Origin of the sequence: Mesorhizobium sp. WSM3626 (assembly GCF_000513935.1) — a bacterium.
Lineage (GTDB): Bacteria > Pseudomonadota > Alphaproteobacteria > Rhizobiales > Rhizobiaceae > Mesorhizobium > Mesorhizobium salmacidum.
The window spans coordinates 1-55,797 of sequence record NZ_AZUY01000005.1; the positions used below are offsets into that span (position 1 = coordinate 1).

The window sequence follows — 55,797 nt, forward strand, 5'->3', positions numbered from 1 at the left end:
TTGTAGCGTGTGAGGATCTTGTAGCCCGTCTTGCGCGAGATATCGAACTCCCGGCAAAGCACGGCCATCTTCTCGCCGTCCAGCAGACGGGCGATGAACTTCAGCCGCTCTTCCATGACGTTACACTCCTTCCAAGGCACCTTGCTCTCCTTGCAAAGGGCCGAAAGTGTAACCCATCTATCCGCAATGAACTGTCACCCATCTCTCGGGAAGGGCAAGCAGGGGGGAGAAACGTTATCCCTACGTAGCCGCAGCCAGTCGCAGCTCTGACGCATACACAGATGCGTTCTTGGCCAGTTGCCACGAAGATGGAAAAATGCGTAGACCGGGTGCACAGCTGCTTCGGCCAGGAATGAAGTGGTAGGAAGGCAAGGAGCCAGCATTAAACGCATTAGGCTTGCCTACCAAGGGGGAGAATTGATCAAGGTATATTCTGATCTCGATCCACGTACTGAATTGGAACAGCGTGTAGCTGCCGATGCCGAAAAGGCCCTAGCGAAGCGTGGAGCCACTGTCACGCACCACGGCACCGCAGCCGTGCATGCGCCTTCGACTGCCATTGCCGACATAACAATCGGGTGGGTACAGGGTGGAAAGCCCTGCCGGCTGCTATTAGAGGTCGCGAAGCGTAACGACGAGAGCGAATTTACGTCTATTGTCGAACATTTGAACAATGCCTTGGCAGCAACACCCGGAACTGACACCAACCTGCTCTATTCGGGCCTGAGCACCTCAGTTAGGATGGCTAGGTTTCTTCGCAACGAGAACCAGCGACGCCACAGGGACGGCATCGCGGGACGTATCATTTTTCTGCCTCTCAATAGACTTCAGGGTTACCTTGATCATTGGGCCGCTGCGCCATCGTCCGCCTATCCACTATCTGGCATTTCGCGAGCAGTCGAACGATGGGGAGAATTTTCTACTGATCTTGCAGCGCTCAAGTTCTTCAATTAGAGCTTTTTCCCGACTGGTCCGATAAGCGCCAAGAACTCGACCTCGCCCAACTTCGAGAACTTGCGGTTCGCCAAGAACGCCTTCGGAAAGATATCGTTGTATTAGAAAATAAACTTCGTGAGCGTGGGATAACAGGCCAGCGCGCTCATAAGTTTCTTATTTATCTTTTCTTCGTAGCACTATATGAGGACAAAAGAGGCCTAGGTAGCAGGGCAACAATAAAGGGATTTACTGAGTATAAAAACAATATCAGCCCAGCCGACAAAGCGGATAGTGAATTTAAAGATAAAACGATACATTATCTTGTAAAGAAAGACATTTCTTTTGACCCGGACGTATCGGTGTCGGGCATGTTCGACCAATATCAAAAGATCGAATTGCCTGATGATTTTATAGTGTCAACGGTTCTTCCTATTTTTGAACGCTACCCATTGTCGGCCGGTGGCATAGATTTCATCGGCGCCGTGTTCGAGGCGCTCGCCCGCCGTGCGGAAAAAGATAACCGAATCGGGCAGTTCTTCACGCCAGAAACTGCGGTTATAGCCACGGTGCGTCTGGTTTCGCCTTTGCCGACAGACACGGTTCTAGATCCGGCCTGCGGCACCGGCCGATTTTTAATCCATGCAATGGACTCTATGCTAGATGCCGCCAAGGCAACTCAATCTCAAACTAAAGAAGAGGTTGAGCATGACATACGCCGACAGCGCTTGCTTGGAACTGACATAGATCCCTGGGTGGCGACTATCGCTAAGATGAACATGTACTTGCACGGGGATGGCAAATCCAACATCAAACCAGCAAATGGCCTTGCGCTGTCTGCGTCTGACATTTTCGCACCGCGCGTGCCCGCCCGAGCGCACGGGGAAATTGACATAGCACTTACGAATCCCCCTCTGGGTGACGTGAACTTTCACGAGGTGGCAGCAGAGCTTGCTCGTTCTGGCTTACTCGGGAAGATGAAAGCCGCGCCGGGCGCTGTCGGTTACGAGGCTGAAATCGCCGCCAAGGCGAATGTGTGGACCAACGAACGGCTTCGTGTAGTGCCTCATATATGCCTCGAGGCGGCAAAGGCGGAGATTTACACTCAGCGAGTCGCCATGTGGCAGGGTAAGCTTGTCGAAGCGCTGACAATTGGCGACAAGAAAAAAGCACGGCATGCGCAACGTTACCTAGATGCGGCCGCTGCTGGTTTGGCAGACGTCAAAGGTGCGATAGCCGCCGGCAAACTTACCTACGCTCCATCAGGTAGCAACGCAAAAGGCGGAGCACTATTTCTTAGTGCAATTCTTGATTATCTAAAGAAAGTCCGTAACCCTGGCGCACCTGAGGAGTGGAAAGGTGGTGTTGCCGGGATAATTGTCGATGAAGCGGTTCTAAATACTCAGGCTTACGCGGACGCTCGTATTTTCATAAGAGACAATTATTTTATAAAGGCGGTCATATCTTTACCGAGGAACGCGTTCGAGTTCTTAGCTCGGACTACGGCAAAGACGTCGATCGTGGTCCTTACAAGGAAACCAGATACCGATGTTACTCAAAGAGAACCGATCTTCTTTGCGAAGGCTGATACGATAGGATACACTTCGACTGGTGTGGATAGTGAGAATGATTTACCCGCCATTGCGGACGCGTTTGGTTTATGGCGCGACGCGGCTCCCTCTGCATATGCAGGCACCGTCGTAGATGCTGTCAAACTAAAGGCGGCCGTCACGCAGGTTCCAAGCATGGGCGGCATGGTGTCGATGTATCACCTTAACAAGTCATCTCCCGGCGAGCGGCTGGATTTTGCCTACCACAGGATGCTCGAGCTGATTAACGCAATGCCGGATCAGGTCCTACTCTCGTCAATACTTGATCCTGTGCTGCGAATACCCGACGATACGTTAGTTGACGCACAAGTTCTTATTTACGAGTACGCTTGGGTGCGCAGCACTGATGGAAGAGTTCGCCCCAAAGGACCTCAGGATTTAAAGTACGAGGCAAGGGATCTTCGCGAAATAAAGAAGGGAGATATTCTTGTCTCGGGAATCGATGCTGTGCGCGGCGCAATCGGAGTCGTTCAAGAGGATTGCGATGGCCTTGTCGTTTCGAAAGAGTTCTTGGTCTTTAGGGTGAAGGCGGAAAAAGAATCAAGTGTTGATGCAGAATACCTTGTTCGCATACTGCGATCGCCAAAAATGCGGGCTATCTTAGAAGGTTCAATCACAGGCGTTTCGAACCGAACTAGATTGGAGAGTCCGGCAGAGCTACTTAAGGTGCCGATATCCCCGTTGCCCTCAATTGAGGAGCAAAAGAAGCTCTCGCAGAAGGTGCGTGACGCTTTCAAAGCGCAGGACGAGGCTACGCAAGTCTTTGCAGCAATCGACGACATGCTCTCAGCTAACACAGGTAATGGCTAATTCAGCTGTCAGCGCTGTATATATGCAGACTGACGCGAGTATGGTGCAGGCTCGTGCCTAATCTAACTCGCCGACATTCTCACCCAACCCGCCCAATACTTTCCCGTTCTACGAACGGGCACTCCAACTTTGTAATCGAATAGCGCCCCCTTGGCGCGCCACCGCCGGCTTTTCAACGGAACGAACCCGCACCGATCTCACTTGAGCGCAAAATATGCTACGTCGATTGTCGCCGGTTGCGTCCTTCCACCGAGCTATCGGGCACCGTAGCGATAGATCCCTCCCAAGGAGCCTCACTTGGCCACAACCCTCACCCCCAGCCGCGTCCTGATCACCGGCGCTGGCGCTCTTGACGGCATCGGGTTTGCCATTGCGCGGCAATTTGGCCGGGCCGGGCATGCGGTTTTCCTGACCGGCGCCAGCGCGCGGGTGCTGGAGCGCGCTGGCGAGCTTCGGGGCGAGGGCATCGATGCCACGGCCGCGGTCGCCGATCTCACCATTGCGGCGGAGGTCGAGCGGCTGCGGGCCGAGGTCGGCGCTGTCGATATCCTGGTCAACAATGCCGGCATGGGATCGCTGGCCTCGCCGTCCGTCGACAAGGCGTTCGTGACGATGAGCGAGGCCGAGTGGGACCAGGGCATCGAGACCAGCCTGAAGACCGCGTTTCTCGTCACCAGGGCGTTTCTGCCGGCGATGGTCGAAGCGGGCTATGGGCGCATCGTCAATGTCGCATCGGTGACCGGGCCGCTGGTCTCCTACCGGGGCACCGCCGCCTATTCCGCCGCGAAGGCCGGGATGGTCGGCCTGACCCGTACATTGGCGCTGGAAGTGGCGCGCCACGGCGTCACCGCCAATGCCGTGGCGCCTGGCTGGATCGAGACAGGCGCGTCGAGCGAGGCGGAGCGGATAGCGACCCTGCATGCACCGCCGGGCCGCGCCGGCCGGCCCGATGAGGTCGCGGCGGCGGTCGTGTTCCTGGCCTCCGAGAGCGCCAGCTATATCAACGGCGCCTTGCTGGTGGTCGACGGCGGCAACAGCCTTGAAGAACGCAAGGGATAAGCGCGCGGACAGCCTTATGCCTGCGCGGATTTCGTCCTTCGTAATTCCTTCCACCCGGGCTGAACCGTGATCTCTCTTGGGAGGCATTTCCGCGCTGCCAAACAGGGCCCGCCACAATACAGCTTGACTCAATCATCAGTCTGCACTAATCATAAGTCATGACTGTTGATAGCGCACAGCTTGCCGCCCTGGGGGATCCGACCCGAAGGCAGATTTTCGAGCTGATCGCGGAGCGCCCGCGCACGGTGGCGGAGGTCACGCGGCAGGTCAGCGTGTCGCAGTCCGCGGTGTCGCAGCATCTCAAGGTGCTTCGGGACTCGCGGCTGGTGCGCGCGGAGCCGAAGGGCGCCAGCAACGTCTACCACATCGATCCGCACGGGCTTGGCCAGATGCGCGCCTGGCTCGACCGGTTCTGGAGCAAGACGCTCGCGGCCTACAAGCTGGCCGTCGAGGCCCCACCAGAGGAGTGACCATGAACACCCAGATCCCCATCGCGTCGGTAAAACAATCCGTGGTGGTCGAGGCGCCGATCGCGCGCGCCTTCAAGGTTTTCACCGAGGATTTCGGCAGTTTCAAACCACCGGAGCACAATCTGCTTGCAGCCCAGATCGCCGAAACGGTGTTCGAGCCTCGCGTCGGCGGCCACGTCTATGACCGCGGCGTCGATGGCAGCGAGTGCCGCTGGGCGCGCGTGCTGGCCTATGAGCCGCCCAACCGCGTGCTCCTGAGCTGGGACATCAGCCCGCAATGGCGCATCGAGACCGACCCGGCCAAAACCAGCGAGTGGGAGGTGCGGTTCACCGCCGAAACGGCGCAGCGCACCCGCGTCGAGATCGAGCACCGCAACCTGGAGCGCCATGGCAAGGGCTGGGAAGGTGTGCGCGACGGCGTCGCCGGCGATCAGGGCTGGCCGCTCTACCTGCAGCGCTATGCCGAGCTGGTCGCCCGGCAGGCCTGACCGCGGCTTTTATAGGCGCTTCGCCGCAGGGGCGGTCAGGGCACAACGCCCCTGCACGCCCAGGCCACATTGGCGAACGACCTCGGCCCGTCCGGCCGCCCGGCCTGATAGGCATCGCGGACGGCAGCCTCGGTACGCTCGCGCTCGGCTGCCTCCAGCGTGGTCATGTATTTGCCGAGCGGGCCCTCGCCGGCTGATATCGGCGCCCAATAGTCGGCGAAGTCCTGGTAATCCATGCGGATCATCAGTTCGGTTTCCGTCACGTCGGCCAGCCCCTGCTCGATGAAGGTCCGCTTCATTTCGCCGGGCTGCATCATCGGCTGGAAGCAATAGCGGCTGCGCAGCTGGCGGCCGCCTTCGCTGAGCGCGGCCACCGTGTCGATCATCATGCGCATGCCCGCCATGCCGCCGAGATGGTCCCACACCACCGCCGCGACCACGCCGCCCGGCCGCGTTACCCGGCGCATCTCGGCAACCGCCTTGCCGGCTTCCGGCACGAAGTGAAGCACCAGCAGCGCCAGCGCGCGGTCGAACGCATTGTCGGCGAACGGCAAGGCGGTGGCGTCCGCCTGCTTGATTTCGATGCGCGGATCGGTGTTGTGCCGCTTTGCCGCCTCGACGAAAACAGGCGAAAAGTCGATCGCCGTGATCGCCGCGAGCTCGGCGGATTTCGCCAGCTCGAAGGTCAGGCTGCCGGTTCCGCAGCCGACGTCGAGGATCTGTTCGCCGGGGGCAAGCCCGGCGAAGCCGATGAAGCCGGGCGCGAGCTTTCGGCTCCAGCGACCCATGAGCTGCTCATAGCCGGATGCGTCATGAACGGTGAAACTCGATGTCATATGCCCCTCTCCTAGCCGTGGGCGCAGGCTAGACTGCAATCAGGATGAAGCCAAGACGCGTGGAGCACGGAGGAACGGAGAAAAGGCCGGCGTTATGTGGCGCCCTTGAACGTCGCCACGCTCTCCCGCTCCACCAGCGGGCATTCCAGCTTGGTGATGGGATAGCGCCCCCTGCCCACCTGCGCCGGCGCTTCCAGCTGCTCGATCGCCCATTGGCCCATGGCCATATGCGGCAGGATCGAGGTGGTCAGCGGCGGGAACAAATGCCTGGCGATTTCCTCGTCGTCGTAGCCGACGACCGAAATGTCGGCGGGAATGTGCAGGCCGGCTTCCTTCAGCGCTTCGTAGCAGCCGATCGCGGTGCGGTCGTTCTGGCAGAAGATGGCGGTCGGGCGCTCCTTCAGGGTCAGCAGCTTCACCGTCGCGGCGTAGCCGGCGCTGGCCGACCAGTCGCCCTCGACCACCAGCTCCGGGTCGAACGGGATGTCGGCGGTGGCGAGCGCGCGGCGGTAGCCTTTCAGGCGGTCCTGCGCCGCCTGCATCCAGGGTTCGCCCGTGATGGTGGCGATGCGGCGGTGGCCGCGACTGATCAGGTGCCGCGTCGAGCTCTGGCCGCCGGCGATCTCGGAAGGCACCACGGCCGGGAAGGCATAGTCCGACGTGTAGCAGTTGAGCAGGATGACCGGGATGTCGAGGCCGTAGAGGAAGTCCGGCGCCGTGATCTCGCGGGTGAAGATGGTCATGTAGATCAGCGCCGAAATGCCCCGCCTGGTCAGCGCTGAAATAGCGCGCGGCTCCATCACGGCGTCGCCCATGGTCTGCGCCACCAAAAGCACGTTGCCGGCATTCCACGAGGCCTGCCGCGCGCCCTCGATGGCCACGACCGCCTCCGGGCTGGTGGCGAGCTGGTCGACGGCAAAGCCGATCACGCCGTCGAGCCCATCGAAGGCGGGTCCATCAAAGGCGGCGCCCTCGAAAGCTGCAACCGGCTGCTTCAGCGCCGAGAAGGCGGGGGCGCTGTAGCCGAGCGCCCGCGCCGCCTCGATCACCCGCTCGCGGGTCTGCTGCGACAGGCGAATGCCCGGCGAATTGTTGAGCACGAAGGAGACCGTCGCCTGCGAGCAGCCGGCGGCGCGCGCAATGTCGGTCATGGTGACGCGGCCCTTGGGCTTTGCCGCCGCCTTGCGGCGCCTCCCAATGGTCCGGTCCATCGTCTCGCTCATGCCGCCCCCAAATCCCCGGCCTGTCCAGCCGCGGCCCGCCGGGCCGACAAGATGACGTGATGCTTCCAGTCCAAGGGGACATCGGCCAAACTAATAACTATTATCATCCTCGCGGCCCATCCCGTCTGCAAGCTCAAGCCTTGCAAATCCGAAGATCGTGCGGCTTCGGCTCCGTGCGATCAAGGAATCGACGCTTCGGCAAATCGGTCCTTGCTAATAGTGTTTACTAATACAAGGATGCGCTGTACCGTCAATCCATCGCATCCGGCCCGGTCGGGTCCAGGTGTGGTGGGAGCGTCTGTGAATGGCCCGATGGCGAGCGGTATTTGCCTCCGCTAACTTTGTCTCGCATATGTGATATGTCAGACAAATCGGACTATTTACGAATGAAGAATGGTTGTCTAAAGTCCGTGGCCGTGGCTGGGACCGACGCCAGTCTTTTCAGTGCCGGGAACCCTTGGGGAGGAGGGGCGTCCAAGCCGCAAACGGCAATTCCAGTGTGCAAGACATTCCAGTGAGCAAGACATTCCAGTGAGCTAGTCCGGTCAGTCCTGCGACTGACCAAAACGGGAGGTTGAACATGAAATCCTTGATACGCAATGCATCCGTGGCCGCCGCGGCCCTGGTTGTCGGCCTGACGGCGACGGCTATCGCGCGCGCCGACGACAAGCCGACGCTGGCCTTCGTCGTCAACGGCGCTTCCGATTTCTGGAAAGCGGCCGAAGCCGGCGTCAAGAAGGCGCAGGGCGAACTGCCCGACTACACGCTTGAACTCAAATATCCCGAACAGTCCTCGGTCGCCATCCAGCAGCGGCTGATGGACGATCTGGTGACCGCCGGCGTCAAGGGCATCATGGTCTCGGCCGTCGATCCCAAGACCTCGACCGATGGCCTGAACAAGATCGCCTCGCAAACGGCGCTGTTCACCACCGACAGCGACGCTCCGCAGACCAAGCGCGTCGCCTATATCGGCTCGTCCAATGTCGACGCCGGCAAGCAGGCGGCCGAAATCGCCAAAAAGGCGATGCCGAACGGCGGCAAGTGCCTGGGCTTCGTCGGCCTGCTCGGCGCCGACAATGCCAAGGAACGCATCCAGGGCATGAAGGACGGCCTCGCCGGCACCAAGATCGAGCTCGTCGACGTGCGCGGCGACGACATCGACCAGGCGCGTGCCAAGAAGAATGTCGAGGACGCGCTTGTCGCCAGCCCCGACGTCACCTGCATGGTCGGCTTCTACTCCTACAACACGCCGCGCATCTATGAGGCGCTGCGCGATGCCGGCAAGCTCGGCTCGATCACCGTCGTCGGCTTCGATGACGATCCGATCACGCTGGGCGGCGTCAAGGAAGGCACCATTGCCGCCACCGTCGTGCAGCAGCCCTTCGAATGGGCCTATCAGGGCATGAAGCTGATGGCCGCCTATCTCAAGGGCGACAAGTCGGGCATCCCGGCCGGCAATCTGATCATCATCCCGACCAAGATCATCGGCAAGGATGATGTCGACGCCTATGCCGCCAATCTCAAGGCGATGTCTGGAAACTAAGACTACACCGAGTTCAGCCGGCTCAACTCGCTTGAGCCGGCTGTTCGCATTGACGAACCCTGCCGGGATCGTCAGTCTGCAGATCGGGCCGTTTTGGCCCACCGGCTGCTGTCAGGCATGATGAATTATTCCGACACATCCATCGCGGCGACCACTCCGTTCCTCAGCCTGGAGAACGTGCGCAAGACCTATCCGGGCGTGGTGGCGCTCGACGGGTTTTCCATGGAGGTCAGGCCGGGCGAGGTCATCGGCCTGGTCGGCGAGAACGGCGCGGGCAAGTCGACGCTGATGAAGATCCTCGGCGGCGTCACCACGCCGGATACCGGCACCATCACCGTCGACGGCACCGCCCATAAGGACCTGACGGTCGAAGGCAGCCTTGGTTCCGGCATCGCCTTCGTCCACCAGGAACTCAACCTGTTCGAAAACCTCGATGTCGCCGCCAACATCTTCTTCGGCCGCGAACCGCTGCGCGCCGGTCCGCTGAGGCTGGTCGACCGCGCGAAACTGCGCGAAATGGTGGCGCCGCTGCTGAAGCGCGTCGGCGCCAATTTCTCCGCCGACACACAGGTCGCGGACCTGTCGCTGGCGCAGCAGCAGATGGTCGAGATCGCCAAGGCGCTGTCGATCAAGGCCAGGCTGGTGATCCTCGACGAGCCGACATCGAGCCTGCCGCTCGCCGAGACCGACAAGCTGCTCGACGTCATCAAGGCGCTGAAGGCCGACGGCATCAGCGTCATCTTCATCTCGCACCGCCTGCACGAGATCGAGCGCGTCGCCGACCGGGTCGTCGTGCTGCGCGACGGCATGCTGGCCGGCACGCTAGGCAAGCGCGACATCAACCACGACCAGATGGTCAAGCTGATGATCGGCCGGATGCTGAAGGAACGTGAAAAGGCCTCCGAGGCGGGGCGGGCGCCGGGCGCCGTGGCGCTCTCGGCCAAGGCCGTCCGCACCCCCACCTATCCCAGCCGGCCGGTCGATCTCGACGTCAGGCGCGGCGAAATCCTTGGTCTCGCCGGCCTCGTCGGCTCCGGCCGCACCGAACTTGCGCGGGTGTTCTTCGGCATCGAAGCCAGCCTTGGCGGCACGCTGGAGCTCAACGGCAAGCCGCTGGCGCTGGCGAGTGCCGCCGATGCCGTCGCGCAAGGCATTTTCCTGGTGCCGGAAGACCGCAAGCTAACCGGCATCCTGCTCGACCTGTCGATCGCCCAGAATATTTCACTCCCCAATTTGCCGGCGCATGCCAGGCGCTCGCTGGTCTCCAACAGCGCGGAAGTCGCTACCGCCGAGAAGCAAAAGAAGAATCTCGGCATCAAGGCGCCTTCGGTGCAGACGCGCACCGGCACGCTGTCGGGCGGCAACCAGCAAAAAGTCGTGCTCGGCAAATGGCTCGCCATGAACCCGAAGGTGATGATCCTCGACGAGCCGACGCGCGGCATCGACATCGGCGCCAAGGCCGAGATTTACGGGCTGATGCGGGCGCTGGCGGACGCCGGCGTCGCCGTGCTGATGATCTCCAGCGACATGGAAGAGGTGATCGGCGTCTCCGATCGCATCGCCGTCATGCATGAGGGCCAGATCTCGGGCATTCTCGACAAGGATCAGTTCAGCCAGGAAAACGTGCTTTTGCTGGCGGTGGGCAAGCCGGCAAACTAGTGCATGCCGCGCAAAAATGACCCTCGGTTTTGCGGCAACGGCATACATAAACAAAGAGCTGAAGCGCGCGACGCGCTTTAGCTAAGCGGAGACGACGATGACAAAGAAAGATCTCGGCCTGCTGATCCTGATCCTGGTGGTCGGGGCGATCGTTGCCATCATCAATCCGCGCTTCCTCCTGCCGATCAATCTCGCCAACACCTCGAACCTCATCGGTCTGTTTGGTATCCTGTCGATAGGGCAGGCCTTCGTCATCATCACCGGCGGCATCGAGCTGTCCGTCGGCTCCGTCGTCGCGTTGCTAGGGACGCTGTTCATCGACTTCATCGCCGTGCGCGGCATGGGATGGCCGATCGCCATCGTGCTGATCCTGGTGCTCGGCGCCATCATCGGGCTGGCGCATGGCTGGCTGATCACGCGGCTCAAGCTGCAGCCCTTCGTCGTCACCTTGTGCGGCCTGTTGATTTATCGCGGCGTCGCGCGCTTCTACACCGCCGACGGCACGGCGGGCTTCGCCTTCGGCCAGAATTTCCCAACGCTCGAATTCCTGACCGCTGGCCGCTCCTGGGGCGTGCCGAACTCCTTCTTCGCGCTGATCGTCATCGCCATCGTCATGTGGGTGGTGCTGCACCGCTCGGTGTTCGGGCGCTATCTCTACGCCATCGGCAAGAACGAGGAGGCGGCGAAATATTCCGGCATTCGCACCGGGCGCGTCGTCATGGCGGCTTACGTCATCTGCGGCGTGCTGACGGCGCTGTCGGCGATCTATTTCGCCATGTATACGCGCTCGATCTCGCCGGCCAGCCATGGCCAGTTCTACGAGCTCTACGCCATTGCGGCCGCCGTGCTCGGCGGCTTCTCGCTGCGCGGCGGCGAGGGCTCGCTGATCGGCGTCATCCTCGGCACGGTGCTGCTGCAGGAATTGCAGAACCTGGTCAACCTGCTCGGCATTCCCTCCTCGCTCAACTTCGCGGTGATGGGTGGCGTCATCCTCATCGGCGTACTGGTCGACCAGCAATGGGGCGTGTTCCGGGCGCGGCGGCGGATGGTCGATGCCGCCCGCAAGGGCGCGGTCGGCGCCGCGGCGGAATAAGCGCCCGCAACTGCTTGTCCTTGCGGAAAGAAGTAGCATACCCGCGCTGCGGGGAGCCGAGGGCTGGCGTGCCTTCATGGCCACCGTCGGGTCATCCCGCCCATGCGGCTTTGACTTAACTACCTACCGCCCTCACGCGCGGCGCGGCGAACGCTTTGCAAAAGGATGGCAAGGCAGCCGACCAGCAGCAGCCCACCGCCAAGCAGCGGTGGCAGTGCGAGCAGCTTCACCCCCGCGGTAACGGCGGCCACCAGGACCAGCGCCAGCAGCGCCAGATTGCCGTCATCGACGAACATGCCGAAGAATTCCCTGGCGACGAGACGAAGGACGTTCATCGGGCGAGCCCTCCGGCTGCTGTCGGACGGGTGCCGCGCAACCAACGCACCATGGCGAAGGACGCCAGCGCGACTATGGCGAAGATGGCGAGCACGGCAAGATCGGCGCCCGGCCAGTCGGCGCCGATCCCCTCGCCGGTCCAGAAGATGCCAAAGCTGGTCAGCATCAGGCCGACCACGAATTTCAGCGCATTCTCGGGCACGCGCGCCAGCGGCCGGTGAACCGCCAGACCGACAAGCATCACCAGGATGAAAGCGGCCAGCGCGCCCATGCTGGCGTAAAATGTCTGTCCATGCGCGGCGCCGACGGCGATGACGATGAACACCACCTCGACGCCCTCGAGCAGCACCGCCTTGAAGGAGGCCAGTCCGGCGAGGTAGTCGGCGCGCCGGTCGGCGGCCTGCCGGTGCAGCGCCGCGGTTTCCTTGGCGAAGGCCGCCTCTTCGTCATGCAGGGCGATGACGCCGACGCTGCGCAGGATGGCCTTTCGCAGCCAGCGCATACCGAACAGGATCAGCAGCACCCCGACGGCGAACTGCAGCGTCGTGATCGGCACCAGCGCCAGCAGCGGCCCGAACGCCAGCACCAGAGCCGCCAGCAGCGCCAGCGCCAGCGCGGCGCCCGTCAGTGCCGGACGCCAGCTGCGTGTCACCCCGACCGCGAGCACGATAGTGAAGGCTTCGACGACCTCGACCAGGGAGGCGAGAAATGCCGCCGTGACTGTCGAGAGGATGGGTGTCAGTGCCTGCATCAAGGCTTCCTGTCTGGCTCGACCCTGATTCCCCCCGGGGCGAATTCCCGGATCGTAACCCAGAATCACCCTCTGCGGCCAGCATCCCCAAGCGTCCCGGCGGCAGCGCAAGCAGACGGGTGAAGCTGGCCTCGATCAGATCAGGCCCGACATGTCGGAAAAGGCCATTGCCTTGCGCAGCAGCTCGGCGAAGCGCTCGCCGGCCACCTCCCGCGGGCCGCTATTGTCGATCGACGTGACGCCAGGGCCGGACAAGGTCACATTGGCGCTGCGCGCCAGCCGCGCCAGCACCTCGCCGCGCGACTCGCGGCCGCGCATCGCCAACCGCTCCGCCAGCACCTCGGGCGAAGCGGTGATCTCGACGATCGCCAGATTGGCATAGCGTTCGCGCAAGGTGGGGATGATCGCGCGCGACACGTTGGCCACGGCGACGTGGCCATTGGAGACGGACCAGTCGACGTCGGCAGGCAGGCCATAGCGCAGGCCATGCGCTTCCCAGGAGATGGCGAAGGCGCCATCGGCATCGGCCTCGGCGAAGGCGGCGTCGGCCAGCGTGTCGTGATCCTCGCTCGCCGCATCGCTCGGCCTGGTGATGACGCGGCGCACGAACTCCAGCTGCGTCTCGTCGGCGAAAAGCGCCTTGGCATAGCCGATCACCGTGTCCTTGCCGGCACCGCTTGGGCCCACGACAGCGACAAAGACGCCGTGACGGATCGGAAAGGCTTCGGCGGACAGTTCGCGCTCGATCGAGGCCGAGACCATCATGCCACCCGGCGCCCTTGCCGCCAGACGGTGCGTACGACCGGAACATGATCGTCGACGCGCACGCGCACCAGATCGGCGCGGCGTCCCTGCTCGATGACGCCGCGGTCGTCAAGGCCGACGGCCTGCGCCGGGTTCTTCGAAACCATGGCGACGGCCTGCGGCAGCGAAATGCCTTCGACCATGTCACCGAGGAAGAAGGCCGACTGGATCAGGCTGAAGGGGATATAATCGGAGGACAGGATGTCGAGCAGGCCGTCGCTGGCCAAGGTACGGGCCGAGACATTGCCCGAATGCGAGGCGCCGCGCATGACGTTGGGCGCGCCCATCAGCACGCCGAGCCCGGCGGCCTTCGAGGCCCGCGCCGCTTCCTCGGTGGTCGGGAACTCGGCCACCCGCACGCCCTGCTCGATGGCCTCGTCGACATGGGCCGACGTGGCGTCGTCGTGGCTGGCGAGCACGATGCCGCGCTCCTGGCAGGCGGCGGCGATGAAGACGCGGTTCGGTCCGGAGTTGCGTGCCGATTCGTCCATCCGCTTCTCGCAGAATTTCTGGAAGTCGCGATCCGAGAGTTTCAGCTTGCGCTGGTAGTAGTAGGCATAGGTTTCCAGATTGACGAACTGGCGCTGGCCCGGCGCATGGTCCATCAGCGATGCCAGCCTGACCCGCTCGTCGCCGTCGAAATTGGCGAATGCGTTGAGGCAATCCGGCGCTGAAACCTCGCAGCGAAGATGCAGGAAGTGATCGGCCCGCAGACGATCTTGCCCAACGCTGTCCTCGATCGCATCGGCCAGCCTGCGGATGTCGTCCAATGTCAGGTCGGCGTCTTCGTCCATGCCGACGCGGAGCGCGTCGAGCACGGTGGTAATGCCGGCGGTCGCGACCTGCGCGTCATGGGCAAGCACCGCCGCGATCGGGTTCCAGCGCACTTTCGGGCGCGGCGCGTAATGGCCTTCGAGATGATCGGTGTGGAGTTCGACCAGCCCTGGAATGATATAGTCGCCGCCCATGTCCTCGCCGATGCGGCCAGTGCCAGCATCGATGCCGGCGATAAAGCCGTCGCGCAGCACCAGCGAACCTTCGACGATCTCGTCGGCAAGAACGATGCGGGCGTTGGAAAGAACAGTTTCGACGGTCATTGCGGGTAGTCCTTGGTTCTTGCAGTCGGGTTCGTTCAGGCGATTTTCCGGGCCGGGCGCCGTCCGAGCGCGTGCTGGGAAAGCGCCATGAACGGCGCACCGGGTTCGGGTTCGACAAACAACGTCAGCGCATCCACCAGCACGGGCTGGCGCAACACATCGGCGAAAAGGCTATCGATCGCCGCGCGCAGGCGAGGGCTTTCCTGCGGTCCGGCCCGGCCGGACAGGGTCATGTGGAAGCGGAAGGTGTCGAAGACATAGGGGTAACCCCATTGGCAGAGATTGCGAAACTCGGCCGGCTTCAGCGAATCCGGACTGCGCCGCTCGATCTCGGCCTCGCTCAACGGAGCGCGAAACCGGTCGAAATCGCGCACGACGTCGTCGGCGAAGCGGTTGAGCGGAGGCAGCGGACCATCTGGCACAAGCGCGAAGAAGCCGTCGATCTGGCTGACGACAAGGCGCGGGACCGTCACGACAGGCGTTGCTTCGGCAAAACGGTCGAGCGCCGCGCGCAGCGAAGCCTCGGTCTCTGTGGCAGCCAGGTGGAAAGGCGCTTTCAGCGTGGCGTGGAAACCATAGCGGCGCGCCGAAGCGGTGTGGAAGGCCACTTCCGCCGCCAACAGCTCGGCAACGGCCTCAACAGGCCTGGTCGCGGCACCAAACGGGTCGCGGCCCAGCCAGTTGGCGGCGATTCGCGCCAGCGGCTCGTCCTGCCGGGGAGTGAAATAAATGGCATAACGCATGGGAAGTCCTCGTTAAAGCGCGCCGCGTTTGAAGGGTGCGACGCGCTTTAAGTCTTCATTGGTTCATATCATCATCCCAAAACCGCTACGCACTTTTGGGCGACGTGTACTAGAACCGTTGCCATAGGTGATTTCCATGACGGATTGACGAAGCCTTGAGGGGTTTCGAAGGCAAATCGACCCTCAGGGTCGTTAGCCGACGATTTTTCCAAGCTGGACCAATAGGTTCAGCCGGAATCGCAGGACGGTCAGGCCTTCATCAACCATTCGTGCTCGGGCGCATTGTGGAATTTCCACGTCCGCTTCGGCCCGGCCATCACATTGAGATAGTAGAGGTCATAGCCGTGGCAGGCGGCGCAGGGGTGATAGCCCTTGGGCACCAGCACCACGTCGCCGTCCTCGATCGCCATGGCTTCGTCCAGCGCGCGCCGGCCATCCTTGTCGGCGTCGGTATAGACGCGCTGGAAGGCAAAGCCCTGCGGCGGGTTGAGGCGATGGTAGTAGGTCTCCTCGAGATAGGATTCAGCGGGCAGGTTGTCCTGGTCATGCTTGTGCGGCGGGTAGCTCGACGTGTGGCCGCCGGGCGTGATGACCTCGACCACCAGCAATGAGTCGGCGGCCTGGCCTTCCGGCAGTATGTTGGTGACATAACGCGTGTTGGTGCCCTTGCCCCGCACCTCCTGGCCGAGATCGTCCGGTCCGATCACCCGGACCGGCAGGCCGCCGCCAAGGCCGGGCGCCGAGCACACGCCAAGTTCCAGCTCGGTATCGGCCGTCACCGACCAGTCCGATCCTTGCGGCACGTAGACGGACCACGGCTTGCCCTCGAAAGGCGACATGCGCTCGCCGAGCAGGCCGAGATCCTTGCCGGCGGCTGTCGCGGTACCCTTGCCGGTCACGAACACCAGGCAGACCTCACGGTCGTCCGTCTTTCCCGAGGCGCTTTCGCCTGGTTTCAGCCGATGCAGGTCGAAACCGACATAAGTCCAGCCGGCGCTTTTCGGCGTCACATGCGCGACGCGGCCATGGCCCTTGTCGGCTTTGACGAGCAGTTTGGACATTTTGTCTCTCCTGTTCCAGTGGCTTGACGGGTTGCAGCTTGTCCAGGCCGACGATTTCACCGGTTGCTCAAAAGGATCATCGCAGACGCCTCAGATTGGCCGAGGCGCTGCAAGCTAATCGCCTACGCGACCAGTCACTCTTTCGGTTCGGGCTCGGCCTCTTTTTCTTCAGCCGGCTTGTAGAGATAAAAAAACTGCCAGGCGCCGTAGCCGGCGAAACCGAGCGCGATCACACCCCAGAACGGCGTGCCGGAAGCGAATTCGATCACCGACCAGATCAGGCAGACCGCGACGACGGCGACGCGCCGCCAAAGCGGGCGGAAGAACGGGTGTTCATAATCTTTCATCGCGCCATCCGTAACTCAGCAATCTGTCCTCAGATAGACCGCGCGGCACGGCGAATCCAGCCTTCACGCACTCGGAAAGCCTTGTGTCTCGACGGTGTAGCCGGCATCCGTCATCACCCGCATCAGCTCCTTGTAGCCGACCTCAGCCATCTTGAGCGGCGGGTTCTTCCTGGGATCCTGCTCGGCCTCGACCACGAACCAGCCTTCATAGCCATGGTCCGCGAAGCGCTGCACGATGGCGCCAAAATCGAGCGAACCGTCGCCCGGCACGGTGAAGGCGCCGAGCGCCACGGCGTCGAGGAAGGACTGCTTCGTACGGTCGAGCTTGTCGATCACATCCATGCGCACGTCCTTCACATGGACATGGCTGATGCGCTTGTGATGGTTGTCGATGGCGCGCAGCACGTCGCCGCCGGTAAACGCGAGGTGTCCGGCATCGAGCAGCAGCGGGATGCCTTCGCCGGAATGGCGCATGAAGGCATCGAGCTCCGGCTCGGTCTCGACCACGGCCGCCATGTGATGGTGATAGGAAAGCGGCATGCCTTGCTCGGCACACCATTCTCCGAATTCCGTCAGGCGCTGCGCGTAGGCTTTCATCTCATCACTGGTGAGCGTCGGCTTGGTGGCGAGCGGCTTGGAGCGATCGCCCTGGATCGAGCGGCCTACCTCGCCATAGACGATGCAAGGCGCGTCGACCGCCTTGAACAGGTCGATCATCGGCTGGATGCGGTCCTTGTTGGCAGCCATCTCCTCGTCGACCAGCGTGCCCGAGAACCAGCCGCCGCAGAGCGTCACGTCGGCGGCCTTCAGGATCGGCAGCATCACCTTTGGGTCGTTAGGGAAGCGGCGGCCCATTTCCATGCCGGTGAAGCCGGCCGAGCGCGACTGGCGCAGGCATTCCTCCAGCGACACGTCATCGCTGAGTTCGGCAAGATCGTCGTTCCACCATGCAATGGGGGACATGCCCAGTTTGGCTTTCAAGTCGTCACTCCGGTGCTAAAAACAGTTCATTTCTTGTCCGTTGGCGGCGCCCCTCATCCGCCTGCCGGTACCTTCTCCCTGTAAACGGGGAGAAGGGAGGAACCTCGGCGCCGACATCAATCGCCGATGGTCTGCATCCGCCGTTTCTCATCATAGGCCTTGCGCGCCGCGTTCACCTGGCTGCGGGCGGACACTTCCGGCACCGCCACGTCCCACCAGTGACCGCCGGCATCGGTGGACACCAGCGGATCGGTGTCGATGACCAGCACGGTGGTGCGGTCGTTCTTCCTGGCCTTCTGCAGCGCGTTTTCCAGCTCGGCGATGGACGGCACCTTCTCGGCGATCGCCCCCATGCTCGCCGCGTGCGCGGCGAAGTCGATGTCGGGCAAGATATCGTGGCGCGAGTCCTTCAGGAGATTGTTGAAGTTCGCGCCGCCGGTCGCCATCTGCAGCCGGTTGATGCAGCCAAAACCCCTGTTGTCGAGCAGCACGATGGTGAGCTTGAGGCCAAGCATCACCGAGGTGGCGATCTCGGAGTTCAGCATCAGATAGGAGCCGTCGCCGATCATGACCACGACCTCCTCGTCGGGCTTGGCCATCTTGGTGCCGAGCCCGCCGGCGATTTCGTAGCCCATGGTCGAGAAGCCGTATTCGGCATGGTAGGAGCCGGGCGCGCCCGCTTGCCAGAGCTTGTGCAATTCGCCGGGAAGGCCGCCTGCCGCGTGCAGCAGCGTCACACCGGAGCCCATCGCGCGCTGCACGGCGCCGATCACCTGCGCGTCGGAGGGGAAAGCGGCATTGGTCGAGGCCGTCACCTTGGCCGCGTCGGCCTGCCAGGCTTTCTTGCCGGTGGCCGCATTATCGGTCCAGGCCTCAGGCGCCTTCCAGCCTTGCAGCGCGGCGGCGAGTTCGGCGAGCCCTTCCGCCGCGTCGGCGACCAGCGGCAGCGCCCGGTGTTTGCCGGCATCGAAAGGCTGCACGTTGAGCCCGATGATGGTCTTGCCCGAATTCTTGAACAGCGCCCACGAGCCGGTGGTGAAATCCTGCAGCCGCGTGCCGATGGCAAGCACCACATCGGCCTCTTCCGCCAGCCGGTTGGCGGCCGAGGTGCCGGTGACGCCAACCGCTGCCATGTTGAGCGAGTGACCGTCCGGCAGTGAGGACTTGCCGCCTTGCGTCTCGCAGACCGGAATGCCCGCGCCTTGCGCGAATTTGGCCAGTTCATCGGAGGCCTGCGAATAGAGAACGCCGCCGCCGGCAATGATCAATGGCTTCCTGGCGCCCTTGAGTGCCGCGACGGCGGCCGCCAGTTCGCCGCGGTCCGGACGCGGCCGCCGCTGGCGCCAGACCCGCTCGGCAAAGAAGCTCTCGGGATAATCATAGGCCTCGGCCTGTACATCCTGGCAGAGCGACAGCGTCACCGGGCCGCAATCGGCCGGGTCGGTCAGCACCTGCATGGCGCGATTGAGCGCCGGGATGATCTGTTCCGGCCGCGTGATGCGGTCGAAATAGCGCGACACCGGGCGGAAGCAGTCGTTGACCGTCGCCGTGCCGTCGGAAAAATCCTCGGCCTGCTGCAGCACGGGGTCGGGAATGCGGTTGGCGAAGACATCGCCCGGCAAAAACAGGACGGGCAACCTGTTTACATGCGCGAGTGCCGCCGCCGTCACCATGTTCAGCGCGCCGGGGCCGATAGACGAGGTCGCGGCCATGAAGCGACGGCGGAAATTGGCCTTGCCATAGGCGATCGCCGCATGCGCCATCGCCTGTTCGTTATGGGCGCGAAAGGTCGGCAGTTGGTCGCGCACCTGATAGAGCGCCTCGCCGATGCCGGCGACATTGCCATGGCCGAAGATCGCCCAGACGCCACCAAAAATCGGCACCTTTTTGCCGTCGATCTCGGTCATCTGGTGGGACAGGAAGCGGGTCAGCGCCTGCGCCATCGTCAGGCGGATTGTCTTGCTCATGGTGTTTTCCTCCGCAGTCCCTATGCCGCCAATTTATGCAGCGCCTTGTTATGCCGCCTTGCGGCCGCGCGCGGCAAGCCACGCTTCGGTCAGTTGTTCGAAGCGCGACGCCATGTCGGCGACAGCCTCCTCATCCGACATCTTGCCGGCCAGCCATTGTTCGGCGGCATGGACGAAGATGGTGCGGCCGACGGCAAAGCCTTTCACGATGGGCGCCTTGGCGGTGGCGGCGAACGCCACTTCCAGTTCGTCCTGCGGCGCTTCCAGGCCAAGCAGGACGATGCCTCGGCACCAGGGATCGTGCTTCAGGATCACCGCCTCGATCCTGGCCCAGGCGCCGCTCGACGCCTGCGGTTCGAGCTTCCACCAGTCCGGCTTGATGCCGAGCGCATAGAGTTCCTCAAGTGCGCGCGGGATCGTGGTATCGTCGAGCTTGCCATGCTTGCCGGCGATGATCTCGATGAGAAGTTCCCGGCCGACTTTGCGCGCGGCCTCGAACAGCGCGCGCAGCTTCTGCTGCTGTTCTTCCTTCAAGGCCGCGGGATCGTCCGGATGGTAGAAGCACAGGCACTTGATGCAGTGATCGACCGGCCATTCGGTGAGCTGCGAGCCGATGTCCTGCGAGAATTCGAAGCGCAGCGGCCGCGAGCCCGGCAGTTCCACCGGGCGTCCAAGCCAGGCGAAGGGATGCCTGGCGAACTCGAACATCGCCTCGCGGCCATGTTTCTCGTCGATCAGCATGCCATAGCCGTCGCGGCCGGCGGCGACCTTGGCCGCTGCCTTGACCGCCAGCACCTTGAAGTCGCGTATGCGCGCCGGATCGGCGCCGGTCTTGGCCGCTACATCCTCGAGCTGCACACGGTGATCGCAGGCGAGTGCCATCAGCGAGGGGATGTCGCGCCGGCGTGTCGTCGCCCAATGGATGTGGTTGATCGCCTCGTCCTTGCGCAGCGCGCGATGCTTGCTGCCGTTCTTGAGGAAGAACTGCAGCTCCTCGAAGGTCGGATATTCCGGCGCGCAGAGCAGCCGCGACACGGCGAAGGCGCCGCAGGCATTGGCCCAGGTCGCCGCCGTGGCAAGGCTTTCGCCGCCGAGCCAGCCACGCAGCAAGCCCGACATGAAGGCGTCACCGGCGCCCAGCACGTTGTAGATCTCGATCGGGAAACCCTCGCCGACGATGCCGTCCTCGAGATCGTCGCTGATCGGCCCGTCATAGACGATGCAGCCCATGGCGCCGCGCTTCAGGACGATGGTGGCCGAGGACAGGGCGCGGATCGCCTTCAGCGCGCTCAGGCAGTCGTCGGCGCCGGACGCGATCATGATCTCTTCCTCGGTGCCGACGATGAGGTCGCAATCAGGCAGCACCGTCTTCAACTGGGCCGAGACCCGGTCCGATTTGACATAACGCTCAAAGCCCTCGGCGTGGCCGGCGAGACCCCACAGGTTCGGCCGGTAGTCGATGTCGAAGACCACCTTGCCGCCCCTGGCCTTCATGATGCGGATGGCCTTGCGCTGGGCGGCGTCGCTGTTGGGACGGGAAAAGTGCGTTCCGGTGACGACGATCGCGCGGGCCGAGGAAATAAACGCCTCGTCGATGTCCTCTTCGGCCAGCGCCATGTCGGCGCAGTCCGAACGGTAGAAGATCATCGGCGAAACGCCTTCGCTCTCGACCGAAAGCAGCACCAGCGCGGTCAGCCGCTCCTTGTCGGTCTTCAGCCCGTCGACATTGACGCCTTCGCGCTTCAGCTGTTCGCGGATGAAGCGGCCCATCTGCTCGTCGCCGACACGCGTCAGCAGTGCCGAGCGCAGGCCGAGCCGCGCCGTGCCGACCGAGATGTTGGCCGGGCAGCCGCCGACCGACTTGGCGAAAGAGGTGATGTCCTCAAGCCGCGAGCCGATCTGCTGGCCATAGAGGTCGACGGACGCGCGGCCGATGGTGATGACGTCGAGCGGCGCCTGTCTTGCGTCCACGGCTTCGCTCATTGGAACCTCCCGTCGGTCTTGTCGTCATGGACAACATTGTTTTGGGTAACACGCGCGAGCGGCAGCGTGGCGCCGGCAATATGAAATAATAATTCCAATCCATAGTCAATATGGAATGAGCATTCCCTAGGCTAAAATTGCCTTGATGGGGTGCTCGATCAAGCCTTGCGCTTGCGAACAGCGTCGCGCCGCTTCTCGCCGACGCCGACGGTCAGCGCCATGGCCAGCGCCATTGTCGCCGACAGCGAGCGGAAGCCGGCGAAATCCGCCTCGGCAACCTCGAACCAGACCCTGGCGAACTGGGCGAGCGGCGAGAATGAGCTGTCGGTGATGGCAACGATCGGCACCCCTTGCTCGGCAATGGCGCGCGCCTCCTCGATCGTGGCCGGCGCGTAGGGCGAGAAGCTGATGGCGATGACGGCGTCCGCCGGCGTGGCAAAGCCGACCATCTCGGCATTCAGGCCGGCGGCCGATTCGATCAGCTGGTTGCGGATCTTCAGCTTGCCGAGCGCATAGGCGATATAACTCGCCACGGGATAGGAGCGCCGCTTGGCCAGGACATAGATGGTCTGCGCCTTTGCCAGCAGCGAAATCGCGTCTTCCAGATGCGCGTCATCCAGCGTGCGGGAAATATCGTTGAGGGAGGTGCTGGCGGCGGCGATGAAACCGTCGAAGATCGCCCGGTGACCGGCGCCGCCTTCGGCCTTGGCGCGCAGCGCTTGCAGCCGCTCGTCATAGGAGGAGTTGCGCTCGCGCAGCCGCTCGCGGAACACCTGCTGCAGGCTGGTAAAGCCGTCGAAACCGAGTTGCTGGGCAAAGCGGATCAGGGTCGAGGGCTGCACGCCGGCCGAAGCGGCGATGCTGGCGGCGGTGCCGAAGGCGATATCGTCGGGATTGTCGAGCGCATAGGCGGCGATCTGGGCGATGCGCTTGGGCAAGCTCTCGCGCCGGTCCAGAATGGTGGCGCGCAGCGTCTCGAAGTCGCGAGGTACCTGTTCGTCCATCGTCGCTCTGTTCAGGCTGTCTGGAAGCTCTCTCTGCCCCATCATAGCCGGCCTGCGCAAGAACGCCATAAAAAATGAGGCAGACATTCCATTCCTGGAGAAAATGGACTAATTCATCCACACAGCAGTCATGCCAACGGAGGAACGAAAAATGGTCGGCGTAGGTCTTATCGGCACGGGCTTCATGGGCAAATGCCACGCCATCGCGTGGAGTGCGGTCGGTGCGGTCTTTCCCGACGCGACCAAGCCAAGGCTCGTCCATCTCGGCGAGATCAACGAGGATCTCGCCAGGCGCAAGGCCGGCGAGTTCGGCTTCGCCAAGGCCTCCGGCGACTGGCGCGCTGTGGTCAATGATCCCGAAGTCGATATCGTCTCGCTCACCACGCCCAACCAGTTTCATCCGGAGATGGCCATCGCCGTCCTCGAAACCGGCAAGCATCTGTGGTGCGAAAAGCCGATGGCCCCGAGCTTTGCCGAAGCCGAGGCGATGGCAGCCGCGGCCAAGAAATCAGGCAAGGTCGCGGCGCTTGGCTACAACTACATCCAGAGCCCGGCCATCCGTCACATCGGCGCGCTGCTCGACGAGAAGATCATCGGCGAGGTCAACCATCTGCGCATCGAGATGGATGAGGATTTCATGGCCGATCCCGAGGCGCTGTTCTTCTGGAAGCACGAGGCGACTTCCGGCTACGGCGCGCTCGACGATTTCGCCGTGCATCCGCTGTCGCTGGTCACGGCGCTGTTCGGCCGCGTCGCCAGCGTCATCTGCGACATGGCCAAGCCCTATGCCGACCGCAAGCTGGCGGCCGGCGGGCGCCGCGCGGTCGAGACCTACGATATCGCCAGCGTGCTGATGCATCTGGAAAACGGCGTTGCCGGCACGCTGCAGGTCAACCGCTCGGCCTGGGGCCGCAAGGGCCGCATCGCCATCCAGATCTTCGGCTCCAAGGGGGCGATCCTGTTCGACCAGGAGCGGATGAACGAATTCCAGCTCTACCTGACGTCGGACCGGCCGACCGAACAGGGCTATCGCACCATATTGGTGGCGCCGCAGCACAAGCCCTACGACCTTTTCGTACCGGCGCCCGGCCACAGCCTCGGCTTCAACGACCTCAAGATCATCGAATGCCATGAATTGCTGACGCGGCTTGCCGGCAAGCCGGCCCGGCTCATCGAGTTCGCCGAAGGGCTGGAGATCGAGCGCACCGTGCATGCGATGGCGCGTTCTTATGAGGAAAAGCGCTGGGTGGATGTTAGGTAGAGGCATGTAGTTCGTCGACATGGGAGGTTGCCGACGGTCCATTCGCGTCGGCCGAAGCTTTCTCGATTTCGTCATCCTTGGGCGGTAATCACCGCCGGCGTTTCCCACCCATCGACCCACACCTTCCGCAACCTATCGCCTTCGCCCTTGAAGCTTAACCCGGTCGGCTGGCAATCCTCGATGCGGTCGCTGCGGAAATTGCGGATTGCCTGGCGCAATTCGCACCAGGCGACGATGTTGGCGGTCTCGGCGTAATAGATCAGCGCGATCGGGCGGATCAGGCGCTCGGAGGCACGGCCGAGTTCGTCGCGGTAGGAAAGATCGAGCTTCTCCTCGTCGCGGATGGCGCGGCGCACCAGCGCAAGGTCGATCGTGCCGACGGAGGGTGCGGCGAAGCCCCAGGCGTGCAACGCATTGGCCTCGAGCGTCTGGCGCAAGGGCGGCGGCACCGCGCCGGCGATCTTGGCGCTGACGCGCTTGGCCGCCTGCTTGAGTTCGTCGTCTCCGGTGCGCTCCAGCAGCGCCAGCGATAGCACGATCGCCTCCATCTCCTCGATCGAGAACATCAGCGGCGGCAGGTCGAAGCCGGGGCGCAGTATGTAGCCTATGCCACGGCCGCCCTCTATCGGGACACGCATGGCCTGCAGAGCCGCGATGTCGCGGTAGATCGAGCGTATCGTCACTTCCAACTGCCCGGCAATCATCGCCGCCGTCACTGGCCTGCTGGCCAGCCGCAGGATCTGAATGATCTCGAACAGGCGCGAGGCCTTGCGCATTTTTCTCACCGGCTGCGATCACAACTGACACACCATCGTCAGTTGGCTCGATCTATAGGATCGCCCATCGGCTTGAAAATCAACAAGTTCCTTGGCGGCACGCCGGCAGGAAGCGACAGGCAACTGACATGAGCTACGCGGAAAATCTCTGGCTTTTCTTTCTTCTCCTGTTCGGCATCATCGCCGTTCCAGGCATGGACATGCTGTTCGTGCTTGCCAATGCGCTGACCGGTGGGCGCGACAGGGGCCTGGCGGCGACCGGCGGCATCATGGTCGGCGGCATGGTGCACACGCTGAACGGCGCTGTCGGCGTCGGCCTGCTCATGCATTTCGTGCCGATCCTGTTCAAGCCACTGCTGCTTGCCGGCGCCGCCTACATGGCATTCATCGGCCTCACTCTGATGCGCAGCTCGATTACCGTCGGGCATGACGGACCGGCCGGCAGCCGTTCCTCATGGAAGGCGTTTCGCCAGGGTTTCGTGACCTGCCTGATCAATCCCAAAGCCTATCTCTTCGTCCTGGCTGTCTACCCGCAGTTCCTGAAACCGCACTACGGTCCGATCTGGATGCAGGCGGCGATCATGGGCCTGCTGACCGTGCTGACGCAGGCCGCGATCTATGGCGGGCTCGCCATATCAGCCGGCCGCAGCCGCAAGCTGCTGGTCGCCAATCCGCGGGCGACAGCATTCGCCGGCCGGGCGGCCGGGCTGCTGCTGTTTGCGGTCTCCGTGTTCACTGCATGGGAAGGCTTGAGGGCGGCGTAATTCCGGTTGGCGCCGCCCTTATCACTATCGTATCAGGCTGCCCCTTGCCGGCTGTCCAGCATGGCGCGGCGGGCCGAGCGGCGCCACTCGACGGCGCCGGCAAGGCCGTGCAGCACGGTCTCGGTGGTCGCCCAGTCGATGCAGCCATCGGTGATGCTCTGGCCGTAGACCAGCGGCTTGCCGGCCACGACGTCCTGCCGGCCGGCGACGAGATTGCTCTCGATCATGACGCCGATGATGCGCTCGTCGCCCGCCGCCACCTGGCCCGCGACATCGGCCGCCACTTTCGGCTGATTCTCGGGCTTCTTGCTCGAGTTGGCGTGGCTGACGTCGATCATCAGGCGCGGCGCGATGCCGATGCGGGCGAGTTCCACGGATGCGGCCTCGACGCTTGCCGCATCATAGTTGGGCTGAACACCGCCGCGCAGGATGACATGGCAATCCTCGTTGCCCGTCGTCGCCGCGATGGCGCTGCGTCCGCCCTTGGTCACCGCCATGAAATGATGCGGCTGGGCGGCCGACTTCACCGCCTCGCCGGCGATCCTGAGATTGCCGTCGGTGCCGTTCTTGAAGCCGACCGGGCAGGAGAGGCCCGAGGCCAGTTCGCGATGGATCTGGCTCTCGGTCGTGCGTGCGCCGATGGCGCCCCAGGCGACGAGGTCGGCAATGTATTGCGGCGTCGTCATGTCGAGGAATTCGGTCGCCGCCGGCAGGCCGAGATTGTTGACGGCGGAAAGCACGTTGCGCGCCATCCGCAGCCCCTTGTCGATGTTGAAGCTGCCGTCGAGGTCGGGATCGTTGATCAGGCCTTTCCAGCCGACCGTCGTGCGCGGCTTTTCGAAATAGACCCGCATCACGATCTCGAGCCGGTCGGCCAGGGCCTCGCGCAGCGCCGCCAGACGGCTGGCATAGTCAACGGCCGCGACCGGATCGTGGATGGAACAAGGGCCGACGATGACAACAAGTCGATCGTCGGCCCCTGTAAGGATGGAATGGATGGCGTTGCGCGAGGCGGCAACGGTGCGTGTCGCCGTCAGTGAGCGCGGTATCTCGCGCATCACCTCTTCCGGCGTGCTCAGCAGTCTAAGTTCCTTGACCCGAAGGTCGTCTGTGGTGGTCAACACGGCTTTCTGCTCCTGTTAGAGCAATTCCAGGAAAAGTGCGTAGCGGTTTTCCGTCCGGAATTGCGTAAAACTATGTTTGGGAACCTGCCGGCTGAAACAAAAAAGCCGCCAGGTCTGGCGGCTGTTCGGATCTTGTTGCTGCAATCTTCAGATCGAGCGCAATCCTCCCGCCGCCAGCGAGCTCCTAAAGTACCAATACGTGGCGGTCAGGTTGATCATGAGTGGGCGTATAGCTGAAGTCGCGTTGAATGTCACGCATCTGATGACGGACTTGCATAGATATGTAAGAATGCATATGTTGGATATGCCAAAAAGGATATGCTTCAATGCCGCTTTACGTAAAGGACCGGGAAGTCGACCGGCTGGTTCTTGAGGTGCAGCGCCTCACAAAAGCGCCGAGTAAGGCCGAGGCGGTTCGCCGCGCTCTGACGCATGAAATCGAGCGCGCCCGCAGTGTCCAATCTGTGTCGGAACGCCTGGCGGAGGCGGTCAGAATGGCTGGCGAAATCGGAGCGGATAATCCGGACTTCGATATGAAAGCCTATTCGGACGAGCTTTCAGGCGGGCTATGAGCTTGTTCATCGACGCGTCGGCGGTTGTCGCTCTGTTACGCCCAGAACCCACGGCAGGAGAACTCGCCGCCCGGATGGATGCCCACGGCGGGCCTTTCTTCATTTCGGCGGTCGTTCGTTTCGAGACCGCAATGGCCTTGGCGCGTTCAAAGACCCCCCTGCCTTCACCCGTGGAACCGGCGGCAATCGCAAAGGCGAATGCCGCCGTGGACCGTTTCGTGCAGGATTTGGGGATCGGCGAGGTCCTCATTTCGGCCGAGGTCGGGCGGCTCGCTGTCGAAGCGGCACGCAGCTACGGCAAGGGTGTCAATTCGCCGGCGCAGCTCAACATGGGTGATTGCTTTTCCTATGCCTGTTGCAAGGCATATGATTTGGCTTTGCTCTACACCGGTCAGGATTTCACAAAGACAGACATACGATAGGTTCAAGGTGCGCCACGCGGACTGCCCGCATGAACCTATTCCGGCGACGATCCCGCGACGCTCTGGTCGTAGTCGACCAGCGATCCGGTCATGACGCCCGATTGCGGGCTGACCATGTAGCTGATCAGCCGCGCGAGCTGGTCCGGCTTGACCAACTGGCCCATCGGCTGCGCGGCCTCGGCCTTCGCCAGCCAGTCGTCGGGCGCATCGTGCCATTTCTTCTGCACGATGTCCTCGCCCTCGGTGTCCATCCATCCGGGCAGTACGGCGTTGCAGCGGATGCGGTTGAAGCGATAGGCGTTGGCGACGTTCTTGGTCAGCGTCATCAGCGCGCCCTTGCTGGTCGAATAGGGCGTGAGGAAGGACTGGCCGGTATGCGCGGACATCGACAGCACATTGACGATCGAGCCGGGCGCCTTTTTCTCCAGCAGATGCGCCACCACGCCCTGCATCAGGAAAAACGGGCCGCGCACATTGGTGTCGAAGATCTGGTCGAAGAGCTCTTCCGATGTCTCGACCAGTGAGCCGCGCGCGGAGGTGGCCGCGGCGTTGACCAGCGCGTTGATGCTGCCGAAATGGGAGAGCGCGGTGGCGACCGCGCGCTTGCAGTCGGCAACCTTCGAAACGTCGGCGCTGATGAAGATGGCGTCGACGCCTGATTTCTTGAAATGGGCGACTGCCTTGTCACCCTTCTCCTGCGAGCGGCCGATGAGCGCCAGCGCCCGGCAGCCCTCGTCGGCCAGGGCTTCGGCAACGGCAAAGCCGATGCCTTGCGCACCGCCGGTGACGATGGCGCGTGTGTTCGAATTGCGATCGGCGGATGCACTCATCGCTCTGCTCCTGTGCGTTGGGTCCGGATGCGTTCTTACTTGTCCAAGCGGACGGTCTTGCCCGTGGTCGCAGACTTCAGCGCCGCATCGGCCAGCCTGAGCGCCACGAGGCCGTCCGCGCCGCTCGGCGCCGCCTTCTTGCCTGAAGTCGCCGCGGTGATGAAGGCGGCGATCTCGTTGGCGTAGGCGTCGAGGTAGCGGGTCATGAAGAAATCGTGCAGCGGCGGGCGCGTATAGCCCTTCTCGTTGGCCAGCTCGATCGACACCGGCCGCTGATTCTCGGCCGCCACCATGCCCTTGGAGCCATGCACCTCGATGCGCTGGTCGTAGCCATAGGTGGCGCGGCGCGAATTGGAGATGACGGCCTGCTTGCCCGATGCGGTTTCAAGGATGACGCTGACCGAGTCGAAATCGCCGGCCTCGCCGATTTTTTTGTCCACAAGCACCGAAGCGTGTGCGCTGACAGCGACCGGCTCCTCGCCGAGCAGGAAGCGCGCCATGTCGAAATCATGGATGGTCATGTCGCGGAAAATGCCGCCGGAGCGGGCGATATAATCGAGCGGCGGGGCGCCGGGATCGCGCGACGTGATGGTGACCATCTCGACGGTGCCGATGGCGCCGTCGTCGATCGCCTTGCGCACGGCGGCGAAATGCGGATCGAAGCGCCTGTTAAAGCCGACCATCAGCGTCGCCTTGGTCTTGTCGACCACCGCCAGGCACTGCTCGACCCGCTTGACGTCGAGGTCGATCGGCTTCTCGCAGAAGATCGCCTTGCCGGCCTTGGCGAAACGCTCGATCAGATCGGCATGCGTGTCGGTCGGCGTGCAGATGACGACCGCATCGATGTCTTTCGATTTTTCGATAGCGTCGATGGTGCGCACCTCGGCGCCATAGGCTCCAGCCAGTTCGCTCGCCGCCTTCTCGAAAGCGTCGGCAACGGCGACCAGTTTTGCCTGGGGGTTGGAACCGACGGCGCGGGCGTGGACCTTGCCGATGCGGCCGGCACCAAGGAGGGCGAAGCGAACAGTCATGGAAATTTCCTCTGGGGATGGTTCGAAGCGGGGCGCCGGTCATGGGCGCTAGATGATTTTCCGGTCAAGACAAATCGACGGGAAGGCGATGACCGTCGCCTCCGCGCCCGGCCTCAGGCCGCGAGTTCCGCCTCGCCGGTCTTGGCGCCGGTGATATACGATACGATGTCCTGCCCGTCGGTATTCTCCTTGCGCAGATTGGCGACGATGCGGCCGCGCCGGAACACCACGATGCGGTCGCAAAGGTCGAACACCTGGCGCATGTTGTGGCTGATCAGGATCAACGGCTCGCCATTGTCCTTCAGCGTGCGGATGATGTTTTCGACCTGCGCGGTCTCCTGCACGCCAAGCGCTGCCGTCGGCTCGTCCATGATGATCAGCTTGGAGGCGAAGGTGGCCGTCCTGGCGATCGCCACGCATTGGCGCTGGCCGCCCGACATATGGCGAATGGTGTTGGACAGATTGGGGATCTTCACCGCCGTGCGCACCAGCGCCGCCTCGGTCGCCTTGCGCATGTATTTGCGGTCGAGGATGGAGAACGGCCCGAGATTGAACAGCACCTTTTCGCGGCCGAGGAACAGGTTCGACGGCACGTCGAGATCGTCGGCCAGCGCCAGGTTCTGGAACACCGTCTCGATGCCCGCCTCGCGCGCCTCGATCGGGCCGGCGAAATTCACTTCCTTGCCGTCGAACCAGACCTGGCCGCTGGTCCGCTGCTCGACGGCGGTGATCTGGCGCACGAAGGTCGACTTGCCGGCGCCGTTGTCGCCCATGATGGCGACATGCTCGCCCTTGCGCAGCTCGAAGTTGGCGCCTTGGAGCGCATGCACGCCGCCATAGCGCTTGGTCAGGTTTTCGGTCTTCAGGACGATATCTGACATGGTCAAGCCCTCAATGCCCGCATGCGCTGGCGCCACTGATCGAGAACGACCGCGCCGACGATGATCACGCCTTTGACCATCTCCTGGTAGTAGGCGTCGAGGCGCAGGAAGGTGAATCCGGAGATAATGACGCCGAAGATCAGCGCGCCGATCACGGTGCCGATGATGGAGCCACGGCCGCCCGACAGCGAGACGCCGCCGATGACCGCCATGGCGATGGCGTCGAGTTCGTACATCACGCCCATGCCGGCCTGGGCGGTAAGGTTCTTGGAGGAAAGCACCACGGCGGCGAGCGCGGCAAGAATGCCGGCGATGACGTAGACCAGGATCTTATGGTTGGCGATCTTGATGCCCGACATGCGCGCGGCATCCTCGTTGGAGCCGATCGCATAGCAATGCTTCCCGTATCTGGTGTAGGTCATGATCAGCTGGAACAGCACGGCCAGCGACAGGAAGATGATGACGGGCATCAGCCCCTTGCCGATCGCGGCGAAACTGTCTGTCGGGAACGAGATCGGCTGGCCCTTGGACCACCATTTGGCGATGCCGCGCGCGGTGACCATCATGCCGAGCGTGGCGATGAAGGGCGGAATGCGCGTATAGGCGATCAGCGCGCCGTTGACGAAGCCGGCGAGCAGGCCGCAGCCGATCGCCACCAGCACCGGGACGATCACCGGCAGGTCGGTCCAGCCCTGCGCCAGGAACATCGCCTTGGGATTCGGGTTGCCGTTGACGGTCGCGACCTGGGCGAAGCTCATGGCGATCATGGCGGTCGCGCCGACGATCGAGCCCGAGGACAGGTCGATGCCGCCTGTAATGATCACCTGCGTGACGCCGATGGCGATGATGCCGACGATCGACACCTGCAGGATGATGATCTGCAGGCGCGCCTCGTTGAAGATGCCGGAGACATCGCTGCGGGTGTTGAACAGGAAGCTGTCGCCGAGAAAGATGCGGCCGATCAGTTCGAAGATGACGACAAGGATGACGAGCGCCAGGAAGACGTTGAATTCGGCCGGCCATGTGCGCTTCTTGGCGTCATAGCTGACCCCGCCGACGCCGTGAGATGTCTGTGCCAATCTTCTATCCTCCGTCAGCCGCGGCCGTTCCTCGAGCAGCTGTCAGGCGCCGAGGGAAATGGGAGCGGCGCTGTCTTTGCGCGAGAGCGCCGCTCCGTATGTCCGCGGCTCAGTTCTTCTTCAGGAACTTGTCGATGTTTGCCGGGGTGACGAGCTGGAAGGGCACATAGACCTTGTGCTCGACCTTCTCGCCCTTGGCCAGCTTGAGCGCTGCATCCAGCGCCCCGGCGCCCTGGCCGGCCGCATCCTGGAACACGGTTACGTCGAGGTCGCCGGCGTGCATGGCGGCAAGCGCGTCCTGAGTGGCGTCGACGCCGCCGACGACGACTGCCTTCATGTCGATGTTGGCGGCCTTCATCGCCTGGATGGCGCCGATGGCGCTTTCGTCATTGTTGGCGATGACGCCGTCGAACTTCTTGCCGGTCGACAGCCAGTTGGTCATCAGGTTCTGGGCCTGGTCGCGATCCCAGTTCGACGTCTGCTTGTCGATGATCTTGATGAAGCTGCACTCCGGCGTGGCGATGACATCATCGATATCCTTGGTGCGCTGCACGGCGGCCTGGTTGGAAAGCTCGCCCATGATCACATAGACATTGGCTTCCTTCTTGCCGGCTTCCTTGAACAGGCGGCAGACTTCCTTGGTCTCGAGCGTGCCGGAATCGGCCTCGTTGGAAGCGACGAAGGCCTGGTTGTCGGGCAGCGTGTCGACATTGACCGGCTGGCGGTTGACGTAGACCAGCGGGATCTTGGCCGCGGCGGCCGCATCCGACATCGCCTGAGTGGCCGAGGTGTCGACCGGGTTGACGATGATGGCGTCGACGCCCGAAGCGGCGAAGTTCTTGATCTGGTCGAGCTGCTTGGCAACGTCGTTCTGTGCGTCCTCGACCTGCAGCTCGACGCCGCTCATGCCCTTGGCCTGCTCGATCATGCCGTTGCGCAGCACGGTGAGAAAGTTGTCGTCGAACTTGGCCATCGAGACGCCGATCTTGGCGGCCATGGCCGATGAACTCATCAGCGCCGCGAAGGCGACGCCCAAAAGCAGTTTCTTCATTGTATCTCTCCTCCACTTTTGGTGTCCGGTTGCACCGATCTCTCCGGAATCCCCGATCTGCCTGGGGAATCTCTCCCTGATATCCATTTCGTTCCGCAGCGTGCCGCCAACGGCTGGACGCCGAACTGCCTTGAACGGATGTTCCGGAACGAAAGAACCAAAACCCACATCTAGTGAAATATTTATTCCATTTGACGTTGGGGCGTCAAGGGCAATTCCAAATTCGGGCGCGCGATTTTCTGCCTGCTCTGATAGATTCTATCATTTCTGGCGGGCGGTTCGTGGCGGCGGACTGCAGGAGCGCTCTGTCGCTTCATCGAAACGCCCTATCGCTCGTCCTGGCGCGTCCCGGACGGAAAGCCGCTGCGCATTTTCCCGAACTTGCTTCAGATGTTTTCCGGCAAATAGATGTCGAAGGGCAGGAAGATCTGACCCGGCGCATTGGCCGCGCCGGCTTCGATGGCATGCGCCATCCGATCGACGAGCTCACGACAGAGCGCGGCAAGCGGCGTCGAGATCACCATGGTAAGGATGTTGTCGGCGAGCGCGGCGCGCGATTCGGCGTTGATCTCGTTGCAGACGACCACCGGCATGTTGCCAGGCTTCGCTGCCCGCAGCGCCGAGACGGCGCCCTCCATGCCGCCACCGGCGACGTAGCAGCCGACGAGATCCGGATACCGCGCCAGAAGATCGATCATCGCGTCATGGGTTACCTGATTGGCCTCGAGATTGACCAACGTCTCCAGCACGCTGAAATCCGGCGCATGCTCGCGGAAGAAGGAGCGGAAGCCGATCTCCCGCAGCTCATGGCCATGGAAGCGATGGCTGCCGACGAAAAGGGCGACCTTGCCAGGCGCCCTCGCCGCCCTGGCGATCATCCAGGCCGCGGTGCGGCCGACCTTGCGGTTGTCGAGGCCGACATAGCCCTCACGGACGCCGGCGGCGAAGTCGGACAGAAGGGAGAAGACCGGCAGTCCCCTGGCCTTGAGCGCCTCNACGACGGCGGTGAGCGTCGGATGGTCCGGGCCGACCACGGCAATGGCCCGCGATCTCGCCGCCAGCCTGCGCATCTGGGCGGCGATGTCGTCCGGGGCCAGAGAGCTGGCGAAATCGACGGTTGCGACGCCGCGGAAGCGCTGCGATTGCGCGACCGCCAGCTCGAGTTCCCGAGCGAAATCACCATAGAAAACGTCATTGCCCCGAAGCAGCAGAAAGCCCAGACGATACTCGGGCAGTTCCTGGCGCATCCGCTGCTTGATCAGGCCGGCGGCGTGATAGCCGATCTCGGTCGCGGTTTCGTAGACGCGGCGCGCGGTTTCCTCCCGCACTGGGAGGCGATTGTTGAGCACGCGGTCCACCGTGGCAACGCTGACGCCGGAGACGCGCGCCAGATCAGTGATGGTCGGCCGTTTCGCCATGATCGCCCTCGTTCGATTGCCCGATATCGATACCTGACTTTGATAGGAAATGATAGAAACTATCTTTATGATGTTGAGTCTATCATGGCCCGGCGTTATTTCTGAGCAAGGAGTTAGTTGGTGATCGGCATTCGCATGGCGAATGCCCTGCCTTGGGAGGCAATCATGACCGCAGCGCCGTCCCGGCGTGATTACAGCCTGATCGGCCGCGACGCCCGGCTTGCGGTCGAACACGGGCTGTCGGCGGCCGAGTGGTATCATACCGACATTCCCCGCAAGCAGATGAAGGAGCTGATGCAGCGCTCCGATGGCCCGGCGATCCGCGACACGGCGATCTGGCTGGCCGCCCTCATCATCAGCGGTGCCGGCGCTGCCTGGTTCTGGGGCAGCTGGTGGTGCGTGCCGTTCTTCTTCGCCTATGGCGTGCTCTACGGCTCATCCACCGATTCCCGCTGGCACGAATGCGGCCACGGCACGGCGTTCCGCACGCAGTGGATGAATGACGCAGTCTATCAGATCGCCTGCTTCATGATCATGCGCAATCCGGTGACCTGGCGCTGGAGCCACACGCGCCATCACACCGACACCATCATCGTCGGCCGCGATCCTGAGATTTCGGTCATGCGGCCGCCGGACCTGGTGCGCCTCGTTCTCGCTTTTGTCGGCGTGCTCGACGCCTGGCATGCGATATCAGACATGCTGCGCAATGCCGCCGGCAACATCAGCGCGGCGGAGAAGACCTTCATTCCCGAACAGGAGCAGCCCAAAGCGATCCGTGTTGCCCGCATCTGGACGGCGATCTATGCCGCGACCATCGCGCTGGCGCTCTCCACCGGATCTTTCCTGCCCCTGATGCTGGTCGGCCTGCCCAGGCTTTATGGCGCCTGGCATCACGTGATGGTCGGCCTGCTGCAGCATGGCGGCCTCGCCGACAACGTCACCGACCACCGGCTGAACAGCCGCACCGTCTACATGAACCCGATCAGCCGCTTCATCTACTGGAACATGAATTACCACGTCGAGCATCACATGTTCCCGATGGTGCCCTACCATGCGCTGCCGAAGCTGCACGCGCTGATCAAGCACGATTTGCCGGCGCCGACGCCGTCGATCCTGGCCGGCTACCGCGAGATGATCCCGGTCTTCCGCCGCCAGCTGCGCAACGAGGATTATTTCCTCAAGCGCGAGCTGCCGCCGACCGCCAGGCCGTACCGCGAGGAATTCCACAACGACGCCGTCGCGGTCGCGGCTGAATAATCACGCGCCGCCGTGCGATCCCAGGGGAGGACTGAATGGACGATTGGGTCGAGGCCTGCGCCGCCGGTGACATCGACGAAGAAGACGTGATGCGCTTCGACCATGGCGGGCGCACCTTCGCCATCTATCGCAGCCCGGACGACGAATATTTCGCCACCGACGGACTTTGCACGCATGAGAAGGTGCATCTCGCCGGCGGGCTGGTGATGGACGACATCATTGAATGCCCCAAGCACAATGGCCGCTTCAACTACAAGACCGGCGCGGCCAGGGGCGCGCCGGTTTGCGTCAACCTCAGGACCTATCCGGTCAAGGTGGACGCCGGCAAAATCCTGGTTCAGATCGGATGACCGGCATGGCACCCGGGATGGTGATCATCGGAGCCGGCGAATGCGGCGGACGGGCGGCGCTCGCCTTGCGCGATCTCGGCTATGACGGGCCGGTGACGCTGGTAGGCGACGAGCCGCATTTGCCCTATGAACGTCCGCCTCTGTCCAAGGAGGCGATGGCCAGCGATGCGCCCGCAATCAAGGCGATCGCCAGCGACGAGATCCTGACCGAAAAATCGATCCGGCACGTCCATTCCGTCCAGGCCGTGGCGATCGATCGGGCGGCGCGCACGGTGCACTTGTCGGACGGCTCGGTGCTGGCCTACGACAAGCTGCTGCTGGCCACCGGTTCGACCCCGCGCAAGCTGCCGATGCCTGGGCTTGGCGTGCGCTGCGTCTATCTCAGAACCTTCGCCGACGCGCTGGCCATTCGCGCCCATCTTCGTGCCGGCAACCGCATCGCCATCATTGGCGGCGGGTTCATTGGCCTTGAACTTGCGGCAGCCGCGCGCAAGCTCGGCGCCTCGGTCACCGTCATCGAGGCGCAGCCACGTATCCTGATGCGCGGCGTTCCGGCCGAGATCGCCGAAATCATCCATGAAGCGCATGTCGCCGAGGGTGTCGACGTGGTCTGCGGGGAAGGCATCGCCTCCATCGCCGACGACGGCAAGGAGGTGCGGGTGACGCTTGCCCGCGGGCGCGAAATATCGGCCGACCTCGCCGTCATCGGCATCGGCGCCGTGCCGGTGACCGGGCTCGCGGCCGAAGCCGGCCTGGCCATTGAAAACGGCATATCGGTCGATGCCTACCTGCAAACCGCTGATCCCGACATCTTCGCCGCCGGCGATTGCTGCTCGTTTCCGCTCGCCGTCTATGGCGGCCGCCGCGTGCGGCTGGAGGCCTGGCGCAATGCACAGGAACAGGGCGCACTGGCGGCAAAGAACATGCTTGGCGCCGGCGAGGCGCATGCGGCTGTGCCGTGGTTCTGGTCGGATCAGTATGGGCTGAGCTTGCAGATCGCCGGCCTCTCCGACGAAGGCCGCGTCCTTGTGCGTCGCGATCTCGGTGACGGCGCCTTCATCCTCTTCCATCTCGCCGAGGACGGCAGGCTGGTGGCGGCGAGCGGCATCGGCCCGGGCAATGCGGTCGCGCGCGACATAAGGCTGGCCGAAATGCTGATCGGCAAGCGGGCCAAGCCCGCACCGGAGGCGCTGGGATCGCCTGAAGTCAAGCTGAAGGCATTGCTGGCGGCCTGAGTGAAGTTGGCCGCCCTCTCCCTTGTTGCAGGGCAATTGCGTATGACTGCACCGGCCCCTTACCCGGATCTTTCGGTCCGATCTCGCCACGAAGGGGAGGTAGAGGTCCTTAGAACAGCGCCTTGAGCTCCGCCAGCTTGTCGTTGACCAGCCAGCCGTAATAATTCTCTTCCGGCAGCTTCTCCGGCTCACCGGTGCCGCGGCGTCTGTCGTTTTCCGCCTTCAGCGCATAGGCGCGCTGCTCCGGATTGCCGACATTGTAGAGTGTGGCTGTCACGCCCGGATTGCCAGAGATGTCGAAGCCGGCGATGCTCTTATAGGCGTCGATCGACTTTTTGATCGTCGCCGCGACATAGGGCAGCGTCAGGTCCGGATCCATGATGGTCTTGTAGACCGAATTGGGATCGGAGACGTCGAGCTTCGGCAGGCCCGACACCTTGTGTACGAGATCGCTCATCTGCAGGGCGGTCAGGGGATTGAGCTGGCCGAGGCCGAAGGTCTGGCCGGCATAGTAGGGCTGGAAGAAGGTGGCGCCGAAACGGTTGTCGGGGAAATCCTCGCCGCCGACAGTCTTGCCGCGAAACGAGCGGTTCCAGACCTGTTCGCGGCATTCCCACAGATCGTAGCTGTCCGAAATCGCGGCGCATTTCTTGAATTCCGGCCGCTGCACGAAATCGGTGATGTCCTCGCCGTCATAGGCGAAGGAGAGCTTGCTCGATAGGTAGGAGATCGCCTTGACGTAATAGGTCTGCAGCCGGTCGTAGGCGTCGACATTGTAGGTGTGCTCGCCGACGATGGCGCCGACGATGTGCATGGGGTCGATGCCATAGGCGCTCGCTGCCTTCTTGATCTTGGCGCGCAGATCGGCGTCGTTCTGCAGCAGCGCGTAGACCTTGCGGTACTTCGCCTGGAAGGTGGTGTTGGTCGCCTGCGTGCGGCGGCTCGAGGCGCCGGGAATGTCTGGCTGCTCGGTATTGCGGTTTCCCGCCGGCACCAATGTCGCCGCGTCGGCGGCGAACAGCGTCGCCGCCAGCGTCAAGCCGAGAATGACCAAGATGAGTTTTTTCATGCGCCGCCGCCTAGAGAATTGCGGCGCAAACTAGGTAAAGCACTTGGTCGAGTCGAGAGCGCCCCATCATCCGGCGAGACGAAAGGTGGCCAGATGGTACCATCTGGCCACACATGGCTCCTGCCGGACGTTGTTGCATGACCGCGCCGGCCTGCTCCGGCGCCCTCGTTCAAAGGATGAACCGCGACAAATCCGTGTTTCTGGAGAGGTCGCCGACATGCTTCTGGACATAGGCGGCGTCGATGGTGACCGCCGTGCCGTTGCGGTCCGGCGCATCATAGGAGATGTCGTCCAGCACCCGCTCCATCACTGTCTGCAGCCGCCTCGCGCCGATGTTCTCGATGCTGGCGTTGAGATCGACGGCGACGCCGGCGAGCGAATCGATGGCGTCGTCAGTGAAGGTGAGCTCAACGCCTTCGGTCTTCATCAGCGCGATATACTGCTTGATCAGGCTCGCCTCGGTCTCGGTCAGGATGCGTACGAAGTCCTCCTTCTCCAGCGCGCGCAGCTCGACGCGGATCGGCAGGCGGCCCTGCAGTTCCGGCAGCAGGTCGGACGGCTTGGAGACATGGAAGGCACCGGAAGCGATGAACAGGATGTGGTCCGTCTTCACCGGCCCGTATTTGGTCGCCACCGTCGTGCCTTCGACCAGCGGCAGCAGGTCGCGCTGCACGCCTTCTCGCGAAGGGCCGCCCGAAATGTCCGAGCGGGCGGCGATCTTGTCGATTTCGTCGAGGAAGACGATGCCGTCATTCTCCGTCGCGTCGAGCGCGCGGCGCACCACCTCGTCCTGGTCGAGCAGCTTGTCGGACTCGTCGCCGACCAGCAGGTCGTAGGATTCCTTCACCGTGGTCTTGCGCAGCTTGGTCTTCTTGCCGCCCATCGCCTTCGACAGCATGTCGTTGATGTTGAGCACGCCGATATTGGCGCCCGGCATGCCGGGAATCTCGAAGCCGGGCATGCCGCCATTGCCGGTGTCGGCCACTTCGATCTCGATTTCCTTGTCGTCGAGCTCACCCTCGCGCAGCTTCTTGCGGAAGCTATCGCGCGTCGCCGGGCTCGCCGTCTTGCCGACCAGCGCTTCCAGCACCCGTTCCTCGGCGTTGACATGGGCGCGCGCTTTCACGTCCTCGCGCATCTTCTCGCGCACCAGGCCGATGGCGATTTCGACCAGGTCGCGGATGATCTGTTCGACGTCGCGGCCGACATAGCCGACCTCGGTGAACTTGGTCGCCTCGACCTTGACGAACGGCGCGCCGGCGAGCCGCGCCAGGCGGCGCGAAATCTCGGTCTTGCCGACGCCGGTCGGGCCGATCATCAAGATGTTCTTCGGCATCACCTCTTCGCGCATCTGGCCTTCGAGCTGCTGGCGGCGCCAGCGGTTGCGCAGAGCGATGGCCACGGCGCGCTTGGCGTCCTTCTGGCCGATGATGAAGCGGTCGAGTTCCGAAACGATTTCGCGGGGAGAAAATGTGCTCATATCACTAAATTCCACTTTGCCACTGCTTGATGGTCTCGAACGGATGCAGCAGCATGATCACGTTGAGTGTCAGATTGTCCCGGATGAGATAGCCGGTACCCAGTTCGAAGAGGATGGCGAGGCTGACGATCACCCATATAGGTAGCCTTCGCGCCATCACAAATCCCAGCACCATGGCCAGTGTGTCGGACACCGAATTGATGATGCTGTCGCCGTAATAGTCGAGCGAAATGGTGCCGGCGCGGTAGCGATCGATGATGAACGGGCTATTTTCGAGGATTTCCCAGCCTCCCTCGACGAGGACGGCGAATGCCAGCCGCAAGCCGATCGGCGAACGCGGGAACAGGAACCGGGCCAGCGCGTAGAACAGGAAGCCGTGGATAATGTGCGAAAAGGTGTACCAGTCCGAAATGTGCTGGGAATTCTCCGAACTGTTCACCACCCCATGCCACAGCTTGACATAGCCGCAGGTACAGATCGGCGGATGGCTCATCAGGTAGAGCGTGACGGCTTGGGCGACGAGCAGGCCGGCGACGATCAGCAGTCCCATCCGCCAGCTATCCTCGTAAGCGGAAAGGCTCTTGTCCTCGCTGGCCGTGACCATGTCCCGAATTACCCCTCTTGCGCGTCTTCGGCATCGATCGCCATCAGCACGGCGTCGCCATAGATCGACTGTCTGCGATCAATGGCCCGAAATCCCGCCTTTTCATAGGCCCGGATGGCCCTGATGTTGGCTGGGTCGGGGTCGATAATGACACGCGGTACGCCTTCCTCGAACAGGTCTTCGACGAATTGACGCACGATCGCCGAGCCATGGCCGATGCCGATGAGTTCCGGCCGGCCGATCGAGATATCTATGCCGAGCGTGCCGAACGGCTGATCGGCATAGGGATGGCCGTCTTCCAGATGCGGATCGTAGCTCTGCAGATAGGCGATCGGCCGGCCGTCGAGCTCAACGATCAGCGGCTCGACGGAAATCGAGTCTATATGATCGGCAATCTCCGCGATTTCCGCCTCGGGATCGCCCCACCACTCTGCAACATGCGGCTCGGCCAGCCAGCCTGCGATCATCGGCAGGTCCTTTTTGGTCACCGGCCGAAAATCGTAGCTATTTTCTGGTTGGATCATGGTCTTTCCGAAAACCGGCGTCCACTTTTCGCTTACGCGGTCCTGCGGTTCGGGACCATGGTCGGCCTTATCAAGCCGCATCGAGCGTTTCGACAACGAAATTATTGTTGGTGTAGACGCAGATGTCGGACGCGATCTGCATCGCCTTGCGGGCGATCTCCTCGGCGTCCTTGTCGCTGTCCATCAGCGCGCGCGCCGCGGCCAGCGCGTAATTGCCGCCCGAACCGATGGCCATGACGCCATGTTCGGGCTCCAGCACGTCGCCGTTGCCGGTCAGCGCCAGCGAGACCGATTTGTCGGCAACCAGCATCATCGCCTCCAGCCGGCGCAGATAACGGTCGGTGCGCCAGTCCTTGGCAAGCTCGACGCAAGCGCGCGTCAGTTGGTCGGGATATTGTTCGAGCTTGGCTTCGAGGCGTTCCAAAAGCGTGAAGGCGTCGGCTGTGGCACCCGCGAAACCGGCAATCACATTGCCGCCCTTGCCGATGCGGCGCACTTTGCGGGCATTGCCCTTCATGATGGTCTGGCCAAGGCTGACCTGGCCGTCGCCGGCGATCACCACCTTGTTGCCCTTGCGCACGGTCACGATCGTCGTGGCGTGCATGGTCAGATTATCAGACATGTCCTGGCTCCGAGCAGCGCCATCCCAAAAAAGGCGATTGGCGCGGTACGAGTAACTTTGATCGGCCATATGTATGCACGGGGCCAATGATTGCAAACGGCTCGATAGCGGCCGGGATCGCAACTGGCAATCGCCGGATCATGCTGCTAGAAGGCTCTCGTTTTCAAGCCAGCGAGCGCTTGAGGCCCGTGAACCGGTCACGATCTGAACCACTGGCACAAGGATAGAGTAATGGCGCCTCGTTCCGCCGATGCAAGCCGAAAGACTGCGGAAACCGACATCTCGGTCTCGATCCATGTCGACGGCTCCGGCAAATCGGACATCGCCACGGGCGTCGGCTTCTTCGACCATATGCTGGATCAGCTTTCCCGCCATTCGCTGATCGACATGACCGTCAAGGCCAATGGCGACCTGCACATAGACGACCACCACACGGTCGAGGACACCGGCATTGCGCTCGGCCAGGCCTTGACCAAGGCGCTGGGCGAGCGGCGCGGCATCATGCGCTACGCTTCGATCGACCTTGCCATGGACGAGACGCTGACGCGTGCGGCGATCGACGTGTCGGGCCGGCCCTTCCTGGTCTGGAACGTTTCGTTCTCGTCGCCCAAGATCGGCACCTTCGACACCGAACTGGTGCGCGAATTCTTCCAGGCGCTGGCGCAGAATGCCGGCATCACGCTGCATGTCACCAACCATTATGGCGCCAACAACCATCATATCGCCGAGACCTGCTTCAAGGCGGTGGCGCGCGCGCTGCGCGCCGCGCTCGAGCGTGATCCGCGCCAGCCTGACGCGGTTCCCTCCACCAAGGGTTCTTTGAAGGGATAGCCTCATGACCGCCTATGTCGTGATGGAGCCACCTGGCCGTAGCGAGAAAGTCGACACGACGACGTTGGTCCGCGACGGCTTCACCTGGCTCGGCCTGCTCGTGCCGCCGCTGTGGCTTGCCTGGCACCGGCTGTGGGTCGAAGCGGCGCTCACCTTTGTCGTCATGGGCGTGCTTTCGATGCTTGGCCAGAAACTTGGCCTCGGTGTCGCCGGCTCGCTGCTGTCGCTGCTCGTCTCGCTCTATGTCGGGCTGGAGGGCCAGGGATGGCGCATCGCGGCGCTGCGCCGCCGCGGCTGGCATGAATGGGGCGTCGTCGAGGCCGGCTGGCTCGCGGATGCCGATATCCGCTATGCCCTGGAAGCTGAAGGTCTTTCGGATGAGGCAGCACCCGCGCCGCGCATCGTTCCGGATGCCGCTTTGGCGCGCCCGACGCAGCCCGGCATGGCGCTGGGGCTGACCCACATTCCGGGACGGCGCTGAGATGCGGGTTGCGATCATCGACTACGGTTCGGGCAATCTGCGCTCGGCAACGAAAGCTTTCGAGCGCGCCGCGCGCGAGGCCGGCATATCGGCGCGGATCGACCTGACGGCCGATGCCGACCGTGTACGCACCGCGGACCGCATCGTTCTTCCCGGCGTCGGCGCTTACGCCGACTGCGCGGCCGGCCTGCGTGCCGTCGAGGGCATGTGGGAGGCGGTCGAGGACGTCGCCATCGCCATGGGCCGGCCTTTCCTGGGCATTTGCGTCGGCATGCAGCTGATGTCGCAGCGCGGCCTAGAAAAGACCATCACCAACGGCTTCGGCTGGATATCGGGCGACGTCAAGGAGATCACGCCTTCCGATCCGGCGCTGAAGATCCCGCAGATCGGCTGGAACACGATCGAATTGAGGCGCCAGCACCCGCTGTTTTCCGGCATTCCGACCGGCGCGTCGGGCCTGCATGCGTATTTCGTCCACTCCTACCATCTCGATGCAAAGAACCCGGACGAGGTCGTTGCAGTCGCCGATTATGGCGGCCCGGTGACGGCCACGGTCGCCCGCGACAATCTCGCCGGCACGCAGTTCCATCCGGAGAAGAGCCAGGCGCTGGGCCTGGCGCTGATCACGAATTTCCTGCGCTGGAGGCCCTGAACACCATGAGCAAGAAGGGCTACTGGATGGCGATGATCGATGTCCGCGACCCCGAGATATATAAACAGTACATCGAGGCCAATGCTGTGGCGTTCGCGAAGTATGGCGCGAAATTCGCCGTGCGAGCCGGCCGCCACGAAAATCCGGAAGGACCTACCGGCAACCGCCATGTGCTGGTCGAGTTCGAGTCTTTCGACAAGGCGGTCGAATGCTATCATTCGCCTGAATATCAGCATGCCTCCAAATTCCGGCTTGCCGCTTCATCAGGTCATTTCGTCATCGTTGAAGGCGCCTGAACGTATGATCCTGTTTCCAGCCATCGATCTCAAGGACGGCCAGTGCGTGCGCCTCAAGCACGGCGACATGGCGACCGCGACCATCTACAATGACGATCCGGCAGCACAGGCCAAAGCCTTTGAAGAGCAGGGTTTTGAGTGGCTGCACGTCGTCGACTTGAACGGCGCCTTCCAGGGTCAGAGCGTCAACAGCGCCGCGGTCGGCGCCATCCTCAAAGCGACAAAGAACCCCGTGCAGCTCGGCGGCGGCATCCGCACGCTGGAGCAGATCGAGGATTGGCTCGACCGTGGATTGGCCCGCGTCATCCTCGGCACGGTGGCGGTGCGCGATCCCGATCTGGTCAGGCAGGCCTGCAAGGCGTTTCCGGGCAAGGTTGCCGTCGGCATCGACGCCAAGGGCGGCAAGGTAGCCGTCGAAGGCTGGGCCGAGGCCTCGAGCCTCGGCGTCATCGAACTGGCCAGGAAATTCGAAGGCGCCGGCGTCGCCGCCATCATCTACACCGACATCGACCGCGACGGCGTGCTGACCGGCATCAACTGGGACGCCACCATCGACCTCGCCGACGCCGTGTCGATCCCGGTCATTGCTTCCGGCGGGCTGGCCTCGATCGCCGACATCGTGCGCATGACCATGCCCGACGCGCAAAAACTCGAAGGCGCGATCTCGGGCCGCGCCCTCTATGATGGCCGCATCGACCCGGCCGAGGCGCTGGCGATCCTGCAGGGCCGGCCGGCGACGGAGGCGCGATCGTGAAGGTTTCACTCATCCTGGCCTCCTATGACAGCGGCCACTATCACGGCGGCATGGGCCAGGGGCCCGACGCGCTGATATCAGGCGGGCTCGTCGATGCCCTGACCCTTGCCGGTCACGACGTCACGGTCGAGGACATCGGCAGGGTCGGCGCCGACCAGGAGCGCGAGATCGCCACTGGTTTTGCCGTCTGCAACGCCGTCTCGGGCGAGGTCCGCATTGCCCGCGACAGGGGGCGGTTTCCCATCGTGCTGGCCGGAAACTGCCTGACCAGTGCCGGCGCGGTCGCCGGCGACGGCGCCGATGCGATCATCTGGGCCGACCAGCATGGCGACCTCAACACGCCCGAGACGTCCGTATACGGCTTTCTCGATGGCATGGCGCTATCGACGGTGCTCGGCCTGTGCTGGCGCCCGATGGCGACGGCCATTCCCGGCTTCAGGCCGATCGATCCCGCGCGCTGCGTGCTCGTCAACGCCCGCGATCTCGATCCGGCGGAGGAAAAGCTTCTCGAAACGTTGCCGGTCATCCGGACGGAATGTCCCGGTGTGGCGCAAGCGACGGAAAGACTGAAAGCAGCCGGCGCCAACAGCGTGCACATGCATCTCGATCTCGACGTGCATGATCCCAAGGCGCTGCAGGCCAACCGCTACGTCACCCCTGGCGGGCCGAACCCGGAGCAGATGCGCGACGCGACCTGCGCCGTGGCGCTTGCGGTGCCGGTCGTCGGCATCACCGTTTCCGCTTACGATCCGGCCTTCGATGCCCAGGCCGATGTGCCGCCGCTGGTCGGCCAACTGCTCAACGATCTGCTTGCCACGATAGAGGGCCGCTGATGCTGAAAGCCCGCGTCATCCCTTGCCTCGACGTCAAGGACGGCCGTGTCGTCAAGGGCGTCAATTTCGTCGATCTCATCGACGCCGGCGACCCGGTGGAGGCAGCCAAGGCCTATGATGCCGCCGGCGCCGACGAACTCTGCTTTCTCGACATCACCGCTTCGTCGGACAATCGCGAGACCATCTTCGACGTCATCGCCCGCACGGCCGAACAATGCTTCATGCCGCTGACCGTCGGCGGCGGCGTGCGCCAGGTCTCCGACATCAGGAAATTGCTGCTGGCCGGCGCCGACAAGGTGTCGATCAACACGGCCGCGGTGAAGAACCCGGATTTCGTCGCCGAAGCCGCCGACAAATTCGGCAACCAATGCATCGTCGTCGCCATCGATGCCAAGAGAGTGTCCGGCCCCGGTGAGGCCGAGCGCTGGGAGATCTTCACCCATGGCGGGCGCGAAAAGACCGGCATCGACGCCGTCGAATTCGCGCGCCAAATGGTCGATCGCGGCGCCGGCGAGATCCTGTTGACCTCGATGGACCGCGACGGCACCAAGGCCGGCTACGACATCGCGCTGACCCGCGCGGTATCGGACGCGGTGCGCGCGCCGGTCATCGCATCGGGGGGCGTCGGCACGCTCGACCACATGGTCGAAGGCATTCGCGACGGCCATGCAAGTGCTGTGCTGGCGGCCTCCATCTTCCATTTCGGCACCTACACCATCGCGCAAGCCAAAGCGCATATGGCCGAGGCCGGCCTGCCGATGCGGCTGGACTCGCTCGGTAACAGGTCCTAGAGCATGTTCCCGAAGCCGGCTTCTGGGAAAAATCCGGCTTAAACAAGAAGATAGACTGATATGGCCGAATTTTCGCTCTCCGACCTGGAAAAAATCGTCAGCGACCGCGCCCATTCCGGCGATCCGGACTCGTGGACGGCCAAACTGTTCGCGCGCGGCATCGACAAGGCGGCGCAGAAGCTCGGCGAAGAGGCGGTCGAGACCGTGATCGCCGCCGTCAAGGGCGACAAACAGGCCCTCGTTTCGGAAAGCGCCGATCTTATATATCATTGGCTCGTTGTTCTCAGCATAGCGGGCGTTCCGCTGGATGACGTGCTCAAGGAGCTCGAAGGCCGCACCCGGCGTTCGGGCATCGCCGAGAAGGCGTCACGGCCCAAGGGCTGATCGGGAGGGAGGGCAGGTATCTCGATGGATCAGCTCGCGCCAACCGAGAAATATTCCCCGTTTCGCTTCTTCTCGGCCGAGCAATGGTCGCGGTTCCGGGCCGATACGCCGCTGACGCTGAGCGAGGACGAGTTCCGCCGCCTGCGTTCGCTCAACGACCCGGTCGACCTCGAAGAGGTCAAGCGCATCTATCTGTCGCTGTCGCGGCTTTTGTCGGCGCATGTCGAGGCGAGCCAGCTTCTGTTCAGGCAGCGCCAGGCCTTCTTCAACGCCGTCGACGTGGCCAAGACGCCGTTCATCATCGGCATCGCCGGTTCGGTCGCGGTCGGTAAATCGACCACGGCGCGCGTGCTCAAGGAACTTCTGGCGCGCTGGCCGTCGAGCCCCAAGGTCGATCTCATCACCACGGATGGCTTCCTGCTGCCCAACGAGGTGCTGCGCCGCGAAAACCTGATGGAGCGCAAGGGTTTCCCCGACAGCTACGATGTCGGCGCGCTGCTGCGTTTCCTGTCAGGCATCAAGTCGGCATTGCCCGATGTCCGCGCGCCGGTCTATTCGCACCTGACCTATGACGTCATCCCCGGCGAGTTCGTCACCATCGACCGGCCCGACATCCTGATCTTCGAAGGCATCAACGTGCTGCAGCCGGGCAAGCTGCCGCAGGACGGCAAGATCGTGCCTTTCCTGTCGGACTTCTTCGACTTCGCCATCTATATCGATGCCGACGAGAAGTTGATCCACAATTGGTATATTTCCCGCTTCATGCGGCTGCGCGAGACCGCCTTCCGCAATCCGGACTCCTTCTTCCACCGCTATTCGCAGCTGTCGGAGGATGCGGCCAAGGCGATCGCCGAAGGCCTGTGGACCAACATCAACCTGAAGAACCTGCGCGAAAACATCCTGCCGACGCGCGCCCGCGCCGACTTGATCCTGCGCAAGGGCGCCGACCACCTGGTCCAGGAAGTGGCGCTGCGCAAATTATAGCCGGTAGAACCCGGCGTGGCGGGCTCGTCCACAAGCCCGCCNCNCCNGNGNTNCGTGTCAGCCATTGGCGAACGGCACGGCGACATAAATCTGCGTGTCGCCACGCTCCACCAGAAGCAGCACCGACCTGCGTCCGGATTTGCCGGCTTGGGAAATCGCTTGGGTCACCTGCTTCGCGCTCTTCACCGGGGCCTGGTTGACGGCGACGATGACATCGCCCGGCTGGATGCCGGCAGCCGCTGCCGGCTTGTCGGGATTGACGCTGGCAACCACCGCGCCGTGTTCGGTCTCGGGGAGGTTCATCTGCCGGCGGATGTCGGACGTGATGTCCATCAGGCCGAGGCCGATGGCCGGCGCGCGGGACCCATCGGTGCCCGGCGCGCTGGAGTTGCCAGTCGTTGCCGTCTTCACATCGTCGCTGTTGCGTCCGACATCGACGGAAATCTGTGCGGCCTTGCCCTTGCGCCAGACATCCAGTGTCTCCCTGGCACCCGGCGCGACGTCGGCGACAGCCCGCGAAAGATCCTTGGGATCCTTGACGTCCTGCCCGGCGAAGCCGGTGATGACATCGCCGCTTTCGATGCCGGCCTTGGCCGCGGGCGACCCGTCATTGACCTGCGAGACCAAGGCACCGCCGGGATGGTCGAGCCCGATTGCGTTGGCCACGTCCGGGGTGACGGGCTGGATCTCGACGCCGAGGTAGCCGTATTCGATGTCGCCACCCTTCATCAGCTTGGCGACCACCTTCTCAGCCTGGTCCGACGGAATGGCGAAGCCGACCCCGACGCTGCCGCCGTTCGGCGAATAGATCGCGGTGTTGATGCCGACGACATTTCCGCTGACATCCACCAGCGGGCCGCCGGAATTGCCGTGATTGATCGGTGCGTCGATCTGGATGAAATCGTCGAACGGCCCGCTGTGCAGGTCGCGGCCACGCGCCGAGACGATGCCGGCCGTTACCGTGGTGCCGATGCCGAACGGATTGCCGATCGCCAGCACCTGGTCGCCTGTCATGAGCTTGTCGGAGTCGCCCCACTTGATGGTCGGCAAGGCCTTGTTGGCCTTGATCTTCAGCACGGCGAGATCGTTCTTGGCATCGTGACCGACCAGCTTGGCCGGAAGCTCCGTGCCGTCGTCGAGCGTCACCTTGATCGAGGTCGCGCCGTCGACGACGTGGTTGTTGGTGACGATGGTGCCGTCGGCACTGACGATGAAGCCCGAACCGAGCGCCTCGGCGCGCGGCGACTGCTGTTGCGGAGGCGTCTTGGGAGCAGGCATGCCCTGATCGCCGAAGAACTGGTGGAAATAGTCATCGAAAGGCGAGTTGCCGCCAAAGGGCGAACCGTCAGGCGAACCTTCGCTCATAACTTCCGGCTGCGCTTTCATGACTGTTGTGACGGTGACGACAGCGGGCTTGGCCGCGGCCACGGTTGGCGCGAACGATCCGTTCGGAGCCGTTATTCCGGCGACAGGAGTCTGGGTCGTCGCGGCGACATTGCTCAAGCCGCCATTGCCGGCATTTTGAGCGAGGGAGACGACGGCGGGGGAGATGATCAGCGCGGCGCCCAGCAGGGCGGCGACGCGATGCCTACGAAGAATACCTAGGGGTGACATGGTCGTTCTGTCCGGGCGAGAGTTGATCCGGCGCCGCGGGCAGCTCGTGGGAGAAAGCACCCGTCAGCGTGTCGACGACCGGGTGGCCTGTCTCGCCGTACATGGCGGCCGGCCGGATCGACAATCCGGTATTTAGGGTCCGGAATGGCCCAATTTAGGGTTTTTGCCCGACCTTACGAAGATTTAATTCAGCGGGCGCTTACGGATCGCAGATAGGCCGACGCGATTTCGCGCATGCGCTTGCCGTCGAAACTCGGGCCGTGGCCGCCATGGCCGACGCGGATCTGCAGGTCGAGCAGGCGCCGCATGGTGTTGGCATAGGCTTCCCGGTCGGAATCCGGCAAATCGTCGATCAGCGTGTCGTCATAGATGGCGTCGCCGCTGAAGAACAGGCCATCGGCTTCGTCGAACAGCGCGATCGAATCCGGCGAGTGCCCGGGCAGATGCAGCACCCGAAACCGGCGATCGCCGAGGTCGACCACGTCGCCTTCGTCGAGCGTGCGCGTCAACGGCGCCGGCGGTATCGCATAGTCGGCCGATTTCCACCCTGGCGCCGGCAGTTTCGAAACGGCGCCCTCGAGATCATGGAACATGTAGGCGTAGGTCGCGGCCTCATCCATGCTCTCGAATTGCGCCGCGCTCATCCTTGGCCCGGCCCGCAGCGGGAATTCGTGCAGCGAGCCGACATGGTCGAGGTGGATGTGGGTGGCGACGACCAGAAGCGGCTTGCCTTCGGGCGTCCTTATCTGCGGCGCCAGCGGACAGATACCCATGCCGGTATCGACCAGAAGGTCGGCATCGCGGCCGGTCAGATGCCAGATATTGGCGCGAACATAGTCGTGCACGAACGGCTCGGTCAGCATCGTCGTTCTGTCGTCGAAGATGCGCCTGGAGAACCAGCCTGAGTTCACGTGAGAATCCGGATAATGTGCAGGCCGGGCATCAGGTATGAGCCGGGGCATCAGGTATGAGCCAGGGCATCAGGTATGAGCCGGGGCATCAGACGAACGGCTTTCCGACCTTGTATTTTTCCGGCACCAGCCGCTTGAGATAGGCCATGCCGGTCTCGGAAAGCTGGTTGGCGTCGGGCCTCATGAAATCGTCGGGCATGTGGCGGGTCTTGCCGGCGACGTTTTTCAGCGGCACCTTCCTCAGCACTATCTTGCTGCCATCATATTGCAGCGCCACCGAGCCGCCGCCCTGTTCGGCGACGCCGACGGCGAAGGCGCCGGCATCGAAGGCCTCCTGCGCGTCGACCGCGCTGATGGCGCCGACATAGCCGCGTGGCATGTAGCCGAGCGCGTCGACGCGTGCTCGCTTGCCCGGCAGCCCCTCGGCCAATGCCCGTTCGAGCGCCGCCGGCAGGTCGCTGCCCGACAGTTTGACGTTGCCGTGCTGGTCGCGCTCGAGCTTATCCGCCGGCACCAGGCTTTCGACCAGCGCCTTGCCGTCGGCGGTGCTGACGCCTTCCGACACGGCGACGATGCAGCGCTTGTGGCGGTCGAGCGTGGCGCGCACGTCGTCGATGAAGCCGGCGGCGGAGAACGGCCGCTCCGGCACGTAGACGAGATGCGGGCCGCTGTCGGGGTCGAGTTGCCAGGCAGCCGCCGCCGCGGTCAGGAACCCGGCATGCCGGCCCATGACGATGCCGACATAGATGCCGGGCAGCGCGCGGAAATCGAGATCGACGGACAGGAAGGCGCCGGCGACGAATTCGGCCGCCGAAATGAAGCCCGGCGTATGGTCGTTTTCCTCGAGATCGTTGTCGATCGTCTTCGGCGCATGGACGAAGGCGATCTTGCCGCCGGCGGCATCGGTCAGGATTTGCTGCGTGCCCGAGGTGTCGTTGCCGCCAATATAGATGAAGGCGTCGGCGCCAGCCTTCTGCAGGCCCTTCAGGATGACCTCGCAATAGGCGGCATCCGGCTTGTCGCGCGTCGAGCCGAGCGCGGCGCTCGGCGTTCCGGCGATCAGCCGCAGCCGGTCCTCCGGGATGGCGGAAAGGTCGACATAGTTGCCGTCACGGATGCCGCGCACGCCGTGGATGGAGCCCAGCACCTTGGCGCCGGGATGACGCTTGCGGATCTCCAGCGTGGCGCCCACAACGGTCTGGTTGATGACGGCGGTCGGGCCGCCGCCCTGCGCGATGACAAAAGTTCCGGCCATTCCTGACGTCTCCCTAGAGCATGATGCCGAAAAGTGTGAAGCGGTTTTCGGACGACATCATGCTCTGATTCTTAGATTTAGAGACGGATTCAGATTTCAGGTCCAAACGGACCGGAAATCATCCGGCTCTAGGCGATGGTTTTCAAGGCACCTTGGCCTGTCTTGTCGCCTCGCGCAACGGAAGAGTCTGGCGGCCGCAAACCGCGGCCACGATCACATGACGACGACGGGGTTTTTCTTCGACACCCGGCTGTAGAGGTCGATGATGTCCTGGTTGATCAGGCGCACGCAGCCCGACGACATCGCCTGGCCGATGCTCCACCATTCGGGCGAGCCATGGATGCGGTAGCCGGTGTCCTTGCCGTCCTGGTAGATGTAGAGCGCGCGGGCGCCGAGCGGATTGGTGAGGCCGCCGGGCTGGCCGCCCTGCCACTTCACCAGTTCGGGCTTGCGCTGGATCATTTCGGGCGGCGGCGTCCAGGTCGGCCATTCCCGGCCGTACTGGATGTTGGCGCGGCCGGACCAGCGAAAGCCGTCCTTGCCGATGCCGACGCCGTAGCGGATGGCGTCGCCGCCCGGCTGGACAAGATAAAGCATGCGTTCCTTGAGATGCACGACGATGGTGCCGGGCGCCTCGCCAGTGGTGTCGACGACGATCTGGCGGCGGAATTCCGGCTTGACCTTGAGATAGGGCACCTCGGGCACGTTGAAGCCGTTGTCCGTCAAGGAAGCATACATGACATCGGGACCGGTGATGTTCTTGTCGACGCTGATCGAGGGCCGGATCGGCACCGAACCCGTAACCGTATCGTCGAGCTGGAGCGCCGGCAGCTCGCCACCACCCGAAGTCGAACAGCCGGCGACGCCAAGCAGCGCCAAAGCGCCGGCCCCGGACAGGACGGCGCGGCGCGAGAGAAGAAAATCGGTTTCGATTGCGTCGCCGTTTCGTGGCGGCGTCGGACCTTGCGGCAACTCACGCATATACCCAAACCCTACGCTTTCGGCGGGAAGCACGGTCCGGCCGGGATAGCGGGCATTTTCATCATTCATGGTTGATAAAGCGTGAATGCCTTGCGCTGCTTGCCTTTGCCGAGCGGCGCGAACTGACACTGGCGCAATTGATGTGCGTCCCGGTTGGCGGCCGGAATGCGCCAAAACAAAGATTCGGCCCTTTACATTCTTCGGGACCCAAGGATTTATCCTCTTCTTTAAGCTCAAGGGAGACGAGCATGTCCTTCGAAAACTGGGCCGCCTTCGCTGCCGCGTCGAGCATCCTTCTCATCATCCCGGGCCCGACCATCCTTCTGGTCGTGTCCTATGCGCTGGGCCAGGGCTGGCGCACCGCCTTGCCGATGGCCGTCGGCGTGGCGCTCGGCGACTTCACCGCCATGACCCTGTCGATGCTGGGCATCGGCGCGCTGCTTGCGGCTTCCGCCACTGTCTTCACCATCCTGAAGCTGATCGGCGCCGGCTATCTGATCTATCTCGGCGTGAAACTGTTCCGCGCCGGCGGTACGCTGAAGGCCGAACCGCGCACCGACACGGTGTCGTCGGCCAAGATGATGGCGCATGCCTGGCTGGTCACCGCGCTCAACCCGAAGAGCATCACCTTCTTCGTCGCCTTCCTGCCGCAGTTTCTCGACCGGCATGCCAATTTCTGGACGCAGATGCTGGTCTTCGAGACGACGTTCCTGGCGCTCGCCTTCGCCAACGCCTTCGGTTACGCGCTGATCGCGGCGCGCGCCCGCAACGTGGTGCGCAACCCCAAGGCGATCCGCATCTTCAACCGCACCGGCGGCACGCTGCTGGTCGGCGCCGGCATCGCCACGGTGGCGATGCGGTCCAGCAATTAACACATCCAAGGTGTGTTGAGATTCAGGTCAGGCCATTTGCAGGCAGGCTGAACCTCGTCACGGCTGCTTGCTTTACCATTTGACGCTGAAGCCCAGATTGCCCTCGAGGATGCGGCGCTTGTCGCCGCCGAGGTTGGTGGTGTAATCGCCGGTGGCGAAGATGCTGACCTTGTCCGTCACTTTGGCAACGATGCCGCCGCCGAACTCGAACGAGGTCGACCTGCCCTCGGTCGAGGTGTCGGTGGTGTCGAAGCTGACACGGTCGGTGCCGCCGAAATCATGCCAGATATTGGCCTTGAGGTAAGGCTGCAGCGCTATGCCGTTGACAGTGGTCTCGCCTTGCAGGCGAGCGCCCAGCCGGCCGGTGACGCTGCCGTCGCTGTCGAAGGAAACCGACGAGAAACGATCCTTGGTATCGTCGAGCGACAGATGCTGCCAGATCAGTTGCGCCTGCGGTTCGAGCGTCCAGCCCTGCGCCAGCGCTATGGGATAGCCGCCCTCCAGTGAGGCGGTGACACCTGTTCCGCCAATATCGATACCGACGTCGCGCGACGACGTGGCGTCGCCGCCGAAGAAGGTGGCCATGAGGACGCCGTCGAGGTACCAGCCGCCTTGGCCGAGGCGGGTCCAGTAGCCGCCGACACTGGTGCCGTTGGCGTCGAGCTTGCCGACGGACAGATCATTCTGCCCCAGTGCCTGGCCGCGCACATCGCCCTTCATGCTGGCATAGGCGACGAACAGGCCGGCGCGATCGATCGCCCCCGACGCGGTTTCGCGTCCGAAGACGTCGAAGCCCGCCTGCAGGCCGAACAAGGTGCCGTCGAAGGACGGCGACACCGTTCCCGACCAGCCCATCTTGGCGTCCTGGCCGTAGATGCGGCCCCACACCGGCGACAGCTCCGCGTTCGACAACAGGCTCTGTTCGCCGCGCCGCTCGTGGAAGGTGCCGAGTGTCGTCATCGCCAGATGCTCGGCCACCGGCGGCAAAGCCGAGTAGGTGGGCACCTCGACGCGGTAGAGCAGGATCGTCTCGCCGGCTGCCGGCGTCGGCAGGTCCGGCACGGCGGTCGGCACCACCGGCGGTGGCGGTGGCGGATCCGCTGGTGGCGCTGGCGGCGGTGCCGGTGGCGCCTCGGGCTCGGGGTCGCTCGCCTGCACCGGCGGTGTCGAATCGACCGGCGGGTTGTTGATGTCGCCATCGGTCGGCACCGGCACCGGCGGCAGCTCGGACGGTGGTGGCGGCGGCTCGGTCCGCGGCGCCTCCGGCTCTGGCTGCGGGGGCGGTTCGAGCGCCGACGGCCCAGCGGCCGGTGTTGCCGGTGTGTTCAGGGTCGATCGCAGATACCAGTTCTGCTCGCTCCCGGCGCTGACGCCGCCCTTGAAGAGATAATATTCGAAGGCGCCGGCAGCGACCGGCGCATCAAGGGCAAAGGCGCCGGCGCTCGACGTAGCGCCGTTGACCGCCTGGACGAGCATGATGCCGTCGGACGTGGTCTGCGCCCCGGCGCCGCCGACATTGACCACGGCAATGCCGGTCGAGCCCGAGGCCGTGCCGCCGGACAGCACCAGCCGGTCGGAAGCGGAGCTGTCGTCGCCAAGCTCGGTCTGGAGGAGGAGCAACCCGCCCATCCCGACATAATTGCCCGATATGGTCAGGCGATCGGTGGCGCCGGTGCTGCCGTTGGTCAGGTCGATGCGGCCGGCATTGACCACTTTGGCCAGCTGTCCCGCGGTAAAGGCCTGGATGGAGCTGTTGAAGCCGCCGCCATAGAGCGTGCTTGCCTGGTCGACGCTGAGCTTTCCGGTGCCCGTGCCGCTGTCGCCCAGCACGAGATTGCCGTCCAGGATCAGCTGGGTGTCGTTGGTGGCGTCGATGGTTTCCCAGTTCTGGACCCTGGCGATGCCGTCCAGCTTGACGTTGTCGAAGGTGAGCGCATCGGTGCCCAGGCCGCCATTCAGCGCATCGGCTCCGCCAAGATTGGCCTTGGTGAGATTGCTGAGCTTGGCGGTATCGTTGTCGGCGCCGAGGTCGACCGAGCCATAGATGATGCCGCCGCCGTTCCAGACGAAATTGTCGGCGCCGAAGCTCATCAGCACATCGCCGCCTACCGTGCCGCCTGTTATCGTCACGCTGTCGTTGCCGCCGCTGACGCTGATGTTGCCGCCGATCGTGCCCCCGGAGAGAATGATGGTGTCCTGATCGAAGCCGGTGACGAGGTTGCGGTCGATGATGCCGCCCGACATGTTGAAATAGTTCTTGTCGAGCTTCATGTTGACACGGCCGATGCGGCCGCCGGTCATCACGGCACGGTCGCCATCGTCGAAGAAATCGATGATGCGCCCGCCGGTCATGGTGAAGGTGTCCAGCCCGTCGCCCTGGTTCAGCGAACCGACCAGGCCGCCGCTCATGTTGAAGTCGTCGATGCCGGCGCCCTGCTGGACATTGCCGGAGACGATGCCGCCGCCGATGGTGAAGAAATCCGTGCCGTCACCCTGATCGACCGTGCCGGTGATGGTGCCGGACTGCATGTCGATGCGGTCCGTGCCGGCGCCGAAAGTGACGTTGCCGCTCACCTGGCCGGTACCGCCGGCGGGAAAGATCAGCGTGTTGTTGCCGTTGATATCGTTGAGGCTGCCGCCCGAATCACCACTATCGCAAGTGAAGGTGTCATTCCCCGGAGACGGAACCAGCACGCATGCCGCGAAGGCCGCGGAGCCAGGCAGCAACATCATCGATGTAGTTGCAAGTAAGCTAATAAACCCAGGATTGATTCGCCTGGGCCTTCGCCGTGCCGAAGAAATAGCCTTGCCGATGTGCTCCGAGCCGCTGTTCGGAAGCTGTATTTCAAAGTGCCGCATCGCGTCCCCTCTCAGATCGCGATTTCAAGCCCCTTACCCGCGCCGCAATGAAGCCACAATTCGTTCGCTTTTACAAAGCCTAATCTACCTCTCATGGTTGATGAACTGCAAAAATAGCTGACATGGTGCAGATGTGCCCGTGATTTGGCGT

The 55,797-nt window shown here is 63.3% G+C and carries 57 protein-coding genes; 25 read left to right on the plus strand and 32 right to left on the minus strand.

Annotated features, from left to right (window positions below; translation table 11 throughout):
• Positions 1-140 (minus strand): helix-turn-helix domain-containing protein (locus M653_RS01000000132105; protein ID WP_032935043.1); only part of this gene is annotated, 140 nt, incomplete at its 3' end.
• Between the two features lie 277 nt (positions 141-417).
• On the opposite strand from M653_RS01000000132105, the gene M653_RS1000000136580 reads away from it, so the two are divergent.
• The 5 genes from M653_RS1000000136580 to M653_RS0105415 all read left to right on the plus strand — a co-directional run bounded on the left by M653_RS1000000136580 (position 418) and on the right by M653_RS0105415 (position 5,370).
• Positions 418-954: a hypothetical protein gene (locus tag M653_RS1000000136580; RefSeq protein WP_156938151.1), complete on the plus strand. Its 537-nt coding sequence runs from the start codon at positions 418-420 to the stop codon at positions 952-954.
• A gap of 350 nt (positions 955-1,304) precedes the next feature.
• Complete coding sequence (locus tag M653_RS0105400) at positions 1,305-3,353, plus strand: N-6 DNA methylase (RefSeq protein WP_027142391.1); 2,049 nt, start codon at positions 1,305-1,307, stop codon at positions 3,351-3,353.
• A 297-nt stretch (positions 3,354-3,650) separates the two neighbouring features.
• The gene (locus M653_RS0105405; protein ID WP_027142392.1) at positions 3,651-4,412 is read left to right on the plus strand and encodes an SDR family NAD(P)-dependent oxidoreductase; all 762 of its coding nucleotides are present in this window, start codon (positions 3,651-3,653) and stop codon (positions 4,410-4,412) included.
• Positions 4,413-4,570: 158 nt separating this feature from the next.
• Entirely contained in the window at positions 4,571-4,882 is a 312-nt protein-coding gene (locus tag M653_RS0105410) for a metalloregulator ArsR/SmtB family transcription factor (protein WP_027142393.1), read from the plus strand.
• Positions 4,883-4,884: 2 nt separating this feature from the next.
• Positions 4,885-5,370, plus strand: a complete 486-nt coding sequence (locus M653_RS0105415) for an SRPBCC family protein (protein ID WP_027142394.1) — start codon at positions 4,885-4,887, stop codon at positions 5,368-5,370.
• Between the two features lie 35 nt (positions 5,371-5,405).
• Here the strand turns inward: M653_RS0105415 and M653_RS0105420 are convergent, their stop codons facing one another.
• A complete protein-coding gene (locus M653_RS0105420) occupies positions 5,406-6,206 on the minus strand; it encodes a class I SAM-dependent methyltransferase (RefSeq protein WP_027142395.1) in 801 nt (266 codons plus the stop codon).
• A gap of 92 nt (positions 6,207-6,298) precedes the next feature.
• On the minus strand, positions 6,299-7,429 hold the full coding sequence (locus tag M653_RS0105425; protein WP_027142396.1) for a LacI family DNA-binding transcriptional regulator: 1,131 nt from the start codon (positions 7,427-7,429) through the stop codon (positions 6,299-6,301).
• 580 nt (positions 7,430-8,009) lie between these two features.
• On the opposite strand from M653_RS0105425, the gene M653_RS0105435 reads away from it, so the two are divergent.
• From M653_RS0105435 to M653_RS0105445, 3 genes are all read left to right on the plus strand, one after another.
• Positions 8,010-8,972, plus strand: coding sequence for a sugar-binding protein (locus M653_RS0105435; protein ID WP_027142397.1), 963 nt, complete (start codon positions 8,010-8,012; stop codon positions 8,970-8,972).
• 120 nt (positions 8,973-9,092) lie between these two features.
• Positions 9,093-10,631 (plus strand): sugar ABC transporter ATP-binding protein, encoded by a 1,539-nt coding sequence (locus M653_RS0105440; protein WP_027142398.1) that lies wholly within the window; start codon positions 9,093-9,095, stop codon positions 10,629-10,631.
• Between the two features lie 97 nt (positions 10,632-10,728).
• Positions 10,729-11,724, plus strand: coding sequence for an ABC transporter permease (locus tag M653_RS0105445; protein WP_027142399.1), 996 nt, complete (start codon positions 10,729-10,731; stop codon positions 11,722-11,724).
• 119 nt (positions 11,725-11,843) lie between these two features.
• Here the strand turns inward: M653_RS0105445 and M653_RS0105450 are convergent, their stop codons facing one another.
• The 11 genes from M653_RS0105450 to M653_RS0105500 form a co-directional block, all read right to left on the minus strand.
• Entirely contained in the window at positions 11,844-12,059 is a 216-nt protein-coding gene (locus M653_RS0105450) for a hypothetical protein (protein ID WP_027142400.1), read from the minus strand.
• Entirely contained in the window at positions 12,056-12,811 is a 756-nt protein-coding gene (locus M653_RS0105455; RefSeq protein WP_027142401.1) for a COG4280 domain-containing protein, read from the minus strand. The genes M653_RS0105450 and M653_RS0105455 overlap by 4 nt, the downstream gene beginning before the upstream one ends.
• A 135-nt stretch (positions 12,812-12,946) precedes the next feature.
• A complete protein-coding gene (gene phnN / locus M653_RS0105460) occupies positions 12,947-13,576 on the minus strand; it encodes a phosphonate metabolism protein/1,5-bisphosphokinase (PRPP-forming) PhnN (protein ID WP_027142402.1) in 630 nt (209 codons plus the stop codon).
• Positions 13,573-14,712: an alpha-D-ribose 1-methylphosphonate 5-triphosphate diphosphatase gene (locus M653_RS0105465; RefSeq protein ID WP_027142403.1), complete on the minus strand. Its 1,140-nt coding sequence runs from the start codon at positions 14,710-14,712 to the stop codon at positions 13,573-13,575. The genes phnN and M653_RS0105465 overlap by 4 nt, the downstream gene beginning before the upstream one ends.
• Positions 14,713-14,747: 35 nt before the next feature.
• Positions 14,748-15,455, minus strand: coding sequence for a DUF1045 domain-containing protein (locus M653_RS0105470; RefSeq protein ID WP_027142404.1), 708 nt, complete (start codon positions 15,453-15,455; stop codon positions 14,748-14,750).
• Between the two features lie 248 nt (positions 15,456-15,703).
• Positions 15,704-16,516, minus strand: a complete 813-nt coding sequence (gene iolB / locus M653_RS0105475) for a 5-deoxy-glucuronate isomerase (RefSeq protein WP_027142405.1) — start codon at positions 16,514-16,516, stop codon at positions 15,704-15,706.
• A gap of 134 nt (positions 16,517-16,650) precedes the next feature.
• On the minus strand, positions 16,651-16,863 hold the full coding sequence (locus M653_RS0105480) for a hypothetical protein (protein WP_027142406.1): 213 nt from the start codon (positions 16,861-16,863) through the stop codon (positions 16,651-16,653).
• 63 nt (positions 16,864-16,926) lie between these two features.
• Positions 16,927-17,844 (minus strand): myo-inosose-2 dehydratase, encoded by a 918-nt coding sequence (gene iolE, locus M653_RS0105485; RefSeq protein WP_027142407.1) that lies wholly within the window; start codon positions 17,842-17,844, stop codon positions 16,927-16,929.
• A gap of 116 nt (positions 17,845-17,960) precedes the next feature.
• Positions 17,961-19,811 carry a 3D-(3,5/4)-trihydroxycyclohexane-1,2-dione acylhydrolase (decyclizing) gene (gene iolD / locus M653_RS0105490; protein ID WP_027142408.1) on the minus strand — a complete coding sequence of 617 codons (1,851 nt, stop codon included), beginning with the start codon at positions 19,809-19,811 and terminating at the stop codon, positions 17,961-17,963.
• Positions 19,812-19,859: 48 nt separating this feature from the next.
• The gene (gene iolC / locus M653_RS0105495) at positions 19,860-21,794 is read right to left on the minus strand and encodes a 5-dehydro-2-deoxygluconokinase (RefSeq protein ID WP_027142409.1); all 1,935 of its coding nucleotides are present in this window, start codon (positions 21,792-21,794) and stop codon (positions 19,860-19,862) included.
• Positions 21,795-21,952: 158 nt separating this feature from the next.
• Positions 21,953-22,798: a MurR/RpiR family transcriptional regulator gene (locus M653_RS0105500; protein WP_027142410.1), complete on the minus strand. Its 846-nt coding sequence runs from the start codon at positions 22,796-22,798 to the stop codon at positions 21,953-21,955.
• 151 nt (positions 22,799-22,949) lie between these two features.
• Between M653_RS0105500 and M653_RS0105505 the strand changes: the two genes are divergently transcribed.
• Complete coding sequence (locus tag M653_RS0105505) at positions 22,950-24,059, plus strand: Gfo/Idh/MocA family oxidoreductase (RefSeq protein ID WP_027142411.1); 1,110 nt, start codon at positions 22,950-22,952, stop codon at positions 24,057-24,059.
• A gap of 71 nt (positions 24,060-24,130) precedes the next feature.
• Here the strand turns inward: M653_RS0105505 and M653_RS0105510 are convergent, their stop codons facing one another.
• Positions 24,131-24,835 (minus strand): YafY family protein, encoded by a 705-nt coding sequence (locus M653_RS0105510; protein WP_027142412.1) that lies wholly within the window; start codon positions 24,833-24,835, stop codon positions 24,131-24,133.
• Positions 24,836-24,963: 128 nt separating this feature from the next.
• On the opposite strand from M653_RS0105510, the gene M653_RS0105515 reads away from it, so the two are divergent.
• Complete coding sequence (locus tag M653_RS0105515) at positions 24,964-25,599, plus strand: LysE family translocator (RefSeq protein ID WP_027142413.1); 636 nt, start codon at positions 24,964-24,966, stop codon at positions 25,597-25,599.
• 32 nt (positions 25,600-25,631) lie between these two features.
• Here M653_RS0105515 and M653_RS0105520 read toward each other — a convergent pair whose 3' ends face one another.
• Complete coding sequence (locus M653_RS0105520) at positions 25,632-26,723, minus strand: 3-deoxy-7-phosphoheptulonate synthase (protein ID WP_027142414.1); 1,092 nt, start codon at positions 26,721-26,723, stop codon at positions 25,632-25,634.
• Between the two features lie 326 nt (positions 26,724-27,049).
• On the opposite strand from M653_RS0105520, the gene M653_RS0105525 reads away from it, so the two are divergent.
• Positions 27,050-27,295, plus strand: a complete 246-nt coding sequence (locus tag M653_RS0105525; RefSeq protein WP_027142415.1) for a type II toxin-antitoxin system VapB family antitoxin — start codon at positions 27,050-27,052, stop codon at positions 27,293-27,295.
• A gap of 2 nt (positions 27,296-27,297) precedes the next feature.
• Positions 27,298-27,717 (plus strand): type II toxin-antitoxin system VapC family toxin, encoded by a 420-nt coding sequence (locus M653_RS0105530; RefSeq protein ID WP_027142416.1) that lies wholly within the window; start codon positions 27,298-27,300, stop codon positions 27,715-27,717.
• A 35-nt stretch (positions 27,718-27,752) separates the two neighbouring features.
• Here the strand turns inward: M653_RS0105530 and M653_RS0105535 are convergent, their stop codons facing one another.
• The 6 genes from M653_RS0105535 to M653_RS0105560 all read right to left on the minus strand — a co-directional run bounded on the left by M653_RS0105535 (position 27,753) and on the right by M653_RS0105560 (position 34,007).
• Positions 27,753-28,547 (minus strand): SDR family oxidoreductase, encoded by a 795-nt coding sequence (locus M653_RS0105535; RefSeq protein ID WP_027142417.1) that lies wholly within the window; start codon positions 28,545-28,547, stop codon positions 27,753-27,755.
• Between the two features lie 35 nt (positions 28,548-28,582).
• Entirely contained in the window at positions 28,583-29,578 is a 996-nt protein-coding gene (gene iolG, locus M653_RS0105540) for an inositol 2-dehydrogenase (protein ID WP_027142418.1), read from the minus strand.
• A gap of 113 nt (positions 29,579-29,691) precedes the next feature.
• Positions 29,692-30,459 (minus strand): ATP-binding cassette domain-containing protein, encoded by a 768-nt coding sequence (locus tag M653_RS0105545; RefSeq protein WP_027142419.1) that lies wholly within the window; start codon positions 30,457-30,459, stop codon positions 29,692-29,694.
• Between the two features lie 2 nt (positions 30,460-30,461).
• Positions 30,462-31,538 carry an ABC transporter permease gene (locus M653_RS0105550; protein ID WP_027142420.1) on the minus strand — a complete coding sequence of 359 codons (1,077 nt, stop codon included), beginning with the start codon at positions 31,536-31,538 and terminating at the stop codon, positions 30,462-30,464.
• A 109-nt stretch (positions 31,539-31,647) separates the two neighbouring features.
• Positions 31,648-32,589 (minus strand): sugar ABC transporter substrate-binding protein, encoded by a 942-nt coding sequence (locus M653_RS0105555; protein WP_027142421.1) that lies wholly within the window; start codon positions 32,587-32,589, stop codon positions 31,648-31,650.
• 386 nt (positions 32,590-32,975) lie between these two features.
• Positions 32,976-34,007 carry a LacI family DNA-binding transcriptional regulator gene (locus M653_RS0105560; RefSeq protein ID WP_027142422.1) on the minus strand — a complete coding sequence of 344 codons (1,032 nt, stop codon included), beginning with the start codon at positions 34,005-34,007 and terminating at the stop codon, positions 32,976-32,978.
• Between the two features lie 165 nt (positions 34,008-34,172).
• Between M653_RS0105560 and M653_RS0105565 the strand changes: the two genes are divergently transcribed.
• The 3 genes from M653_RS0105565 to M653_RS0105575 are packed head-to-tail and all read left to right on the plus strand — an operon-like array spanning position 34,173 to position 36,849.
• Positions 34,173-35,264: a fatty acid desaturase family protein gene (locus M653_RS0105565; protein ID WP_027142423.1), complete on the plus strand. Its 1,092-nt coding sequence runs from the start codon at positions 34,173-34,175 to the stop codon at positions 35,262-35,264.
• 35 nt (positions 35,265-35,299) lie between these two features.
• Positions 35,300-35,614: a MocE family 2Fe-2S type ferredoxin gene (locus tag M653_RS0105570; protein WP_027142424.1), complete on the plus strand. Its 315-nt coding sequence runs from the start codon at positions 35,300-35,302 to the stop codon at positions 35,612-35,614.
• Entirely contained in the window at positions 35,611-36,849 is a 1,239-nt protein-coding gene (locus M653_RS0105575; protein ID WP_027142425.1) for an FAD-dependent oxidoreductase, read from the plus strand. Before M653_RS0105570 ends, M653_RS0105575 begins: the two co-directional genes overlap by 4 nt.
• A gap of 109 nt (positions 36,850-36,958) precedes the next feature.
• Here the strand turns inward: M653_RS0105575 and M653_RS0105580 are convergent, their stop codons facing one another.
• The 5 genes from M653_RS0105580 to hslV form a co-directional block, all read right to left on the minus strand.
• On the minus strand, positions 36,959-37,918 hold the full coding sequence (locus M653_RS0105580; protein WP_027142426.1) for a DUF1402 family protein: 960 nt from the start codon (positions 37,916-37,918) through the stop codon (positions 36,959-36,961).
• A gap of 169 nt (positions 37,919-38,087) precedes the next feature.
• A complete protein-coding gene (hslU, locus tag M653_RS0105585; protein WP_027142427.1) occupies positions 38,088-39,398 on the minus strand; it encodes an ATP-dependent protease ATPase subunit HslU in 1,311 nt (436 codons plus the stop codon).
• A 4-nt stretch (positions 39,399-39,402) separates the two neighbouring features.
• The gene (locus M653_RS0105590) at positions 39,403-40,002 is read right to left on the minus strand and encodes a DUF2585 domain-containing protein (RefSeq protein ID WP_027142428.1); all 600 of its coding nucleotides are present in this window, start codon (positions 40,000-40,002) and stop codon (positions 39,403-39,405) included.
• 8 nt (positions 40,003-40,010) lie between these two features.
• On the minus strand, positions 40,011-40,526 hold the full coding sequence (locus M653_RS0105595) for a GNAT family N-acetyltransferase (RefSeq protein ID WP_027142429.1): 516 nt from the start codon (positions 40,524-40,526) through the stop codon (positions 40,011-40,013).
• Between the two features lie 70 nt (positions 40,527-40,596).
• Positions 40,597-41,148, minus strand: a complete 552-nt coding sequence (hslV, locus tag M653_RS0105600; RefSeq protein WP_027142430.1) for an ATP-dependent protease subunit HslV — start codon at positions 41,146-41,148, stop codon at positions 40,597-40,599.
• 231 nt (positions 41,149-41,379) lie between these two features.
• Here hslV and hisB point away from each other — a divergent pair, with 231 nt between their 5' ends.
• From hisB to coaA, 9 genes are read left to right on the plus strand one after another with little or no spacing between them, the layout of a single operon-like run.
• Positions 41,380-41,979, plus strand: a complete 600-nt coding sequence (hisB, locus tag M653_RS0105605; protein WP_027142431.1) for an imidazoleglycerol-phosphate dehydratase HisB — start codon at positions 41,380-41,382, stop codon at positions 41,977-41,979.
• Between the two features lie 4 nt (positions 41,980-41,983).
• Complete coding sequence (locus M653_RS0105610) at positions 41,984-42,460, plus strand: DUF2628 domain-containing protein (RefSeq protein WP_027142432.1); 477 nt, start codon at positions 41,984-41,986, stop codon at positions 42,458-42,460.
• 1 nt (position 42,461) lies between these two features.
• A complete protein-coding gene (gene hisH, locus M653_RS0105615; protein ID WP_027142433.1) occupies positions 42,462-43,112 on the plus strand; it encodes an imidazole glycerol phosphate synthase subunit HisH in 651 nt (216 codons plus the stop codon).
• A gap of 5 nt (positions 43,113-43,117) precedes the next feature.
• Complete coding sequence (locus M653_RS0105620; RefSeq protein ID WP_027142434.1) at positions 43,118-43,408, plus strand: DUF1330 domain-containing protein; 291 nt, start codon at positions 43,118-43,120, stop codon at positions 43,406-43,408.
• A gap of 4 nt (positions 43,409-43,412) precedes the next feature.
• Entirely contained in the window at positions 43,413-44,162 is a 750-nt protein-coding gene (gene hisA / locus M653_RS0105625; protein WP_027142435.1) for a 1-(5-phosphoribosyl)-5-[(5-phosphoribosylamino)methylideneamino]imidazole-4-carboxamide isomerase, read from the plus strand.
• The gene (locus M653_RS0105630) at positions 44,159-44,995 is read left to right on the plus strand and encodes an arginase family protein (protein WP_027142436.1); all 837 of its coding nucleotides are present in this window, start codon (positions 44,159-44,161) and stop codon (positions 44,993-44,995) included. Before hisA ends, M653_RS0105630 begins: the two co-directional genes overlap by 4 nt.
• Complete coding sequence (gene hisF / locus M653_RS0105635; protein WP_027142437.1) at positions 44,992-45,786, plus strand: imidazole glycerol phosphate synthase subunit HisF; 795 nt, start codon at positions 44,992-44,994, stop codon at positions 45,784-45,786. The genes M653_RS0105630 and hisF overlap by 4 nt, the downstream gene beginning before the upstream one ends.
• Before the next feature lie 60 nt (positions 45,787-45,846).
• The gene (locus M653_RS0105640) at positions 45,847-46,170 is read left to right on the plus strand and encodes a phosphoribosyl-ATP diphosphatase (RefSeq protein ID WP_027142438.1); all 324 of its coding nucleotides are present in this window, start codon (positions 45,847-45,849) and stop codon (positions 46,168-46,170) included.
• A 24-nt stretch (positions 46,171-46,194) separates the two neighbouring features.
• Entirely contained in the window at positions 46,195-47,154 is a 960-nt protein-coding gene (coaA, locus tag M653_RS0105645) for a type I pantothenate kinase (protein ID WP_027142439.1), read from the plus strand.
• Between the two features lie 57 nt (positions 47,155-47,211).
• Here the strand turns inward: coaA and M653_RS0105650 are convergent, their stop codons facing one another.
• From M653_RS0105650 to M653_RS0105665, 4 genes are all read right to left on the minus strand, one after another.
• Entirely contained in the window at positions 47,212-48,768 is a 1,557-nt protein-coding gene (locus M653_RS0105650) for a DegQ family serine endoprotease (protein ID WP_027142440.1), read from the minus strand.
• Positions 48,769-48,956: 188 nt separating this feature from the next.
• Positions 48,957-49,631: an MBL fold metallo-hydrolase gene (locus M653_RS0105655; protein WP_051442610.1), complete on the minus strand. Its 675-nt coding sequence runs from the start codon at positions 49,629-49,631 to the stop codon at positions 48,957-48,959.
• 136 nt (positions 49,632-49,767) lie between these two features.
• Positions 49,768-50,934 (minus strand): diphosphate--fructose-6-phosphate 1-phosphotransferase, encoded by a 1,167-nt coding sequence (locus tag M653_RS0105660; protein WP_027142442.1) that lies wholly within the window; start codon positions 50,932-50,934, stop codon positions 49,768-49,770.
• Between the two features lie 213 nt (positions 50,935-51,147).
• The gene (locus M653_RS0105665) at positions 51,148-51,915 is read right to left on the minus strand and encodes a L,D-transpeptidase (protein WP_027142443.1); all 768 of its coding nucleotides are present in this window, start codon (positions 51,913-51,915) and stop codon (positions 51,148-51,150) included.
• Between the two features lie 248 nt (positions 51,916-52,163).
• Between M653_RS0105665 and M653_RS0105675 the strand changes: the two genes are divergently transcribed.
• Positions 52,164-52,787 (plus strand): LysE family translocator, encoded by a 624-nt coding sequence (locus M653_RS0105675; RefSeq protein WP_027142444.1) that lies wholly within the window; start codon positions 52,164-52,166, stop codon positions 52,785-52,787.
• Between the two features lie 72 nt (positions 52,788-52,859).
• Here the strand turns inward: M653_RS0105675 and M653_RS0105680 are convergent, their stop codons facing one another.
• The gene (locus tag M653_RS0105680) at positions 52,860-55,646 is read right to left on the minus strand and encodes an autotransporter outer membrane beta-barrel domain-containing protein (protein WP_027142445.1); all 2,787 of its coding nucleotides are present in this window, start codon (positions 55,644-55,646) and stop codon (positions 52,860-52,862) included.
• Between the last annotated feature and the right edge of the window lie 151 nt (positions 55,647-55,797).

Coding starts and splice junctions, on each gene's coding strand:
- M653_RS0105400 (WP_027142391.1), top strand. CDS start 1,305: ATGTTCGACCAATATCAAAAGATCGAATTGCCTGATGATTTTATAGTG.
- M653_RS0105410 (WP_027142393.1), top strand. CDS start 4,571: ATGACTGTTGATAGCGCACAGCTTGCCGCCCTGGGGGATCCGACCCGA.
- M653_RS0105415 (WP_027142394.1), top strand. CDS start 4,885: ATGAACACCCAGATCCCCATCGCGTCGGTAAAACAATCCGTGGTGGTC.
- M653_RS0105420 (WP_027142395.1), bottom strand. CDS start 6,206: ATGACATCGAGTTTCACCGTTCATGACGCATCCGGCTATGAGCAGCTC.
- M653_RS0105425 (WP_027142396.1), bottom strand. CDS start 7,429: ATGAGCGAGACGATGGACCGGACCATTGGGAGGCGCCGCAAGGCGGCG.
- M653_RS0105435 (WP_027142397.1), top strand. CDS start 8,010: ATGAAATCCTTGATACGCAATGCATCCGTGGCCGCCGCGGCCCTGGTT.
- M653_RS0105440 (WP_027142398.1), top strand. CDS start 9,093: ATGAATTATTCCGACACATCCATCGCGGCGACCACTCCGTTCCTCAGC.
- M653_RS0105445 (WP_027142399.1), top strand. CDS start 10,729: ATGACAAAGAAAGATCTCGGCCTGCTGATCCTGATCCTGGTGGTCGGG.
- M653_RS0105450 (WP_027142400.1), bottom strand. CDS start 12,059: ATGAACGTCCTTCGTCTCGTCGCCAGGGAATTCTTCGGCATGTTCGTC.
- M653_RS0105455 (WP_027142401.1), bottom strand. CDS start 12,811: ATGCAGGCACTGACACCCATCCTCTCGACAGTCACGGCGGCATTTCTC.
- phnN (WP_027142402.1), bottom strand. CDS start 13,576: ATGATGGTCTCGGCCTCGATCGAGCGCGAACTGTCCGCCGAAGCCTTT.
- M653_RS0105465 (WP_027142403.1), bottom strand. CDS start 14,712: ATGACCGTCGAAACTGTTCTTTCCAACGCCCGCATCGTTCTTGCCGAC.
- M653_RS0105470 (WP_027142404.1), bottom strand. CDS start 15,455: ATGCGTTATGCCATTTATTTCACTCCCCGGCAGGACGAGCCGCTGGCG.
- iolB (WP_027142405.1), bottom strand. CDS start 16,516: ATGTCCAAACTGCTCGTCAAAGCCGACAAGGGCCATGGCCGCGTCGCG.
- M653_RS0105480 (WP_027142406.1), bottom strand. CDS start 16,863: ATGAAAGATTATGAACACCCGTTCTTCCGCCCGCTTTGGCGGCGCGTC.
- iolD (WP_027142408.1), bottom strand. CDS start 19,811: ATGAGCAAGACAATCCGCCTGACGATGGCGCAGGCGCTGACCCGCTTC.
- iolC (WP_027142409.1), bottom strand. CDS start 21,794: ATGAGCGAAGCCGTGGACGCAAGACAGGCGCCGCTCGACGTCATCACC.
- M653_RS0105500 (WP_027142410.1), bottom strand. CDS start 22,798: ATGGACGAACAGGTACCTCGCGACTTCGAGACGCTGCGCGCCACCATT.
- M653_RS0105505 (WP_027142411.1), top strand. CDS start 22,950: ATGGTCGGCGTAGGTCTTATCGGCACGGGCTTCATGGGCAAATGCCAC.
- M653_RS0105510 (WP_027142412.1), bottom strand. CDS start 24,835: ATGCGCAAGGCCTCGCGCCTGTTCGAGATCATTCAGATCCTGCGGCTG.
- M653_RS0105515 (WP_027142413.1), top strand. CDS start 24,964: ATGAGCTACGCGGAAAATCTCTGGCTTTTCTTTCTTCTCCTGTTCGGC.
- M653_RS0105525 (WP_027142415.1), top strand. CDS start 27,050: ATGCCGCTTTACGTAAAGGACCGGGAAGTCGACCGGCTGGTTCTTGAG.
- M653_RS0105535 (WP_027142417.1), bottom strand. CDS start 28,547: ATGAGTGCATCCGCCGATCGCAATTCGAACACACGCGCCATCGTCACC.
- iolG (WP_027142418.1), bottom strand. CDS start 29,578: ATGACTGTTCGCTTCGCCCTCCTTGGTGCCGGCCGCATCGGCAAGGTC.
- M653_RS0105545 (WP_027142419.1), bottom strand. CDS start 30,459: ATGTCAGATATCGTCCTGAAGACCGAAAACCTGACCAAGCGCTATGGC.
- M653_RS0105555 (WP_027142421.1), bottom strand. CDS start 32,589: ATGAAGAAACTGCTTTTGGGCGTCGCCTTCGCGGCGCTGATGAGTTCA.
- M653_RS0105565 (WP_027142423.1), top strand. CDS start 34,173: ATGACCGCAGCGCCGTCCCGGCGTGATTACAGCCTGATCGGCCGCGAC.
- M653_RS0105570 (WP_027142424.1), top strand. CDS start 35,300: ATGGACGATTGGGTCGAGGCCTGCGCCGCCGGTGACATCGACGAAGAA.
- M653_RS0105575 (WP_027142425.1), top strand. CDS start 35,611: ATGACCGGCATGGCACCCGGGATGGTGATCATCGGAGCCGGCGAATGC.
- M653_RS0105580 (WP_027142426.1), bottom strand. CDS start 37,918: ATGAAAAAACTCATCTTGGTCATTCTCGGCTTGACGCTGGCGGCGACG.
- hslU (WP_027142427.1), bottom strand. CDS start 39,398: ATGAGCACATTTTCTCCCCGCGAAATCGTTTCGGAACTCGACCGCTTC.
- M653_RS0105590 (WP_027142428.1), bottom strand. CDS start 40,002: ATGGTCACGGCCAGCGAGGACAAGAGCCTTTCCGCTTACGAGGATAGC.
- M653_RS0105595 (WP_027142429.1), bottom strand. CDS start 40,526: ATGATCCAACCAGAAAATAGCTACGATTTTCGGCCGGTGACCAAAAAG.
- hslV (WP_027142430.1), bottom strand. CDS start 41,148: ATGTCTGATAATCTGACCATGCACGCCACGACGATCGTGACCGTGCGC.
- hisB (WP_027142431.1), top strand. CDS start 41,380: ATGGCGCCTCGTTCCGCCGATGCAAGCCGAAAGACTGCGGAAACCGAC.
- M653_RS0105610 (WP_027142432.1), top strand. CDS start 41,984: ATGACCGCCTATGTCGTGATGGAGCCACCTGGCCGTAGCGAGAAAGTC.
- hisH (WP_027142433.1), top strand. CDS start 42,462: ATGCGGGTTGCGATCATCGACTACGGTTCGGGCAATCTGCGCTCGGCA.
- M653_RS0105620 (WP_027142434.1), top strand. CDS start 43,118: ATGAGCAAGAAGGGCTACTGGATGGCGATGATCGATGTCCGCGACCCC.
- hisA (WP_027142435.1), top strand. CDS start 43,413: ATGATCCTGTTTCCAGCCATCGATCTCAAGGACGGCCAGTGCGTGCGC.
- M653_RS0105640 (WP_027142438.1), top strand. CDS start 45,847: ATGGCCGAATTTTCGCTCTCCGACCTGGAAAAAATCGTCAGCGACCGC.
- coaA (WP_027142439.1), top strand. CDS start 46,195: ATGGATCAGCTCGCGCCAACCGAGAAATATTCCCCGTTTCGCTTCTTC.
- M653_RS0105650 (WP_027142440.1), bottom strand. CDS start 48,768: ATGTCACCCCTAGGTATTCTTCGTAGGCATCGCGTCGCCGCCCTGCTG.
- M653_RS0105655 (WP_051442610.1), bottom strand. CDS start 49,631: ATGCTGACCGAGCCGTTCGTGCACGACTATGTTCGCGCCAATATCTGG.
- M653_RS0105660 (WP_027142442.1), bottom strand. CDS start 50,934: ATGGCCGGAACTTTTGTCATCGCGCAGGGCGGCGGCCCGACCGCCGTC.
- M653_RS0105665 (WP_027142443.1), bottom strand. CDS start 51,915: ATGCGTGAGTTGCCGCAAGGTCCGACGCCGCCACGAAACGGCGACGCA.
- M653_RS0105675 (WP_027142444.1), top strand. CDS start 52,164: ATGTCCTTCGAAAACTGGGCCGCCTTCGCTGCCGCGTCGAGCATCCTT.
- M653_RS0105680 (WP_027142445.1), bottom strand. CDS start 55,646: ATGCGGCACTTTGAAATACAGCTTCCGAACAGCGGCTCGGAGCACATC.